The sequence below is a fragment of the Actinomadura sp. 3N407 genome (genome assembly GCF_052245875.1).
GTDB lineage: Bacteria > Actinomycetota > Actinomycetes > Streptosporangiales > Streptosporangiaceae > Spirillospora.
In genome coordinates, this window is sequence record NZ_JBQQBP010000003.1 from 1 (window position 1) to 57,671 (window position 57,671).

At 73.0% G+C, this 57,671-nt stretch carries 47 protein-coding genes (1 of these 47 running past the window's edge); 27 read left to right on the forward strand and 20 right to left on the reverse strand.

Going from position 1 to position 57,671, the window contains the following annotated elements:
• Together ACTWPP_RS07825 and ACTWPP_RS07830 are read right to left on the reverse strand one after the other, a co-directional pair.
• On the reverse strand, positions 1-6,356 hold a 6,356-nt coding region (locus ACTWPP_RS07825; protein ID WP_443103435.1), incomplete at its 3' end, for an amino acid adenylation domain-containing protein.
• A 449-nt stretch (positions 6,357-6,805) separates the two neighbouring features.
• Positions 6,806-8,326 carry an amino acid adenylation domain-containing protein gene (locus ACTWPP_RS07830; RefSeq protein ID WP_443103436.1) on the reverse strand — a complete coding sequence of 507 codons (1,521 nt, stop codon included), beginning with the start codon at positions 8,324-8,326 and terminating at the stop codon, positions 6,806-6,808.
• 232 nt (positions 8,327-8,558) lie between these two features.
• On the opposite strand from ACTWPP_RS07830, the gene sbnA reads away from it, so the two are divergent.
• Entirely contained in the window at positions 8,559-9,527 is a 969-nt protein-coding gene (gene sbnA / locus ACTWPP_RS07835; protein ID WP_443103437.1) for a 2,3-diaminopropionate biosynthesis protein SbnA, read from the forward strand.
• A 28-nt stretch (positions 9,528-9,555) separates the two neighbouring features.
• A complete protein-coding gene (sbnB, locus tag ACTWPP_RS07840; protein ID WP_443103438.1) occupies positions 9,556-10,581 on the forward strand; it encodes a 2,3-diaminopropionate biosynthesis protein SbnB in 1,026 nt (341 codons plus the stop codon).
• A gap of 174 nt (positions 10,582-10,755) precedes the next feature.
• On the opposite strand, the gene ACTWPP_RS07845 is transcribed toward sbnB, so the two are convergent.
• Positions 10,756-11,076 (reverse strand): hypothetical protein, encoded by a 321-nt coding sequence (locus ACTWPP_RS07845; protein WP_443103439.1) that lies wholly within the window; start codon positions 11,074-11,076, stop codon positions 10,756-10,758.
• A 148-nt stretch (positions 11,077-11,224) separates the two neighbouring features.
• Between ACTWPP_RS07845 and ACTWPP_RS07850 the strand changes: the two genes are divergently transcribed.
• A complete protein-coding gene (locus ACTWPP_RS07850; protein WP_443103440.1) occupies positions 11,225-11,467 on the forward strand; it encodes a hypothetical protein in 243 nt (80 codons plus the stop codon).
• Between the two features lie 74 nt (positions 11,468-11,541).
• Positions 11,542-12,657 carry an acyl-CoA dehydrogenase family protein gene (locus ACTWPP_RS07855; protein WP_443103441.1) on the forward strand — a complete coding sequence of 372 codons (1,116 nt, stop codon included), beginning with the start codon at positions 11,542-11,544 and terminating at the stop codon, positions 12,655-12,657.
• Here ACTWPP_RS07855 and ACTWPP_RS07860 read toward each other — a convergent pair.
• A complete protein-coding gene (locus tag ACTWPP_RS07860) occupies positions 12,632-13,042 on the reverse strand; it encodes a DUF2000 family protein (RefSeq protein WP_443103442.1) in 411 nt (136 codons plus the stop codon). The two genes, ACTWPP_RS07855 and ACTWPP_RS07860, sit on opposite strands and share 26 nt — an antisense overlap.
• A gap of 64 nt (positions 13,043-13,106) precedes the next feature.
• Between ACTWPP_RS07860 and ACTWPP_RS07865 the strand changes: the two genes are divergently transcribed.
• Positions 13,107-13,913, forward strand: coding sequence for an AraC family transcriptional regulator (locus ACTWPP_RS07865; protein WP_443103443.1), 807 nt, complete (start codon positions 13,107-13,109; stop codon positions 13,911-13,913).
• Between the two features lie 15 nt (positions 13,914-13,928).
• Positions 13,929-14,933, forward strand: coding sequence for an ADP-ribosylglycohydrolase family protein (locus tag ACTWPP_RS07870; RefSeq protein ID WP_443103444.1), 1,005 nt, complete (start codon positions 13,929-13,931; stop codon positions 14,931-14,933).
• On the opposite strand, the gene ACTWPP_RS07875 is transcribed toward ACTWPP_RS07870, so the two are convergent.
• Genes ACTWPP_RS07875 through ACTWPP_RS07885 form a run of 3 tightly spaced genes read right to left on the reverse strand, consistent with a single transcriptional unit; the run spans position 14,930 to position 16,866 of the window.
• Entirely contained in the window at positions 14,930-15,349 is a 420-nt protein-coding gene (locus ACTWPP_RS07875; RefSeq protein WP_443103445.1) for a TIGR03668 family PPOX class F420-dependent oxidoreductase, read from the reverse strand. The genes ACTWPP_RS07870 and ACTWPP_RS07875 overlap by 4 nt on opposite strands.
• Positions 15,350-15,380: 31 nt before the next feature.
• The gene (locus tag ACTWPP_RS07880) at positions 15,381-16,184 is read right to left on the reverse strand and encodes an enoyl-CoA hydratase (RefSeq protein WP_443103446.1); all 804 of its coding nucleotides are present in this window, start codon (positions 16,182-16,184) and stop codon (positions 15,381-15,383) included.
• A gap of 37 nt (positions 16,185-16,221) precedes the next feature.
• Positions 16,222-16,866, reverse strand: coding sequence for a class II aldolase/adducin family protein (locus tag ACTWPP_RS07885; RefSeq protein WP_443103447.1), 645 nt, complete (start codon positions 16,864-16,866; stop codon positions 16,222-16,224).
• A gap of 72 nt (positions 16,867-16,938) precedes the next feature.
• Between ACTWPP_RS07885 and ACTWPP_RS07890 the strand changes: the two genes are divergently transcribed.
• Positions 16,939-17,856 carry a carbohydrate kinase family protein gene (locus ACTWPP_RS07890; RefSeq protein ID WP_443103448.1) on the forward strand — a complete coding sequence of 306 codons (918 nt, stop codon included), beginning with the start codon at positions 16,939-16,941 and terminating at the stop codon, positions 17,854-17,856.
• Position 17,857: 1 nt separating this feature from the next.
• On the opposite strand, the gene ACTWPP_RS07895 is transcribed toward ACTWPP_RS07890, so the two are convergent.
• A complete protein-coding gene (locus ACTWPP_RS07895; protein WP_443103449.1) occupies positions 17,858-19,408 on the reverse strand; it encodes an AMP-binding protein in 1,551 nt (516 codons plus the stop codon).
• A gap of 69 nt (positions 19,409-19,477) precedes the next feature.
• The gene (locus ACTWPP_RS07900) at positions 19,478-20,161 is read right to left on the reverse strand and encodes an ACT domain-containing protein (protein WP_443103450.1); all 684 of its coding nucleotides are present in this window, start codon (positions 20,159-20,161) and stop codon (positions 19,478-19,480) included.
• A 164-nt stretch (positions 20,162-20,325) separates the two neighbouring features.
• Here ACTWPP_RS07900 and ACTWPP_RS07905 point away from each other — a divergent pair, with 164 nt between their 5' ends.
• From ACTWPP_RS07905 to ACTWPP_RS07940, 8 genes are all read left to right on the forward strand, one after another.
• Entirely contained in the window at positions 20,326-21,066 is a 741-nt protein-coding gene (locus ACTWPP_RS07905; RefSeq protein ID WP_443103451.1) for a nucleotide exchange factor GrpE, read from the forward strand.
• Between the two features lie 7 nt (positions 21,067-21,073).
• A complete protein-coding gene (locus tag ACTWPP_RS07910; protein ID WP_443103452.1) occupies positions 21,074-22,657 on the forward strand; it encodes an Hsp70 family protein in 1,584 nt (527 codons plus the stop codon).
• A 15-nt stretch (positions 22,658-22,672) separates the two neighbouring features.
• Complete coding sequence (locus tag ACTWPP_RS07915) at positions 22,673-25,393, forward strand: hypothetical protein (protein ID WP_443103453.1); 2,721 nt, start codon at positions 22,673-22,675, stop codon at positions 25,391-25,393.
• A complete protein-coding gene (locus tag ACTWPP_RS07920; protein ID WP_443103454.1) occupies positions 25,393-26,646 on the forward strand; it encodes a TRAFAC clade GTPase domain-containing protein in 1,254 nt (417 codons plus the stop codon). The genes ACTWPP_RS07915 and ACTWPP_RS07920 overlap by 1 nt, the downstream gene beginning before the upstream one ends.
• A gap of 2 nt (positions 26,647-26,648) precedes the next feature.
• Positions 26,649-28,883, forward strand: coding sequence for a GAP1-N2 domain-containing protein (locus tag ACTWPP_RS07925; protein WP_443103455.1), 2,235 nt, complete (start codon positions 26,649-26,651; stop codon positions 28,881-28,883).
• Positions 28,884-28,887: 4 nt separating this feature from the next.
• Complete coding sequence (locus tag ACTWPP_RS07930; RefSeq protein WP_443103456.1) at positions 28,888-30,609, forward strand: TRAFAC clade GTPase domain-containing protein; 1,722 nt, start codon at positions 28,888-28,890, stop codon at positions 30,607-30,609.
• Positions 30,610-30,718: 109 nt separating this feature from the next.
• Positions 30,719-31,960 carry a multidrug effflux MFS transporter gene (locus tag ACTWPP_RS07935; protein ID WP_443103457.1) on the forward strand — a complete coding sequence of 414 codons (1,242 nt, stop codon included), beginning with the start codon at positions 30,719-30,721 and terminating at the stop codon, positions 31,958-31,960.
• A gap of 20 nt (positions 31,961-31,980) precedes the next feature.
• Positions 31,981-32,883 carry an LLM class flavin-dependent oxidoreductase gene (locus tag ACTWPP_RS07940; RefSeq protein WP_443103458.1) on the forward strand — a complete coding sequence of 301 codons (903 nt, stop codon included), beginning with the start codon at positions 31,981-31,983 and terminating at the stop codon, positions 32,881-32,883.
• Here the strand turns inward: ACTWPP_RS07940 and ACTWPP_RS07945 are convergent.
• Entirely contained in the window at positions 32,868-33,512 is a 645-nt protein-coding gene (locus tag ACTWPP_RS07945) for a TetR/AcrR family transcriptional regulator (RefSeq protein WP_443103459.1), read from the reverse strand. The two genes, ACTWPP_RS07940 and ACTWPP_RS07945, sit on opposite strands and share 16 nt — an antisense overlap.
• A 134-nt stretch (positions 33,513-33,646) precedes the next feature.
• Between ACTWPP_RS07945 and ACTWPP_RS07950 the strand changes: the two genes are divergently transcribed.
• The 4 genes from ACTWPP_RS07950 (at position 33,647) to ACTWPP_RS07965 (ending at position 38,956) form a co-directional block, all read left to right on the forward strand.
• On the forward strand, positions 33,647-34,627 hold the full coding sequence (locus ACTWPP_RS07950; protein ID WP_443103460.1) for a phosphotriesterase family protein: 981 nt from the start codon (positions 33,647-33,649) through the stop codon (positions 34,625-34,627).
• A gap of 141 nt (positions 34,628-34,768) precedes the next feature.
• Positions 34,769-35,854 carry a S1C family serine protease gene (locus ACTWPP_RS07955; RefSeq protein WP_443103461.1) on the forward strand — a complete coding sequence of 362 codons (1,086 nt, stop codon included), beginning with the start codon at positions 34,769-34,771 and terminating at the stop codon, positions 35,852-35,854.
• 125 nt (positions 35,855-35,979) lie between these two features.
• Positions 35,980-38,262, forward strand: a complete 2,283-nt coding sequence (locus tag ACTWPP_RS07960) for an FdhF/YdeP family oxidoreductase (protein WP_443103462.1) — start codon at positions 35,980-35,982, stop codon at positions 38,260-38,262.
• Between the two features lie 28 nt (positions 38,263-38,290).
• Positions 38,291-38,956, forward strand: a complete 666-nt coding sequence (locus tag ACTWPP_RS07965) for a DUF1707 SHOCT-like domain-containing protein (RefSeq protein WP_443103463.1) — start codon at positions 38,291-38,293, stop codon at positions 38,954-38,956.
• Positions 38,957-38,963: 7 nt separating this feature from the next.
• On the opposite strand, the gene ACTWPP_RS07970 is transcribed toward ACTWPP_RS07965, so the two are convergent.
• Entirely contained in the window at positions 38,964-39,653 is a 690-nt protein-coding gene (locus ACTWPP_RS07970; RefSeq protein WP_443103464.1) for a TetR/AcrR family transcriptional regulator, read from the reverse strand.
• Between the two features lie 110 nt (positions 39,654-39,763).
• On the opposite strand from ACTWPP_RS07970, the gene ACTWPP_RS07975 reads away from it, so the two are divergent.
• The gene (locus ACTWPP_RS07975) at positions 39,764-40,777 is read left to right on the forward strand and encodes an alcohol dehydrogenase catalytic domain-containing protein (protein ID WP_443103465.1); all 1,014 of its coding nucleotides are present in this window, start codon (positions 39,764-39,766) and stop codon (positions 40,775-40,777) included.
• Here ACTWPP_RS07975 and ACTWPP_RS07980 read toward each other — a convergent pair.
• Both ACTWPP_RS07980 and ACTWPP_RS07985 read right to left on the reverse strand, forming a co-directional pair.
• Positions 40,764-42,185 carry an amidase gene (locus tag ACTWPP_RS07980; RefSeq protein ID WP_443103466.1) on the reverse strand — a complete coding sequence of 474 codons (1,422 nt, stop codon included), beginning with the start codon at positions 42,183-42,185 and terminating at the stop codon, positions 40,764-40,766. The two genes, ACTWPP_RS07975 and ACTWPP_RS07980, sit on opposite strands and share 14 nt — an antisense overlap.
• 2 nt (positions 42,186-42,187) lie before the next feature.
• Complete coding sequence (locus ACTWPP_RS07985) at positions 42,188-43,192, reverse strand: D-2-hydroxyacid dehydrogenase (RefSeq protein ID WP_443103467.1); 1,005 nt, start codon at positions 43,190-43,192, stop codon at positions 42,188-42,190.
• A 267-nt stretch (positions 43,193-43,459) separates the two neighbouring features.
• On the opposite strand from ACTWPP_RS07985, the gene ACTWPP_RS07990 reads away from it, so the two are divergent.
• From ACTWPP_RS07990 to ACTWPP_RS08010, 5 genes are all read left to right on the forward strand, one after another.
• On the forward strand, positions 43,460-43,942 hold the full coding sequence (locus ACTWPP_RS07990) for a DUF3830 family protein (RefSeq protein ID WP_443103993.1): 483 nt from the start codon (positions 43,460-43,462) through the stop codon (positions 43,940-43,942).
• 16 nt (positions 43,943-43,958) lie between these two features.
• Entirely contained in the window at positions 43,959-44,720 is a 762-nt protein-coding gene (locus tag ACTWPP_RS07995; RefSeq protein ID WP_443103468.1) for a maleate cis-trans isomerase family protein, read from the forward strand.
• A 109-nt stretch (positions 44,721-44,829) separates the two neighbouring features.
• Positions 44,830-45,615, forward strand: a complete 786-nt coding sequence (locus tag ACTWPP_RS08000; RefSeq protein ID WP_443103469.1) for a maleate cis-trans isomerase family protein — start codon at positions 44,830-44,832, stop codon at positions 45,613-45,615.
• Positions 45,616-45,632: 17 nt separating this feature from the next.
• Positions 45,633-46,292: a GntR family transcriptional regulator gene (locus tag ACTWPP_RS08005; RefSeq protein WP_443103470.1), complete on the forward strand. Its 660-nt coding sequence runs from the start codon at positions 45,633-45,635 to the stop codon at positions 46,290-46,292.
• Between the two features lie 117 nt (positions 46,293-46,409).
• Entirely contained in the window at positions 46,410-47,663 is a 1,254-nt protein-coding gene (locus tag ACTWPP_RS08010; RefSeq protein WP_443103471.1) for an aspartate aminotransferase family protein, read from the forward strand.
• Positions 47,664-47,734: 71 nt separating this feature from the next.
• On the opposite strand, the gene ACTWPP_RS08015 is transcribed toward ACTWPP_RS08010, so the two are convergent.
• The 3 genes from ACTWPP_RS08015 to ACTWPP_RS08025 all read right to left on the reverse strand — a co-directional run bounded on the left by ACTWPP_RS08015 (position 47,735) and on the right by ACTWPP_RS08025 (position 51,126).
• A complete protein-coding gene (locus ACTWPP_RS08015) occupies positions 47,735-47,974 on the reverse strand; it encodes a hypothetical protein (protein WP_443103472.1) in 240 nt (79 codons plus the stop codon).
• A 453-nt stretch (positions 47,975-48,427) separates the two neighbouring features.
• Positions 48,428-49,573, reverse strand: a complete 1,146-nt coding sequence (locus ACTWPP_RS08020) for a CaiB/BaiF CoA transferase family protein (protein ID WP_443103473.1) — start codon at positions 49,571-49,573, stop codon at positions 48,428-48,430.
• Between the two features lie 74 nt (positions 49,574-49,647).
• On the reverse strand, positions 49,648-51,126 hold the full coding sequence (locus ACTWPP_RS08025; protein ID WP_443103474.1) for a hypothetical protein: 1,479 nt from the start codon (positions 51,124-51,126) through the stop codon (positions 49,648-49,650).
• A 374-nt stretch (positions 51,127-51,500) separates the two neighbouring features.
• On the opposite strand from ACTWPP_RS08025, the gene ACTWPP_RS08030 reads away from it, so the two are divergent.
• Complete coding sequence (locus tag ACTWPP_RS08030; RefSeq protein WP_443103475.1) at positions 51,501-53,285, forward strand: protein kinase domain-containing protein; 1,785 nt, start codon at positions 51,501-51,503, stop codon at positions 53,283-53,285.
• A gap of 17 nt (positions 53,286-53,302) precedes the next feature.
• Here the strand turns inward: ACTWPP_RS08030 and ACTWPP_RS08035 are convergent, their stop codons facing one another.
• The 3 genes from ACTWPP_RS08035 to ACTWPP_RS08045 form a co-directional block, all read right to left on the reverse strand.
• Positions 53,303-55,411, reverse strand: a complete 2,109-nt coding sequence (locus tag ACTWPP_RS08035) for a fibronectin type III domain-containing protein (RefSeq protein ID WP_443103476.1) — start codon at positions 55,409-55,411, stop codon at positions 53,303-53,305.
• 85 nt (positions 55,412-55,496) lie between these two features.
• Positions 55,497-56,432: a threonine ammonia-lyase gene (locus tag ACTWPP_RS08040; protein WP_443103477.1), complete on the reverse strand. Its 936-nt coding sequence runs from the start codon at positions 56,430-56,432 to the stop codon at positions 55,497-55,499.
• The gene (locus tag ACTWPP_RS08045) at positions 56,429-56,608 is read right to left on the reverse strand and encodes a hypothetical protein (RefSeq protein WP_443103478.1); all 180 of its coding nucleotides are present in this window, start codon (positions 56,606-56,608) and stop codon (positions 56,429-56,431) included. Before ACTWPP_RS08045 ends, ACTWPP_RS08040 begins: the two co-directional genes overlap by 4 nt.
• Before the next feature lie 18 nt (positions 56,609-56,626).
• Here ACTWPP_RS08045 and ACTWPP_RS08050 point away from each other — a divergent pair, with 18 nt between their 5' ends.
• Positions 56,627-57,280 carry a hypothetical protein gene (locus ACTWPP_RS08050; protein WP_443103479.1) on the forward strand — a complete coding sequence of 218 codons (654 nt, stop codon included), beginning with the start codon at positions 56,627-56,629 and terminating at the stop codon, positions 57,278-57,280.
• Here ACTWPP_RS08050 and ACTWPP_RS08055 read toward each other — a convergent pair.
• A protein-coding gene (locus ACTWPP_RS08055) for a DUF3488 and transglutaminase-like domain-containing protein (RefSeq protein WP_443103480.1) crosses the window boundary here: on the reverse strand, positions 57,261-57,671 show its 3' end. The gene runs 1,905 nt beyond the window's last position; only the last 411 of its 2,316 coding nucleotides appear in the window; its start codon lies off the right edge, out of view; the stop codon is at positions 57,261-57,263. The two genes, ACTWPP_RS08050 and ACTWPP_RS08055, sit on opposite strands and share 20 nt — an antisense overlap.

Consider the following 57,671-nt stretch of genomic DNA (forward strand, 5'->3'; position numbering starts at 1 on the left):
TCGAACAACGCCGGGATCGTCGCCCGTTCGACGTCGCCGCCCTTGCCTCCGGCCCACCTGCGCAGCAGCGTGCGGCGTTCACCGCTGCTCAGGACCTCGGCGGCGCCGATGGGCGCGTCCGGGTCGGCGAGCAACGAGGACAGGTACCGCTCGAAGCGCTCGATGAGCCGCCTCGCGGTGGACGGGTCGTAGAGGTCGAGCGCGTACTCCAGCTCACCGTCGAGCCCGTCCTCCCGCTCGGTGAGGATCATCAGCAGGTCGAAGCGCGCGACTCCGGCGGTCAGCGGCTCCACCTCGGCGCTGAACCCGGGCATCTCCAGCCGCGCCTCGGGGTTGTTCTGGAACGTCAGGCCGACCTGGAACAGCGGGTGCCGGGCCAGGTGACGCGGCGGGTTCAGGACCTCGACGAGCCGCTCGAACGGGACGTCCTGGTGCGCGTAGGCGGCGAGGTCGGTCTCCCTCACCCGCCCGACCAGGTCACGGAACGACGGGTCCCCGGAGGTGTCGGTGCGCAGGACGAGCATGTTGACGAACATGCCGACGAGGTCGTCGAGGGCCTCGTCGGTGCGGCCCGCGATGGGCGACCCGATCGGCACGTCCGTCCCGGCCCCGAGGCGCGTGAGCAGCGCGGCGTAGGCGGCCTGCATGACCATGAACAGGCTCGCGCCGCTCTCGCGGGCGAGGGCCAGCAGACCGCCGTGGAGTTCGGCGTCCAGCTCGAACGCGTGGGTCGCTCCCCGGTAGGTCGCCTCTGCGGGACGCGGCCGGTCGGCGGGCAGCGTGAGCTCCTCCGGCAGTCCGGCGAGAGCGTCCCGCCAGTAGGCGATCTGCTTGGAGATCAGGCTGCCGGGGTCGTCCTCGGAGCCGAACAGCTCGCGCTGCCAGAGCGTGTAGTCGGCGTACTGGACGGGCAGCGGCGCCCACTGCGGTTCCCGTCCCTGCGAGCGGGCCGCGTAGGCGAGGATCACGTCGCGGGCGAGCGGCGCCATCGACCAGCCGTCGCCGCCGATGTGGTGCATGAGCAGCAGCACGATGTGCTCCCGCGGCCCGGCCCGGAACAGGTGGGTGCGCAGCGGCGGCTCGGCGGAGATGTCGAAGGCGTACCCGGCGGCCATGGCGAGCCGCGTCGGCAGCTCCGCCTCCGTCGTGTCGGCGACCTCCAGTTCGGGGCGGGCCGCGGCCGGGCCCAGGATCAGCTGGCGCGGCACTCCCCCGCCGTCGGGAAGGATCGTGCGGAGCGTCTCGTGCCGTTCGACGAGATCACCGATGGCGGCGCGGAGGGCGTCCACGTCGAGGGGGCCGCGGACGCGCAGCGCCAGCGGCATGTTGTAGGTGGCGGACGGTCCCTCGAACCGGTTGAGGAACCAGAGCCGCTGCTGCGCGTACGACGGCGGGATCACGCCGGGGCGCTCGCGCGGCTGCAGTGCGGGACGGCCCGGCTCCCCGCCGGCGCCGCCGCGGAGGAGGGCGGCGAGGCTCGCGGCGGTCGGCGCCTCGAACAGCGCGCGGACGGGCAGTTCGGTGTCCAGGACGCGGCGGACGCGGCTGACGACCCGCATCGCGATGAGCGAGTTGCCGCCGAGCGCGAAGAAGTCGTCGTCGGCGCCGACCCGGTCGACACCGAGCAGGTCGGCGAACACGGCGGCGACGGCCTCCTCCGTCTCCCCGGACGGGGCACGGTAGGCGGTCGCCGGGGTGATCGTCGGTTCCGGCTTCGGCAGCGCCTTGACGTCGACCTTGCCGTTCGGGGTGAGCGGCATCTCGTCCAGGACGACGACGGCGGCGGGCACCATCGACTCGGGCAGGCTCTCGCGGATGTGGGCGCGCAGCTCCTCGGTGTCGAGCGCCCGGCCCGGCGCGGCGACCACGTACGCGACGAGCCGCTTCTCCACCGGCCCCTCGGCCGCCTCCGCGGCGGCGAGGCCGGGCAGGTCGAGGCCTTCGACCGTGACGGCCGCCTTCGTGGCGACGGCGGCCTCGAGGGTCCGCCGGTACCAGCCGGTGAGCCGCTCGGCGGTCTCCCGGTCGAACACGTCGAGGGCGTATTCGAGGGTTCCGGTGAGGCCGCCCTGACCGTCGCGGGCGTCCTCCAGCAGGAACTCCAGGTCGAACTTGGCGACCCCGGCGTCCACCGGCTCGACGGCGACGTTCAGGCCGGGCAGCTCGACGGACGCCTCGGGGTTGTTCTGCAGCGTCAGCATGACCTGGAACAGCGGGTGCCGGGCGAGGGAGCGCGCCGGGTTCAGCACCTCGACGAGCCGCTCGAACGGGACGTCCTGGTGGGCGTACGCGGCGAGGTCGGTCTCGCGGACGCGGGCGAGAAGCTCGGCGAACGACGGGTCGCCGGACGTGTCGGTCCGCAGCACGAGCGTGTTGACGAAGACGCCGACGAGATCGTCCAGGGCCGCGTCGGTGCGGCCCGCGATGGGCGAGCCGATCGGCACGTCGGTCCCCCCGCCGAGGCGGGTGAGCAGGGCGGCGAGCGCGGCCTGCAGGACCATGAACACGCTGACCTGGTGGTCGCGGGCGAGCGCCGCCAGCCCGTCCGCCAGGTCCGCCGGGACCTCGAACGAGACCTGCCCGCCCCGGTAGGACGCGCGGTCCGGGCGGGGCCGGTCGTGCGGAAGCCGGATCTGGTCGGGAAGCCCGGCGAGCGCGTCCCTCCAGTAGGCGATCTGGCGTGCGGCGAGGCTGCCGGGGTCGCTCTCGGAGCCCAGCAGCTCCCGCTGCCAGAGCGCGTAGTCGGCGTACTGGACGGCCAGCGGCGCCCACTCGGGGGCGCGGTCGTCGCGGCGGGCCAGGTAGGCGGTGATGAGGTCGCGGGCGAGCGGCGCCAGCGACCAGCCGTCCCCGGCGATGTGATGCAGGACGACCAGGAGAAGGTGTTCGTTCTCGGCCAGGCGGTACAGGTGGGCGCGGATCGGCAGCTCGTTGGCCAGGTCGAAGCCGCGGGTGGCGTCCATGAACAGGACGCCGCGCGCGTCGTCGGCCTCGCCGATCGTCAGCCGCGGATCGGCCTCCTCGAGGGCGAGGATCACCTGGTGCGGTTCGCCGTCGGCGTCGGCGAACAGCGTCCGCAGCGACTCGTGCCGGGCGACGACGTCGCGCAGCGCGTGCCGCATCGCGTCGTGGTCGATCGCGCCGGTGAGCCGCAGCGGGATCGGCACGTTGTAGGTGGCGGTGGGCCCTTCGAGCCGGTTCAGGAACCAGAGGCGTTCCTGCGCGTACGAGACCGGCAGCGGGACGGGACGTCGGGCCGGGCGCAGCGCCGGGCGCTCGGCGGCGGACGCGGAGGCGATGCGCTCGGCGAGGCCCGCGACGGTGGGGGCCTCGAACAGCGCGCGGACCGGTAGTTCCACGTCCAGCGCGGCGCGGGCGCGGGCCACCACGCGGGTCGCCTTCAGCGAGTCGCCGCCGTGGTCGAAGAACCCGTCGTCGATGCCGACCCGGTCCAGGCCGAGGACGTCGGCGAAGACCCCGCAGAGGATCTCCTCGCGGGCGTCGCGCGGGCCGCGGGCGGTGACGGACGCGGCGAAGTCCGGCTCCGGCAGCGCGGACCGGTCCAGCTTGCCGTTCGGGGAGAGCGGCATCGCGTCCAGCACGACGATCGCGGACGGCACCATGTACGCGGGCAGCGTCCCGGCGACGAACGCGCGCAGCTCGGCCGGGTCGGCCGCACCGACGACGTAGCCGGCGAGGACGCCGTCGCCGGCGGCGTCGCGGCGGGCGACGACGACGCTCTGCGTCACGGCAGGGTGCGCGGAAAGCGCCGCCTCGATCTCGCCCAGCTCGATCCGGAACCCGCGGACCTTCACCTGATGGTCGAGGCGGCCGAGGTACTCGATCTCCCCGGCGTGGTTCCAGCGGACCAGGTCGCCCGTCCGGTACATCCGCTCGCCCGGCCCGCCGAACGGGCACGCCACGAACCGGTCGGCGGTCAGTGCGGGGCGGCGCAGGTATCCGCGCGCCAGCCCGTCCCCCGCCAGGTACAGCTCGCCCGGGACGCCGGCGGGGACGGGGCGGAGCCGTCCGTCCAGCACGTACAGGCGGGTGTTGGCCATCGGGCGGCCGATCGGCGCGTGCCCCTCGGCGTTGCCGTCGTCGTACCAGCCGGTGACGAAGATCGTCGCCTCGGTGGGGCCGTAGATGTTGGAGATCCGCGCGTCCGGCAGCAGCGCGCGGGCGTCCTTGACGAGCTGGGGCGGCAGAGCCTCACCGCCGAACGCCACATCGCCCACGTCCAGCCGCAGCCCGCCGCGCGCCAGGAGCACCGCCACCGCGGAGGGCACACCGCTGATCAGCGTCCCGGACCAGCCGCCGCGTTCGGCGATCTCGAGGAGGTCGCGCACGACCTCGATCTCGCCGCCGACCGTGAGGGGCACCAGCCACTCGAACAGCGACACGTCGAAGTTCAGCGACGTGGAGAACAGGACGCGGCGCATCCGGTCGGGGCCGTAGCCGGCCATCGACTCGGCGCAGAAGTCCATGACGTTCGCGTGGGAGATGACGACGCCCTTGGGGCGGCCCGTCGAACCGGACGTGTAGATGATGTACGCCGGGTTGGCGGGGTGCAGCGGCCGGACGCGCTCGGCGTCGGTGACGTCCGCGGCGGAGTAGCCGCCGAGGGAGAGGGCGTCGAGTTCGACGCGGGGCGTCCCGCCGGGCAGCTCCGCGTCCCGGGTCGTGATGACGCAGGCGGGGCCGGCGTCCTCCAGCATGTACGCGATGCGGCCGGGCGGGTACGCCAGGTCGATCGGCTGGTATCCGGCGCCCGCCTTCAGGACGGCCATCGTCGCGACGACGAGGTCGGCGTCGCGGGGCAGGGACAGGGCGACGAAGTCCTCGGGGCCGACGCCGCGCTCGATCAGGCATCGGGCGAGGCGGTTCGCGCGGTCGTTCAGCTCCGCGTAGGTGAGCCGGGTCTCGCCCGCGACGACCGCCGTCCGGTCCGGTGTCCGGGCGGCCTGGGCCTCGAACAGGTCCGGGACGACACCGGGCGCGACGGGCAGCGCCGTGTCGTTCCACTCCTCCAGGACGCGGAACCGCTCGGCGTCGTCCAGCAGGTCCACCTCGTGGAGCGGCGTGGACGGATCGGCGTCGCCCAGCGCGCGAAGGAACCCGACGTAACGGTCCAGGTGGGTGGAGACCTGGTCCTCCGTGTAGAGGTCGGGATGCGCCTCGAAGTCGACGCGCATCCCGCTGCCGTCGAAGTTGTCGTAGATGTTGATCGACAGGTCGTCGATCGGGCCGGTGGTGATGGCGTGCGTCCTCGCCGGCAGGCCGGCGAAGTCCAGCCGGTAGTCGAACGCCATGATGTTGATGACCGGCCCGTACAGCCGGTGCCGCTCGCCGAGCAGCTTCAGGTCGCGCAGCAGGTCGTCGCGCCGGTACCGCTGGTGGCGCAGCGCACGCGCGCTCGCCCGGGTCGCCGACCGGACCAGCTCCTCCACGGTCATGTCCGGGTCGACGTGCACGCGCAGCGGCAGGACCGTCGACAGCATCGCGGGGGTTTCGCGGGAGGCCTCGGTGGCTCGGCAGGCGGCCGCGAGGCCGAGGATGACGTCCTCGGTGCCGGTCATCCGCGCCACGTACGCGGCGGTCGCGGCGATCGCCAGCGCCGGCGCCGCGGTGCGCAGCCGGCGGGCGCCGGCCGCGAGCGCGCTGGCCTCGCCCGGCGGGATGACGGTGATGCGGCTCAGGTAGTCGGCGGTCGGCTCGGCCATCGCGTCCGACAGCGACACCGCGACCGGCTTGTCGGCGAACCGCTGGGTCCAGTACGCGCGGTCCCGCTCGAACCCCTCCGACGCGCGGTAGTCCTCCTCCTCGGCGAGAACCCTGCGGAAGTCGCCCAGCTCGCCCGGCTCGTACTCGCCGCCGCCGGCGAGGAGGGTGTAGACCTCCGCGGCGCGGCGGCTGATCAGCAGGCCGCCGTAGCCGTCAAGAATCACGTGGTGGGCGCGCACGAACCACCGGTGCAGCTCGGGGCCCAGCCGCAGCAGCGCGGTCCGCAGCAGCGGCCCGCCGTCCAGCGGCAGCGGCTCGGCCATCCGCTCGTCCATCCACGCCCGTGCGGCGGCGTCCGGGTCGGGCTCGCCGGACAGGTCCACGAGGGGGATCGAGACGGTCGCGTCCGGGTCGAGAATCTGGTGCGGGACGCCGTCCACTTCGACCGGCCGCGCGTTCTGCGCGAGCGCCTCGTGCGCCGCGATCCGAGCGACCCTGTCGAACAGCTCGTGGTCGACCGGGCCCTCGATCTCGATGTACTGCGCGATGTGAATCGGCGTTTCGGGCGCCAACTGCTGCGCGTACCAGACGCTCCGCTGAGGGGCCGAAAGAGGAACGTACTCGGTGGACATCAAGCGGCACTTTCCCGGTCGAAGGGGGTTTGTTCTACGCCCGGCATCGGGACCGGATCGGCGCCGGCGGGCAGAAAATCAAAGAGAATGACCACAGAAATCGGGCTGTTCCCCGTCCCCTTTCACCCCGAGTCCCTTCCGGAACGCGATCTGCCCACGTGAATGCGGGACTCAACGCCCTGTGGTCCGGTCAATACAGAGCGCCGCCACGTTCCGCCCTCGCCCGGGACCGCCCTGGACCCTTGCACTACTCAGGAGTAGCAGAGCCACAGTCAACCAGCCTGTCACATGCCTCGCAATCCCCCCAAAAGCAGAACTTGACCCGTCCTATTGCTAACAGGAGTGACAAAATCCCCGATGGGCGACCTGCACCCAGTGTCGTGGGACGCTCACCGGTTGACAAAAGTTCACAACACATTCGGCCCGATGCGATTACACAGCGTGATATGTCACCCGGTCGGGTACTCGTGCACGACGACCGCGGCGGCCCCCACCGACGGATGCCGCTGCAGCACCGCCTCGATCTCGCCCAGCTCCATCCGCACCCCGGCGATCTTGACCTGCCGGTCGACGCGTCCCAGGTACTGCAGCGTGGGGCGGTCCTCGCCGCCCGCGCCCGCCGGCAGCAGCCGCACCGCGTCGCCCGTCCGGTAGAGGCGGCCCGTCGGGGAGTCGCCGAACGGGTCGCGGTAGAACGCCTCGCGGGTCCGCTCGCCGTCGCCCAGATAGCCGCGCCCGACGACCGCGCCCCCGACGAACAGCTCGCCGGTCTCGCCGACGTCGCACGCCGCCCACGTCCCGTCGTCCTCTTCGCGCAGCACGTACAGCCGCGCGTTCACGACCGGCGTCCCGATCGGCAGCCGGAGGAGCCGCAGGTCACCTGCGGTCACGGTGTGGTGGGTGACGTCGTCGGAGCACTCGGTCGGGCCGTAGGCGTTCAGGAGGCGCGTGTGCGGCATCGCCTCCAGCCAGCGCCGCGACAGCTCGGCGGGCAGCTCCTCGCCGGTGGCGATCATCCACCGCAGCCCTCGCAAAGGCCCCTGCCCGGAGTGACCGGTCCCAGGGCCGAGGTCGTCCAGGAGGTGCCTGACCATGGTCGGGACGAGTTCGACGACCGTGATGCCCTGCTCGTCCACGGCCCGCGCGAACGCGACCGGATCGTGCCCGACCTCGTCGCCGACGACGTCCACCCGGCCGCCGAGCAGCAGCGGGCACAGCATCTGCCAGATCGAGATGTCGAACCCGAGCGGGGCCGTGAACGCCACGACGTCCGCGCCGGTCAGCTCCATGTCGGCGATCTTGGCCCAGAGGTGGTTGACCATGCCCCGGTGCTCGACGACCGCGCCCTTCGGACGGCCCGTCGAACCCGAGGTGAACAGCACGTACCGGGGCTGGTCGAGAGCGTCCAGGCGCGGTTCGCCGGCCCATGGCTCCAGGCCGTCCGCCGCGGCGGCCTGCACGACCCGGCAGCCGGCCTCCGCGGCCCCCGCCGGCAGCGCACCCGTGCCGTCCGCCACGACCAGCACGGACGCGCCCGCCTGGTCGAGGACGTCGCGAACGCGCCCGGCGGGCCACGTCTCGTCGGCCGGCACGTAGAGGGCACCGATCAGCTCGATGGCGAGGAACGCGGCGATGACGGTGGCGGAGCGCGGCCCCCCGACGCCGACGACCGTGCCGGGCTCGACGCCCTCGGCCTCCAGCAGCGCCGCCAGCCGGCGGGCCTCGGCGGCCAGCTCGGCGTAGGACACCGCACGCGCCCCGCCGGTGACGGCGGGCCGGTCCCGCTCGGCGGCGAACCGCTCCACCCGCGTGATCACGGGGTCGGCGATGTCGACGTCCTCCTCGCGGAGCATCCCGTGCCGGACGGCCAGCTCCCCGGCCCGCCGGACCTGTGCCGCCGGCACGTCGAGGGCGGGCAGCCCGGCCAGGGGAAGCAGCCGGTCCACGGCGGGCCCGCGAGCATTCATCATTACTCTCCGTGATGTAGAACTTCTCCACCGTCATCAGCAAAACAAGCGGAGGCCATAGCTTATCCGTGGGACGGCAGAAGCATCTCGCATTCGTCGCTACCCGTCGGTAAGTGGGGGGTTGCGTGGAGAAGATGCACGCCGGTACGGTGATGCTCCGCCATGGCCAGGCGCGAGCCCGCGGCGAAAACTCGGGGAAGATGAGGGAATTGTTTCTTCATTTGAGGGTGACAGTGTGCCGATAATCACCTCGCCGCAGGAATTCAATGTCGACGACCTTTACGTCGATCTGCGGCACGTCATCGACCGTCCGCTGTACCTCAAATGCGAGGGCTTCAATTTCGCGGGATCGGTCAAATTGAAGGCCGCAGCCGCGATGGTGGAGGCGGCCGAGGCGGAGGGTGCGCTCACCAAGAACTCGATCATCGTCGAGTCGTCGTCCGGCAACCTCGGCATCGCGCTCAGCCTCATCGCGGCGAGCCGCGGGCTGAAGTTCGTGTGCGTCACCGACCCGCGCTGCAACCCCGCGTCCATGCGGGTCATGCGGGCCCTCGGCACCGAGGTCCGGGTCGTGTCCGACCGGGACGCCAACGGCGGCTACCTCGGCGGCCGCATCGCCTACGTCCGTGAACTGTGCGAGTCCGGCCGCGAGTACGTGTGGCTCAACCAGTACGCCAACCGCAACAACTGGCTCGCGCACTACCGTGGGACCGCTCCATCGATCGACCGGGAGTTCCCCGACCTGGAGGTTCTGTTCGTCGGCGCGGGCACGACCGGCACCCTGATGGGCTGCGCCCGCTACTTCCGCGAGCGGAACCGTCCCGTCACCATCGTCGCGGTCGACGCGGTCGGCTCCGTCACGTTCGGCGGCCTCCCCGAACGCCGCATGGTGCCCGGCCTCGGCACGAGCAGCAAGCCCGCCCTCGTGGACGAGTCGTTCATCGACGACGTGGTGCACGTCGCCGAGCCCGACACGATCCGCACCGTGCACGCCCTGTCGTCGCGCGGGTTCCTGTTCGGCGGCTCCACCGGCACCGTCGTGTCCGGCGCGTCCCGCTGGCTGGAGGCCAAGTACCCCGGTGAGGACCCGGTCGCGGTGGCCATCGCCCCCGACCTCGGCGAGCGCTACCTGGACTCCATCTACGAGGAGAGTTGGCTGCGCGAGCACTTCGGCGAACTGCTCCCCGATATCCTCGACGCCTGATCATCGAGACGAACACGAGGTCCCTTCCATGACGCAGGCCCCCCCATTCGCCGTGATCTCCGGCGCCCAGGTCCACGGCGCGGTCGCCGGCCGGGAGGAGCAGGTCACCCGGATGGTCGAGGCCGCCTACCGGCTGCACGGCGAGGGCCGGACCGTCAACCCCGACTCCTACTTCCTCCGGTTCCCCGACCGCCCGTCCGACCGGATCATCGCCCTGCCCGCGTCCGTCAAGGGCGACGTGGACGTCCACGGCATCAAGTGGATCTCCAGCTTCCCCGGCAACGTCGCGAACGGCATCCCCCGCGCGTCCGCCGTGCTGATCCTCAACGACGCCGAGACCGGCTACCCGTTCGCGTGCCTGGAAAGCTCCATCATCAGCGCCGCCCGCACCGCCGCGTCCGCCGCCCTCGCCGCCGCCGCCCTCACCGACGCCCGCGGCGACCGCCCCCGCCGCGTCGGCTTCGTCGGCGCCGGCCTCATCGCCCGCTACATCCACACCTACCTGGCGGGCAACGGCTTCGCCTTCGACGCGCTGGGCGTGCACGACCTCTCCGCGGACCACGCCGAGGGCTTCACGGGCTACCTGGCCCGCACCGAGAAGGGCGACATCACGATCCACGACACGGCCGAGTCGCTGATCCGCTCCTCGGACCTGGTCGTCTTCGCCACCGTCGCCGGCGAACCCCACGTCACCGACCCGGCCTGGTTCGCGCACAATCCCCTCGTCCTGCACATCTCCCTGCGCGACCTCTCCCCCGAGATCATCCTGTCGTCCTGCAACATCGTCGACGACGTCGAGCACTGCATGAAGGCCAACACGTCCCCCCACCTGGCCGAACAGCAGGTCGGCAACCGCGGCTTCGTCGACGGCACCCTCTACGACGTCCTCACCGGGAAGACCACCCCGCCCACCGGCAAGCCGGTCATCTTCTCGCCCTTCGGCCTGGGCGTCCTGGACCTGGCGGTGGCCCGCTACGTCTACGACGAGGTCTCCGCCTCCGGCGCCCTGCACACCGTCCCGGACTTCTTCCACGACCTGAACCGCTACGGCTGACGCAATGTGGCGGCGAGCGACCCGAGCAGCCCGAGGCCGTCACCGCCCGTCTCATCCGCGAAGACCGCCCCACCTGCAAGGCTGGGACGGATGACCATGCACTCCTCTTGGGCCCTCACCGGAGGAGTCGCCGTCGTCACCGGCGCCGCACGCAGGCGGCTGACCGAGCTCAGATCAACTCGGAGGTGTCGAGTTCGACCTCGAACGGCACCGGCAGGGAGATGGTCTTCCCGAACGGCACCAACGCGACGCGCTGACGGCGGCCGGCACGATCAGCCCCTTGTTACCGCCGTAGTGGAACTTGGTCGGACTCTGCTGTGCGATCTGCCAGACGACCTCTCCGACGTTCTGCTCATGCCTGCTACCAGGGGGTGGGGTCACGACGATCTCTCCGTCGATCAATTGGGCGCGGTAGCCCTCCGGGGGGTCGAAGGAGAGGAAGTCACGCAGTACGGCGTCGTCCTGCGTCAGAGGCTCGTCAACCATCACCGTCATGCCCTGCTCCTTTCCTCGCGAGCGAGTCCATGAGCAGAGCGCCACCCTTCGCATACAGATCGTAGTGACCGGGTTCTGCATTTCCAGCGTACGGCCCGGTCCCCTCCCGGGACAGGTAGAACGTGCGGGGAACGGGCACGTTCTGGCTATGGATGAGCGAAGGTACAGGCGCGGGGACGTTCAGGAGCTGACGGATTTCGAGCTGACCGTGTACGAGACCGTCGCGACGATCGACAAGGGCGGTGGCGCGGCGGACTTCGACACGATCGAGGAGCTCGTCGGCGCGCCCGAGGAGGACCTCTGGGCGGCGCTGGGGCATCTGGTGTCGATCAACCACCTGCATTCGACGAGCAGGGGGTACGCGCTCGGCCCGCACGACTGGGCGCCCTGACCGTCCCGGTGGATGGGAACGCCGGCCGGCCGGGCGGCGGGCGTGCGGCACGATGACCGGGCAAGCGTGAGCACGTGTGGGAGGCCGCCGGAATGCAGCTCGTCGTCACCGAGGAACAGCAGGAGCTGCGGGATGCGCTGCGGCGCTTCTTCGCCGACCGGTCGCCTTCCGCCGAGGTGCGGCGGCTGATGGAGACGGCCGAGGGCTACGACCCCAAGGTGTGGGCGCAGATGGCCGAGCAGCTGGGGTTGCAGGGCCTCGCGATCAGTGAGGAGCACGGCGGCGCCGGGTTCGGCATGCGGGAGCTGGCCGTTGTGTTCGAGGAGATGGGGCGGGCCGTGGTGTGCGCGCCGTTCCTCGCCACGATCACGGCCGCGGCGGCGCTGGAGGCCGGCGACGGCGGCCATGATCTGCTGGCCGGGATCGCGGGCGGGTCGACGATCGCGACCCTGGCGGTGGCCGAGGAGGACGGGCGCTGGGATCCCGGCTCTGTGGAGGCGACGTTCGAGGGCGGGGTGTTGCGCGGGACGAAGAGCTTCGTCCTGGACGGGCACGTCGCCGATCTGGTTCTGGTCGTGGCCAAGGGCGCTGATGGTGCCGGGGTCTATGCCGTGGAGGACGTCGCGGGGCTCGTCCGGACGGCTCTGCCCACGCTCGACCAGACGCGGAAGCTCACGCGGATCGAGTTCGATGGCGTCCCGGCTCGGAGGGTGGGCGGGGAGGAGGCCGTCCTGCGAGCCCTTGATGTGGCGGCGGTGGCGTTGGCCGCCGAGCAGCTCGGCGGGGCGCAGCGGACGCTGGACATGACGGTCGAGTACGCGAAGGTGCGGCACCAGTTCGGGCGGCCGATCGGGTCGTTCCAGGCGATCAAGCACCGGTGCGCGGACATGTTCGTGCTCGTGGAGTCGGCGCGGTCGGCGGTGCTGAACGCGGCCGCCGCGGCGGACGAGAGCCCGGAGGAGTCGCCTGCTGCGGCGGCGCTGGCAAAGGCGTACTGCTCGGACGCCTTCTTCCACACGGCGGGCGAGGCGATCCAGCTGCACGGTGGTATCGGGTTCACATGGGAGCACGACGCGCACCTGTACTTCAAGCGCGCCCAGGGGTCCCGGCAGTTGTTCGGGGCGCCGGAGCGCCATCGTGAGCGGCTCGCCGAGCTGGCCGGGCTCACGGGTGCAGACGCAACCCCTTGAAGACCTTGTCGACACCGTTCTTCGGGCCGTGGACCGAGAACCCGACGAGCGGCATCTCTTCGGCGGTGACGGCGCGGACGGTCTCGCGGTTCGCCTCGTCGTGGCCCGTCTCGAACATGTCCTCGATGTAGACGGCGATGTCCATCTCGCGGGCGAGGGCACGTCCGTGGGCCTTGCCGATCGTTTCGGCGTCGGCCTCGTACACCAGGACGGGCTGCCGGAACATCGGCAGGTAGGTGTTGCCGGACGCGTCCTCGTACGGCTCGCCGATGACGCCGGGGAAGGCGCCGGCGACGGCGCTCGCGAGGAACGCGGTGACGTTGAGCCGCTGCCATGCGGCCAGGTCGTCCCGCACCACGATCCCGATCTTGGTGTCGAAGCGCATGGCCGACAGGCTGCCGCGGAATCGGCGGATCCGTCTTGAACGCTCGTGCGCCAGACTGGGACGCGTGGAGTGGAGCAGGTACTGGCGGTCGCCCGACCGTCCTCTGGAGGCGATGCACGCCCATTTCGAGCGGCACGTGTATCACCGGCACAGCCACGAGACGTACTCGTTCGGCGTGACCGAGGACGGGTATCAGGCGTTCCGGTGCCGGGGGGACGCCCACACGAGCGCGGCCGGGATGGTCATCGCGTTCAACCCGGACGATCCACACGACGGGCACGCCGCCGACGAGCTGGGGTTCACGTACCGGATCGTTCACATCGGGCCGGAGCTGGTGTCCGGTGTGCTCGCCGACATCACCGATCGTCCGGCCGGGCCGCCCTTGTTCGGGTCGCCGGTCGTGGCAGATCCCGTTCTGGCGCGGAATCTGCGCGGCCTGCACGCGGCGCTGCTGGGCGGCGCGTCCGCTCTGCGGCGGGACGAGCTGCTGACCGCGACGGTCGGGGCGATGGTCGCCCGGGCCGCGACACGGCGGGTGCGCGCGTCGTCCGCGACGGGTGCCGTCGAGCGGGCGCGGCGGCGGCTTGAGGAGTCGTATACGGACGATGTGGGCGCCGACGAGCTGGCGGAGGCGGCGGGGTGCAGCAGGTTCGCGCTCTACCGGGGGTTCCGGCGGGTCTACGGGATGGCGCCGAGCGACTACCAGCGTCAGCTGCGGCTGCGCGCGGCGCGCCGGCTGCTGGCGCGCGGCGACGCGATCGGGGAGGTAGCGGCGATGACGGGGTTCGCCGACCAGAGCCATCTGACGCGCTGGTTCGTCCGCTGCTACGGGATGACGCCCGGTGGTTTCCGCGGTGCCCGTACCGATTGAGGAAGAATGTCGCGCATGAGACGGGCGAGCGGGGCGATGTTCGGGTCGGCGTACGGGGACTCCCTGGGCGCGCCGACCGAGTTCCTCACGATGAAGCAGATCCACCGGCGTTTCGGCGAGCACGGGCCGACGCAGCTCAACGGTGATCCGGCGCTGGTCACCGACGACACGCAGATGGCGATCGCGGTCGGCCTGGCGCTACTGGACGCCCTGGACGATCCGCCGTTCACCCCCGATCTGATCACGCCGATGTGGCGGCGGCGGTTCGTCGACTGGCTCGACAGCCCCGACAACAACCGGGCGCCGGGCCACACGTGCCTGCGGGCGTGCGAGGGCCTGGCCGCCGGGAAGCCCTGGCTGGAGGCCACGGTGGCGGGTTCCAAGGGCTGCGGCGCCAACATGCGGGTCGCGCCGGTCGGCCTCGCCCCCGGGCTTTCCGATGAGACCAGGGCGGGCGCTTCGCAGCTTCAGGCCGCGCTCACGCACGGGCATCCGACCGGGCTGGCCGCCAGTGAGCTGACCGGGTTCGCCGTCCGGTGGCTGGCCGACGGGATGGACCCGTCCGACCTGCCCGCCGCGCTCCGCGCCCGCTGCCACGACCAGCGCACCGTCTACCACGAGCGGTGGCTCGGGGATCTGTGGCAGCAGCCCGGCATGGACGCCCCGGAGGAGTTCATCGCGCGCGGCTGGGACGAGTGCCTGGACGTCCTCGACCGGCTGGACGAGGCCCTGGCACGCGGCGACCGTGCGTCCGATCCCTGCGAGGTCACGGGGGCGGGCTGGACGGCGGAGGAGGCCATGGCCACCGGGCTGCTGTGCTTCCTGCTCTTCCCCGAGGAGCCGGTCGAGGCGATCTGGCGCGGCGCCGCCAGCTCCGGCGACTCCGACTCGATCGCCTGCCTGGCGGGGGCCTTCGCGGGCGCGCACCTCGGCATGGACGCCTGGCCGGACGAGTGGCGCTACCGCATCGAGTACGCCGGCGACCTGGCGAGGATCGGCGATGCCTGGGACCGGCCCTAGGACGCCGACCAGCCGTTCCAGCCGTCGATCGTGATGGCGATGACGGGTCCCTCGGGCGGGCGGTCGCGGTACTGGGCGTAGCGGCCGGCGAGGAGCCGGACGGGCTCGTCCATCCTCGCGGGGTCCTCGACGATGTTCGCGTGACCGTCCACGCGGACCCACCAGAGCCGGTCCCAGTCGTCCTCGTAGTGGTCGGCCAGGAGCGCGACGTGGGGGTTGGCGCGGATGTTGGCCAGCCGCCGCAGGTCCCGGGTGCTCTTCGGCTTGTGGTCGACGGCCGTGTAGACGGTCCCCCGGTGGACGGCGAACGTCACCGGGACGAGATGCGGCCGGCCGTCCTCGCCGACGGTCGCCAGGCGCACCACCGGAACCGTCGTCAGCAGCCGGCGCGCGTCGTCCGGGGAGAGCTTCGGCACCCCTTCAGCGTGCCATGCCGCCGCCCGCGCGTCAGTCCTCGAAGTCCGGGGGGCGGTTCTGCTTGCGGGCCTTGATCGCTTCCTCGAAGTTGTGGGTGGTGAGGCGGACGTAGAGCTGGGCGAGGCCCTCCTGGCCCATGTGGGCGTCGAGGCTCGCGGCGTCCAGGCTGGACCACAGCATCCGTTTCGTCAGCTCGGTGCCGGGGCGGCTGAACCCGGCGATCCGCTCGGCCAGCTCGTAGCAGGAGTCGAGGAGCTTGTCGGACGGGACGACGCGGGAGAGCAGGCCGACGCGTTCGGCCTCGGTGGCGTCGACGTCCCGTCCGGACAGCATCATCTCGAAGGCGCGGGACGCGCCGATCGCGCGGGGCAGCAGGTAGCTGAGGCCGAGTTCGCTCGCGGTGAGGCCGTTGTTGATGCCGGCGGCGCGGAACAGGGCGGTGTCGGCGCCGAGCCTGATATCGGCGGCGAGGGACAGGCAGAGGCCGCCGCCGATCGCCGGGCCGTTGATCGCCGCGATGACCGGCTGGTGGACGCGGCGCATCGCGCGGATCACGTCGTCGAGCAGTTCCATCGAGCGGAGCGCGATGGTGGGGAGGGTGAGCCCGTCGATGCCGGGGATGTCGCCCGGGTTCTCCAGGTCGGCGCCGGAGCAGAAGCCGCGCCCCGCGCCGGTGATGACGACGACGCGGGTGTCGTTGTCGCGGCTGACCTCCTCCAGCGCCTCGCGGAACGGGACCATGACGTCGAAGGCCATCGCGTTCATGCGTTCGGGCCGGTTGAGCGTGATGAGGGTGATGTGCGGGCGCGGCTTGTCGATCAGGACGAAGGGCAATGCGGACCTCCCACGCGGTGACCTAGCAAGCGTTAGGTTACACGCGGGGGAACTCCGGGGGCGTGAGGCCCCGCTCGACCACCATCGCCAGTTCCCCATCCGTCAGGATGCGCGGTTCGCCGATCGCCTTGGCCCGCACGTAGACGCCGCAGAGCCACTCCAGAAGACGGGCGTTCTCGAACGCCTCCTCCAGGTCGCGGCCGATCGTGACGCCGCCGTGGTTGGCCATCAGCGCGGCGCGCTTCCCACCGGCCATGGCGGTCCGGACGTGCTCGGCGAGTTCGGGCGTCCCGTAGGTGGCGTATTCGGCGACCTTGACCACGCCGCCCAGCAGGAGGGTGTTGTAGTGGATCGGCGGCAGCTCGGTCATGGTCGTCGCCACGACGGCGCCGTAGGTCGAGTGGGTGTGGACGATGGCCGCCGCAGGGGTCGCCTCGTACAGGGCCAGGTGCATGGGGGTCTCCGACGACGGCGCCCGCTCCCCCTCGACGAGCCGGGCCGACATGTTCACGACCGGGCAGTCGGCGGGCTCCATCCGGTCGAGCATCATCCCGCCCGGCGTGACCGCGACGAGGTCGCCCGACCGGACGCTGATGTTCCCGGACGCCCCGGTGACCAGGCCGGTCTCGGCGAGGCGGCGGCCGGCCGCGCACAGTTCTTCCCGCTCGTCCTTCAGCAACATGCGAATACCTCTCACATTTCCGGGTCCGCACCCCGTACGCTACGGCCCTGACGATCTTTAAGGGGTCTGGTCATGGCGGTTGTAACACTGGGCGCGCACATCCTGGACGTGCTCGCGCGGCCCGTTGAAGGCATCCCCGGCGGGCAGGACACCGTCGTCGTGGACGAGATCAGGGTGACCGCCGCCGGCGCGGCCGCCGGGACCGCGGTCGCCCTCGCCAGGCTCGGCAACGACGTCGTCTCCGTCGGCGCGATCGGCGACGACGACCTCGGCGACCTGCTGGTGACGATCATGACGCGGAACGGCGTGGACGTGCGGGGCCTCGTCCGGCGGACCGCCGACCAGACGAGCGCGTCGATCCTGCCGATCCGGCCGGACGGCGGGCGGCCGAGCTTCCACGTCCCCGGCGCCAACCTGACCCTCACCGCCGGCGCGGTCGGCCCCGGGCTGCTCGCCGCGGCCAGCGTCGTGCACCTCGGCGGCCCGGACGTCACGTTCGGGCTCAACGATCCCGCGTTCTTCGACACGCTCGCCGCCGCGAGGGAGACCGGCACCGTCGTGACGATGGACCCGCTTTCCAACATGCCCGACCTCCTCACCGGCGCCGCCGCGTTCCTGCCGTACGTCGACCATTTCCTGCCCAACGAGGAGCAGGCCGCGGCGATGACCGGCGAGAACTCCCCGGAGAAGGCCGCCAAGGCGCTGCTCGCCCGCGGACCGGAGACGGTGATCGTCACCCTCGGCGGGGACGGCAGCCTCGTCGCCACCGCCGACGGCGTGCACCGGCTGCCCGTCCTTCCCGTCGAGGTCGTCGACACCACCGGCTGCGGCGACGCCTACTGCGCCGGGTTCATCACGGGCCTCGAGCGGGGACGCGACGTCCTGGAGTCGGCGCGCTGGGGAACGGCGGCCGCGGCGACCGTCGCCCGGGGGCTCGGCTCCGACGCCCGCCTCACCGACTTGGACGCGGTCCTCGCCCTGCTGAAATGAGTCAGATCTTCTGCGTCCGGTCCTCCCAGTACGGGTCGCGCAGCAGCCGCTTGTAGAGCTTGCCGGTCGGCGTCCTCGGCATCTCGTCGACGAAGTCGACCGAACGCGGCGCCTTGTACCCGGCGAGCGCCGTGCGGACGTGCTCGATCAGCTCGTCCGCGAGCGCGCCGGACGGCTCGGCGCCGTCGTCGAGTTCGACGGCGGCCTTCACCTGCTCGCCGAACTCCTCGTCCGGCACGCCGAACACGGCCACGTCCCGGACGGACGGATGGGTGATCAGCACGCCCTCGATCTCCGCCGGGTAGATGTTCACCCCGCCGCTGATGATCATGTCGATGACGCGGTCGGACAGGAACAGGTAGCCGTCGTCGTCGAGGTAGCCCACGTCGCCGGTGGTGAACAGGCGGTCCCCGCGGTGCATCGAGCGGGTCTTGTCCTCATCGCCCCAGTACTCGACGTCGTCGCCGCTGGTGTAGCGGAAGTAGATCTGGCCGGGCTCCCCCGGCGCGGCGGGCTCGCCGTCCTCGCGCAGGATGTGGACCTCCGTCGTCGGCAGCGGGCGGCCGACGCTGCCGGGCTTGTCCAGCCATTCCGGCGCGGTGATGACGCTGTTCACCGCCGCCTCCGTGGAGCCGTAGTACTCGTGGACGATCGGGCCGAACCAGTCGATCATCTGCCGTTTGACGTCCGGCGAGCAGGGCGCGGCGCCGTGCCAGACGGCCGAGAGGCTGTGCCCGTCGAACGACGCGCGGGTCGCCTCGTCCAGCCGCAGCAGCCGGACGAACTGCGTCGGCACCAGGTGGACGTTCGTGATGGTGTGCTCGTCGATGAGCCGGAGCGTCTCGGCCGGGTCGAAGCTCCGCCGCATCACCACCGGCCGCCCCACGAGCATGAACACATGCGACCACAGCCACTGCGCCGAGTGGTAGACGGGCCCGACGAGCAGCGACCGCCCGTTCGCCGGGATCCGCAGGACGTCGGCGAACACGTCCCCGAGGAGGGTGGCCGTCTCGATCGGGACGCCTACGCCGAGCTGCTTGCGGCGGACGCCCTTGGGCCGTCCGGTGGTGCCCGAGGTGTAGAACATCGGGAAACCCATCACCGGGTCGGCGATCTCCTCCTGCTTTCCGCCCGCGAGGAACTCCTCGTACGGGGTGAAGCCCGCGATCTCCCCGCCGAACGCGACGCGGGCGTCCAGGCCGAGTCCCCCGGACGCCTCGCGGGCGACGTCGCCGAACGCGTCCTCGGAGAACAGCGCCCGCGCGCCCGCGTCCTCCAGGACGTAGCGCAGCTCGTCGGCCGTCCAGTGCCAGTTGACCATGACGTGGCGGAGCCCGATGTGGCCGGCGGCGCACATCAGCTCGAAATACTCGCGCCGGTTGCCGGAGTGGACGGCGATCGCGTCGCCGGTGGTCAGGCCCAGGCCGCGCAGCGCGCTCGCCAGCCGGTCGGTTCTGGCGTCCAGCTCCCGCCAGGACGTGCTGCCGCGTTCGTCGGTCAACGCGGGCTCATCGGGCCTGGCCTCAACGTGGGGGCGCAGCAGTACGGCCATCGGCCACCTCCGGGGAACGCGGCAGGGTCTGGAATGCGACTCTAGAACCGGGCGCCCCCGAAGACCAGGTCAGACGACCGACGGTCCGGTGCGGTCAGCGGCCAGGACGATGTCGGCCGCGCCCGCGAGCTGCTCCAGGCGCGACACCTCCGTCCGGTGGAACGGCGGCGCCCCCGTCCGGGCGGCGACCAGCGCGACGCGGCCCGCGAACAGCGGGCATATCGCGTGGTGCGTGCCGTCCGGCGCCGTGAACGCGCGCGGGCGCAACGGCAGGAGCTCCGGCAGGCCGCCGGCGCCGAACGCGCCGCCGGCACTGACGTGCACGAGCACCGCCTCGCCGGCGCCCTCGCCCGCCGGCTCGGCGAGGCCCGCCCAGTCGGCGCTGAGGATGGCGGGGACGGCGTCCGCGAGGATCTCGGCGCCGCGCGCCGGATCGGCCGCGACCTGCCCGATCACGGCGGCGTCCGGGCAGGAGCCCTGCGGCTCGGCCGTCGGCCACACCCCGGCGACGTCCACGCCGGGGACCGAGCCGAGCCCCTCGATCAGCCGCTCCACGCCCGCCCCGGCGGGCCACGCGACCGTGAAGTCGTCCATCGCCCGGCCGTTGCCGCGCTCCAGGACCGCCATCTGGACGACGTCGGCGCCGGCGGCGCCGAGCGTGCGGGCCACCCGCCCCAGCGACCCCGGACGGTCGGGCAGCCGGATACGTATCCGCAGCAACATCGCCACCTCCAGTTCCCCCTGCGATGCCACCACCTTCGGTGAAGGCGGTTTCCATCGTGTTACCCACGGGTGTCGACGCGAGAAAACGCCGCCGTTGCCGGTGCTGGAATGGGGGGTACAGGTCAAACTAGAGTCCAGTGAAGGTCATCAGCAGGCCTATCGCCTCACGCCACCCAGCATTAAGGTAACTCCACGTGTCGAGGGACGGGGACCCCCCAGTCAACGAGGATTCCGGAGCCGAGCCGGAGCCGGTGCCCGCCGGGGACGATGCGGCGTCCGGGAACGAGGCGTTCCGCGCCGACGTCAGGGACGCCCTGGCCGGGCTCGCCGCGCGGCTCGACCGCGAGCATGAGCGCGCCGCGCACCGCGAGGCCGTCATCGACCGGCTGCACGAGGAGAACCAGCGGCTGCGGCGCGGCGAGCTCCAGGCGATGCTGGAACCGGTCCGCGCCGCGCTGTACCGGCTGCACGACCAGGCGCGCCGCGAGTCGTGCCGGCTCTCCGCGCCGGACATGACCGAACCGCCGGATCCGGAGGGGACGGCGCTGCTGCTGGGGGCCCTGGCCGACGACGTCGCCGACGCGCTGGCGCGGCTCGGCGTGGAGAGGTTCACGGTCGAGCCGGGCGCGCCCTACGACGCGTCCCGGCACCGGCCGGTCGCGGTCACGCCCGTCGACGACCCGATGCGGGACGGCACCGTGACGACCGTCCAGTCCGACGGGTTCGAGCAGAGCGGGAAGGTGCTGCGCAAGGCGGCCGTCGGCGTCGGCAGGCTCGACGGCGCCGCCGCCCGCGACGGCACGGGAGACAAGGCGGGCGAAGCCCCCGAGACCGGATCGAACGGGGCCGGTCACTCGGTCAGGGCCGGCTCAAATCGCCTGCGCGGGACGGGGCGCGGCGAGACGATGAACAGCGGACTCGGTACCGATAGGTGAGAGGGACATGGCTGTCTACGGGATCGACCTCGGAACCACGTACTCCTGCATTGCCTCCATCGACGATGTCGGGCGGCCGGCGGTCCTGCGCAACCTGGAGGGCACCGACACCACCCCGTCCGTCGTCTACTTCGAGAGCGGCGAGAACGTCGTCGTCGGCGCCACCGCGAAGGACACCGCGGTCCTGGAACCCGACAACGTCGTCAGCCTGATCAAACGGGACATGGGCCGGGACGTGGCGCGCCCCATCCACGGGATCGACTTCACCCCCGAGGAGCTGTCGGCGTTCATCCTGCTGAAGCTCGCGACGGACGCGCGCACCACGACGGGCGAGGAGGCCCGCGACGTGGTCATCACCGTCCCCGCCTACTTCGGCGCGGCCGAGCGCGACGCGACCCGCAAGGCGGGGCGGATCGCCGGGCTGAACGTCATCGACATCGTGTCCGAGCCGATCGCCGCCGCGATCACCTACGGCGTCCTGAACCCCGAGCAGGACAGGACGATCCTGGTGTACGACCTCGGCGGCGGGACGTTCGACACCACCGTCATCACGCTGCGCGGCGGGCACATCGAGGTGGTGTGCACCGACGGCGACCACGAGCTGGGCGGCGCCGACTGGGACGCGCGCCTCGTCGAGCACCTGGCCGAGCGGTTCCGCGCCGAGCACCCGGACGCCGGCGACCCGCTCGACGACAAGCAGACCGAGCAGCAGCTGCGCCGCGACGCCGAGGACGCCAAAAAGGCCCTCACCACCCGCACGGCCCACACCGTCCGCGTGATGCACGCCGGGCGGGTCGCGTCGGTCGAGGTGACGCGGGAGAAGCTGGAGGAGCTCACCAAGGACCTCCTCGACCGGACCGTCGAGATCACCGGCCGGACCCTCGCCACCGCCGCCGACAAGAACGTCGACGACTACGACGACCTCGTCCTCGTCGGCGGGTCCACGAAGATGCCGGTCGTCGCGGCGCGGCTGGAGACCGAACTGGGCCTCGCGCCCCGGCTGCAGGACCCCGACCTCGCGGTAGCCAAGGGCGCCGCGCTGTACGCGTTCGAGGAGACCTACCGGCGGCTCGTCCGGGAGGGCGCCGCCGAGCGCGCCGAGGAGATGGCGAGCCGGGCGGGCCTGTCCGCCGAGCAGCAGAAGCAGATCGCCGGGCGGCAGATCAAGACGGTCGCCTCGCACGCGTTCGGGATCGTGGTGGTCGACCGGGAGACCGGCGCCGAGAACGTCGCGCATCTCGTGCACGCCAACGACGAGCTGCCCGCCTCGAAGACCGAGGACTTCTTCACCGTCTACGACGACCAGACGTCCGCGGACGTGCGGGTGATGGAGCAGGCCGGGGTGGTGGAGTCCACCGACCTGATCGACAACACCGAGATCGCGACCGGGGAGATCCGGGTCCCGCCGGGCAAGAAGGCGGGCTGGCCGATCGGCGTCACGTTCGCGCTCGACTCGTCGGGCCTGCTGAACGTCACGGCGGTGGAGAAGGAGACCGGCGAGCGGCTGGAGCTGAAGGTGGACGTCGGCGGAATGTCCGAGGAGGAGGTCGAACGCTCCCGGAAGGCCCTCTCCCGGGTCCAGGTCAGCTAGCGGCCGGAGGCGCCCGTGGCGTTCGACGACGACTACCGGCGGGAGGTGCTGGAGCCCGCGCGGGCGGCGGGCGACCAGCCCCCCGAGGATCTGCGCGTCCGGTACGCGCTGGCCGATCCACCGTCCTCCAGCCCCCACCCACCGCCATTCAACGGGCGAGCTCCGCTCGACGGACTCACTGGGCCGGCGGTCGCGGCGCGGGTCAAGGAGGTCCGGCAGTGCTGGCGGCGGGCCCGCGGGCAGCTGAAGTACCGCAAGCTGATCGACCGGCTGGAGGCCGAGCACCGGGAGCTGGCGCCGCTGTTCACCGCCGCGGAGCGCGGTGACCTGCGGCCGCTGGACGCGCGGCTGCGCGGCGGGCGGGAACGCGGTGAGCGGCGCCGCGCCCGGGCGCGCGCCCGGCTCGCCGACGCGGCGGGGACGCTGAAGATGGCGACGCCCGCCGAGGTCGAGGGCATCGCCCGCACCGCCGGCGTGACCCGCGCCGAGCTGGAAGGCCTCGCCGCCGGCGACCGCATCGAGATCCGCGAGCCGGACCCGCTGCCGTCCGCCGCGCCCTACCCGGCGTACCGGAAGGTCCAGGAGTCGCTGGACGTCCTCGGCAAACGGCACCTGGCCGACTTCCTGTTCGGGGCGCGGCTGACCGGCCCGGTCAGGCTGCTGGACGGGTTCGCCGCGCCGGGCGCGAACCTGCGGCTCGACGGGGACGCGGTCGCGGCGGCGGGCGCGGAATGGGCGCGCCGCAGCCGCGACACCAGCACCACGCACGCCGACACGATCCTCGCCGCGCTGCGGTCGGGGGCGGAGCTGCCCGAGCTGGTGCTCTACGACGTGGTGGAAAGGCTCCGCGAGCGGCTGAGGCAGCGGGCGTCGGAGCGGGCGCTGCTGCGGTACGCGACGGAGGACCTCGGCGTCGACCAGGGCGACGCCCGCCGCATGGTGTTCGCCGTCGTCCGGGAGACCGGGCCGGGCGGCGGCCTCGCGGGCCGTCTGCGCGCGCTGCTGGACGCGGGCGAGGTGTTCGCGGCGGCGGAGCTGGCGGACGCCGCGAGCGTCCCGCCGGCCTCCGGCGCCCCCCGGGCTTCCGGGGACGCCGAGCCGCCGGAGGAGGAGGTCCTCGCCGCCGAGGCCCGGCACCGCCTCGACACCGCGCTGCGGCTCCGCGAGACCGCCGCCGCCGACCCCGACCCGGACCGCGCCCACCGGCTCCTGTCCGACGCGCTCCGCCTCGTCCGCGACCTCCCCGGCGCCGCCGCCCACCAGCGCCGCCTGCCGCCCCGCCCGGTCTCCTCGGTCCGCGCGGACGTGGACCTCACGCCGGCCGGGAACGAGCCCGCCGGCGGCGACCGCCGTGGCGGGGCGTCGGTGCGGTTGTCGTGGGAGGCGTCGCCTTCCACGACCGGAGAGATCGTCTATCAGGTCGTGCGGCAAGTGGGGCGGGCGCCGCGTGATGCGCGGGACGGGACGCCCGTCGGCGGGGCCCTCGACGAACGGCCGCCCGTGAACGTCCCGGTGTACTACGGCGTGGTCGCGGTGCGCGGCGAGGCGGCCTCCGCGCCCGCCGTGGCGGGGCCGCTGCTGGTGCGGCCCGATCCCGGTGAGGTCGAGCTGCTGGCCGGGGACGGCCAGGTGACGGGGCGGTGGCGCTGCCCGGCGGAGGCGGCTCGGGTCGTCGTCGTCCGCGGCGGGAAGGCCGTTCCCGCGGGCCGCGACGGGTTCCGCGAACAGGTCCCGAACGGCCGGACGCACCACTACCGGATCTGCGCCGTGTACCTCGACTCGTCCGGCCGGGAGGTCGTGACGGGCGGTGTGCGGGCGTCGGCCACGCCGAGCGCGCCGCCCGAGCCGGTGTACGAGCTGTCCGCCGAGACCGACGCGTCCGATCCGGGCCTCGTCCGGGCCCGGTTCGACCCGCCCGGCAGCGGGACCGTCGAGCTGGTGCTGTCGGCGGGGCCGCCGCCGTGGCCGCGCAGCGCGCTCGTCCCGCTGGAGGAGGTCCGGCGCGAGACGCGGCGGCTGGCGTGCACGCCGGTCCCCGGCGGGCTCTCGGCGCGGCCCGGCTCCAGCGGGTGGCTGCTCGCGGTGACCGTGGCGGAGGGCACCGCCGCGATCGGCGCGTACCACCGGCACGTGAACCTGCCGCCGCCGCGCCGGCTGGTCGCCGAGCGGCGCGGCGACTACGTGCACATCGGTTTCGACTGGCCGGCGGACGTCGCGGAGGTCGACCTCGTGTACCGGATCGGCGCCGGTCCGGCGCGGTCCGCCGAGCCGCCCGCCGGGGAGACCGTGACCCGCGCCGCCTACGACACGCAGGGCGGGATCCGGCTGCCCGTCCCCGAGGACGAGCCCGTCGAGCTGTCGGTCGCGGCGGCCGGGACCGTGGGCGGCTCCCGCGTGACCGGGCCGCCGGTGACCGCCGAGGTCGCGGCCCGCACGATCGTCCGCTACGACGTGCTGCGGTCCGGTCCGCCGTGGCGGCGGGCGCTGACCGTCCGGCTCACCTCGTCCCACCCCCTGCGGGTGGCGCGGCTGTCGCTGGTGCTGCGCACCGGGCGGGTCATGCCGCACCGTCCCGCCGACGGGGAGACGCTCGGCAGGTGGGAGCAGGTGCCCGTGCCGGGCGAGCTGTCCCTGGCGGCGCCGGACGCCTCCGGGCCGTACTGGCTGCGCTGCTTCGCCGACGACGACGCCGTCGAGCTGAGCGACCCCCCTGTCCGCCGGCTCCGGGTCCAGTGATGGCGAGGCCGCTCGCCCGGGCGGGGATCCCCGGCGTGCCGTCCCGGCAGCGCACGTCCAAGCAGGGCGTCACCTGCCCGTACTGCTTCGCGTCCGTCGCGCCGCAGCGGATCCTGTTCCGGTGCCGGGGGCAGGCCGGGCGGCGGCGGGGCTGCGCGCCCGTCCTGGACGGGGAACTCGCCGCGTACACGGGGTCGACGGCGGGCGCGTCGCTGCCGCCGGTGTTCTCCGCGTCCGGACGCGGGGGACGCGCGAACTGCCCGGACTGCGACCTGCCGACCGGCAACCGCGCCTGCCCGGAGTGCCACAACCCGCTCCCGTCGGCGTACTGCGACTCCCCCGGCCGGATCGTCGCGCTCGTCGGGGCGAAGAACGCGGGCAAGAGCACCTACATCGCCGTCCTGCTGCACGAGCTGATGAACCGCGTGGGAACGGAGCTGGACGCGTCGCTGGTGGCGTGCGACGACCGCACGATCGAGCGGTACAAGCGCGACTTCGCGCGCCCGCTGCTGGAGGAGCGGCGGCTGCTGCCGACGACGGCCAGCGCCGCGACCGGCCCCCGCGAACCCCTGGTGTACCTGCTCACCCGGACGCGGCGGGGGCGTTTCTCGCGCCCCCGCAACGACTCGCTGGCACTGGTGCTGTTCGATACGGCGGGCGAGGACCTGCGCAGCCGCGAGGTCACCGACCTGCACCTGCGGTACCTGGAGGCGGCCGACGCGGTCATCTTCCTCGTCGACCCGCTGGAGCTGCCCGGTGCCCGGACCGGCGTGCGCGACGCCGTCCCCGGGCCCCGCGCGGCCGGCGAGGACCCCGACAGCGAGCCGCTGAACATCATCGCCCGCGTCACCGACACGCTCCGGCAGCGGCACGGCACCCGCCCCGGCGAGCCGCTGCCCGTCCCCGTCGCGGTCGCGCTCACCAAGATCGACGTGCTGCGGCCGGGGCTGCTGGAGCAGTCGGCGCTGCACCGGTCCCGGTCCGGCCAGGGCGTCCTGGACCTGGACGACAGGGACGCGGTGAACGAGCAGGTCCGCGCGCTTCTGCACGAGTGGCAGGCGGGCCAGCTCGACACCTACCTCGGGCAGCAGTACGCCGACCACGGGCTGTTCGGCCTGTCGGCGCTCGGCGCCGTCCCGGACGGGGAACGCGTCGGCGCGGGCGGTGTCCGGCCGTACCGGGCCGAAGACCCGCTGCTGTGGCTGCTCTACCGGTTCGGGATGCTCGACGGCGTCCGTCCCGGGGGACCGTAGCCGTGGCCTGGCAGCTCCACTACACCTCCGCGCGGCGCGGCCCCACCGGCCGGGCCGGGTTCCAGTTCGTCGCGGAGACGCCGGGGCTGCCCGACGGGGTCCGGGCGGGCGTGACGCCGTACCTGTCGTACCGTCCGCCGCCCGACGCGCCGCCGTCGCCCGACGACGCCGAGCTGGGCCTGTTCCCGGTGTCGCTGCTGTACGACAGGGTGGACGGCCGTCCGCTGCTGCTGCGCTGCAGCTACCTCGGCCGCGACTACTCGGGCCGCTACGGCAACTTCTTCGCGCACGCCGTGGTGGCCGAGCCGGACGAGCTGGAGGGCCTGCGTCCCGCCGAACTCTGGCACGCCCCGCACTGGACGCACCGTCCGGCGCCGGAGGCCGTCCTGGATTCCCTGGACGAGCTGACCCCCGGCGCGGCGCTCGATCCCGAGGCGCTCGCCGCGTGGCTCGCCGTCTCGGGCCCCGACGACCCGTACGCGCTGCTCGGCCGTCTGGTGGACGCCGTCGCGGGCGTCCTCGGCCGAGGTCACGGACGTGTCGTCCTCGTCGCCGACGACGTCGAGCTGATCGCCCGCTGGATCGCGGTCGTGTCGTACTCGCTGCCGGTGACGGCGGCGGCCCGCCTGTCGTTCGTCACCTACACCGCCGACCCGGACGGCGCGGCCCAGCGCCTCGTCGGCACGACCCCGGCGATCTGGGCCGCCGCGCAGCACCACGCCTCGCACGCCTCCGCGTTCGACCTCCGCAAGGGCGTCCCCGTCGGGGAGGCGAGCCGGTTCGCGCGGACCGTCGCCGGGTGCTGGCGCGACCCGGACTTCGCCGGCCTCGACGCCCTCGGGGAGCTGGCGCCGCTGAACGATCCCGCGCAGGAGGCGGCCGCCGCGCTGCTGGCGCTCTGCCGGGGGGACGCGACCGTCACGGCGGCGGAGGAGGGCGCGGCGGCGGAGCTGCTGTCGCGGCGCGGGTCCGGGATCCCCGAGTGGGTGTGGCGCGACCTCGTTCCCGGGGTCCCGTCCATGGGCCTGGATCTGGCGCTCGCGCTGCACGAGCGGGCACGGGCGGCGGGAGCGGCGGAGGTCGCCCGGCAGTGCTCGCGCCGCGTCACCGAACGGGTCTCGGGCGCGCTGGCCGAGGCGTCCGGGCTGGCCGAGGTCGCGGCGGCCGCGGGGGTCGCCGAGCGGGCGGGCGTGCCGGTCGATCCCGCGGAGGTCACCGCCTCGGCGGCGCGGTGCGCACGGCGCGGCGACGGTGAGCTCGGCGCGGCGCTCGACGGATGCCCGGCGGGATCGCGGGACGCCCTGCTGGACGGAGTGATCACCGGGCTCGGCGAGGCCGGTGACCAGGAGCGGGCGGCGGCGCTCACGCCCGGCAACTGCGACCTGCTCTACGCGCACGCCGGACGGCTGCGCGCCGTGCCGTCGATCGCGTCGTCGGTGCTGGCGTCCGTCGGGCGCCGCCATCCGGGACGCAGGATCCCGGTCACCGGCGAGCTGCTGCGGCTGGACGGCGACGCCGAAGGCGGCACCGACGCGGCGCTGCGCGAAGTCTGGGCCGAGCCTCCGTCCGCCGGTGAATGCGCCGACCTCCTGGACGCGCACGGCGACGCGATGGCCGGCCGGCCCGCGCTGGCGGGGCTGCCGTCCCGGACGCTCACGCGGCTCGCGTTCCCCGGCGGCGACGGCCTCACCGAACCGGCGGCGCTGCGGCTCGCCGCAAGGGTCCGCGAGGTCATGCCCGGCGGACGCGCGGGACGCGACGCGGCCCTCGTCCAGGCGTACGGGAAGGCGATCACCGCCGGGCCGGCCCGCGCGGCGCGCGCACTGGACGACATCGCGGCCGCGGACGGCGCCACGCCGCAGCTCGCGGGAGAGGCGTTCATCGGCGCCGCGCGGCGGCTGTGCCGGCGTCCGCCGGCGTTCCGGGCGGAGCTGCTCGCCGCCCTGTCCCCGGCCGCCCGCGCCCGGCTCGGCGCGCGCTGGACCGCCGAGCTGCCGGGACGTGCCCGCACCGGGCGCGCCCGGCTGCGCGGCGGCGAGGTCGAGCAGCGCAACGAGCTGGTCGAGGTCGTCCTGCGGCTGAAGGCGCGCGGCGTCACCGAACCCGCCTTGGAGACGTGGGTGCGGGCGGCGGCGGCCCGGTGGCTCGCGGCCAAGCAGCTCGACGCCCACCTGGCGCGCAGCCCGCGGTTGCGGACCGCGCTCCGCGACCTCCTCGACGACGGCGAGGGGAGGTGAGCCGGTGCATCCCGTCCTCGTGCTGCTGCTGATCGCCGTGTGGGGCGCGGCCATGTGGCTCGGGTTCATGTACGTGTTCCCCGTGCTGTTCGCCGCGACGCTCATCGTCGCCGGAGCCGCCGCGCTGGGCCTGTACTACCTGCACGCGTGCCGGACGCTCGCGCCGTCCACCCTGGAAGGACCCTCGCCGGTCGCCGAACCGAAGATCGCCTACCGGCACTACCTGCTGGGCCAGGTGTGGCGCGACTGGTGGACGATCAGCCGCACGGTCGTCCCGCAGGTGTACCGGACGGCAAGGAACATCATCGTCCGCCTGACCCGGCTGCTGCTCGGCGGGTTCTGGGGGTTCTTCGTCTTCCCCGTCTGGCTGGCGCTGTGCGCGGGGATCGTGGCCGCCGCCGTCCCGGCCGGGGTGTTCGTGCTCGCGCTCACCGTCCTGTACGGGGTGGTCGCGGCGGCCGGGCTCGCCGTGTGGCTGATGTGCGTGCTCGTCCTGGCGGCGGTGGAACGCGTCTTCATGATGTACGGGCGGATCCTGCAGACGTGCCCGCACCCGTTCTGTTACGAGCGGATCGGCCTGCCCGAGTACGAATGCCCAGGATGCGGGGCACGGCACACGCACCTCGCCCCGGGGTCGGGCGGCGCGTTCCGTCACGTGTGCCGCTGCGGGGCGCGGCTGCCCACGACCGTCCCGCTCGGACGGTTCCGGCTGGCCGCGTACTGCCCGCATTGCGGCGGGCGTCTGCCCGAGCGGATCGGACGGGTCCGCGTGGAGCCGCTGCCGTTCGTCGGCGGCCCGGCCGCCGGCAAGACCACGTTCATGGTTCTCGGCATCCGCGCCCTGCACGCACGGGTCCGCGCCGTCCACGGACGGCTCGCGTTCGTCGAGCAGCGGCACGCGCAGGCGTACGCGGGCGCGATACGCGAGTTCCAGCGCGGCGGGCGGCTCGCCAAGACCGGGCCGGAGCTGCCGCTGGCGACCATGGTGGACGTGGAGCTGCCGGGACGGGCACGGCGCATCCTCTACCTGTTCGACCCGGCGGGCGAGCACTACACGGGCGCCACGGAGGTCGAGTCGCTGCGCTACCTGGACCACAGCGAGGCGCTGCTGTTCGTCGTGGACCCGTTCGCCCTCCCCCAGCTGCGCGGATCCCTGACCGGAGACGAGCGGGAGTTCGTCGACCGGTCCGCCGCGTCGTCGGAGGAGGACCCCGCCGACACGTTGCAGCGCGTGCTGAACGAGTTGCGCTCCCGTCCCGATCAGGGACATCAGAAGCGCGTCGCCGTCATCGTCACCAAGACCGACCTGCTGGCCCGCACGGAGATCGGCCGCTGCCTGGACACCGAGGCCGGCCTGCGCGAATGGCTCGGGAATGTCGGCCTCGGCAACACCGTCCGGACCCTCGACCAGGTCGCGGGCCAGGTGCGGTACTTCGCGTCCGGCCTGGCCACCGAGCCGGCGGACGTCGCCGACCTGCTCGGCTGGGTGACGGGGCTGGCGCCCGCCGGCACGCCGGCCGGCGGGGGCGGGCCGGCCGCCGACGCCCAGGAGCTTCCCGGGACGGCCCCGCTGCGCGCCCCGTGGCCGGTGCGCGGCCGCGGTCCGAGCCGCGTCCCCGTCGGCTATCAGGTCGGGCGCTGGGCGGTGCTGTCGGGCCTGTCGGTCCTCACCGTCGCCACGGTGACCGGCGCGGTCGTCGCCGCCGCCGAACGATTCCCGTTCTGAGGCGATGTGACCGACCCCACTTCCTGACGTGGAAGATAACGGACCGTCATCCGATTGAACCCACTCAGAGCCTTCCACCCCCCGGCTCTCTTCCGACGGAGAGGCGACCATGACGCAGACGGCCCCCACGGCCGCCGGAACATCGGACGGCCGTGCGCCGGACCGGCGGCTCTGGCTGGTCGTCATGCTCGGGACGCTGACGGCCGTGGCGCCGCTGTCGATCGACATGTACCTTCCGGCGCTTCCCACGCTGACGTCCGACCTGTCGACCGGCGCGGTGCAGGCGCAGCTCACGCTGACCGCGTGCGTCGTCGGCCTGGCCGTGGGCCAGGCGGTCGCGGGGCCGCTCAGCGACACGTTCGGACGCCGCCGGCCGCTGCTGGTGGGGGTCGCCGCCTACGCCGCCGCGTCGCTGCTGTGCGTCGCCGCGCCGACCGTGGAGACGCTCATCGCGCTGCGGCTGGTGCAGGGCTTCGCCGGGGCCGCCGGGATCGTGATCGCGCGCGCGATCGTCCGCGACCTCTACGAAGGCGTCGCCGCCGCCAGGTTCTTCTCGATGCTGATGCTGGTGACCGGGCTGGCTCCGATCCTCGCGCCCGTCCTCGGCGGGCAGTTGCTGCAGGTCATGCCGTGGCCCGGCCTGTTCGCCGTCCTCGCGGGGATCGGCGTGGCGCTGTTCTTCGCCTCGCTGCTCTGGCTGCGGGAGACGCTGCCGCCGGAGCGGCGTGCGACGGGCGGGCTGCGCGCCACGCTGGGAACGTTCCGGGCGCTCGCGGGCGACCGGACGTTCGCCGGGTACGCGCTGACGATCGGCCTGGCGTTCGCCGCGATGTTCACCTACGTCTCGGGGTCGCCGTTCGTGCTGCAGGACGTCTACGGCCTGTCGCCGCAGGCGTTCGGCATCGCGTTCGGCGTCAACGCCCTCGGGCTCGTGATCGCCGCGCAGATCGGCGGCCGGCTCGCCGGGCGGGTGCGGCTGCGGCGGCTCCTGGGCGTCGGGCTCGGCATCGTGGTGGCGGGCGGGGTGGGCCTGCTCGTCGCCGTCCTCACCGGCGCGGGCCTGTACGGGGTGCTCCCGGCGCTGTTCCTGGTCACCGCCGGGCAGGGGCTCGTCCTGCCGAACACGACGGCGCTGGCGCTGTCGGGCCGCGCGTCCCGGGTGGCGGGAAGCGCGTCGGCGCTGCTGGGCGTCGCGCAGTTCTCGCTGGGCGGGGCGGCGGCGCCCCTGGCGGGGATCGCCGGGCCGGACACGGCCGTCCCGATGGCGGTGTCCATCGCCGTGCTGGCGGTGCTCGCGGCCGTCGCCACCGCCACCATCACCCGCACGCCGAAGGTTGCGTCAAAGAACTGACTCCGCGTACCGTCGGCGGTGTGATCGTTCGCATCGGCATGGCCCCGGCCGCGTCCACCCTCACCCGTGACGCGCTGACCGCTCTTACGCTCGGCCTCGAACGCGAGGGATTCGACTCCCTGTGGGTCTCAGAACGGGTCACCGGGCCCGCCCTGGACCCCGTCGTCACGCTCACCTACGCGGCGGCGCTGACGTCGCGGATCAAGTTCGGCACCGCGGTGATGACCCTCCCGGGGCGCTCCCCCGCCGTCCTCGCCAAGGAAATGGCCTCGCTGGACGTGCTCTCGGGCGGGCGGCTGCTTCCCGCGTTCGGGCTCGGGCAGCGCCACGCCGGCGAGCAGCAGGCGTTCGGGGTGCGGCGCGAGGAACGCGCGGAGATCTTCGAGGAGGCGCTGCCGCTGCTGCGCCGGTTCTGGGCCGAGGACGAGGTCACCCACGACGGCCCGCGCTACCGCTACGAGGCGCTGCGCGTCCTGCCGAAGCCGGCGGCGCGCGGGTTCGACGTGTGGATGGGCGGGACGTCGGAGCCGGAGCTGCGCCGCACCGGGCGGCTGTCGGACGGGTGGCTCGCCGCGTTCACCACCCCGGCCGAGGGCGAGCGCGGCCGGCTGATCGTCCAGGAGGCGGCGGCGGGCGCGGGACGCGAGATCGAGGAGGAGCACTTCGGCGCCGTCGTCCCGTACCGGCGCGGGCCGCTGTCCGCGGAGGCGGAGGCGCGGTTCGCCCGGGTCCGGCGGATCAGCGGGCCCGCTCCCCTGGACGACGTCGTCCCCGACCTGGACGGCCTGGAGGCGCACCTCAAACGGCTCGTCGAGGCGGGCCTGTCGAAGTTCGTGCTGGCGCCGCTCGCACCACCGGACGACTGGGACGCCGAACTCGCCGACGTCCGTGACGCGGCGCTGCGCCTTCAGACGCGCCGCTGATCCAGGGCGTCCAGGACGAAGCCGGCGACCTCGTCGGCGAGCCGCCCGGCCGTCTTCGGGCCGTCCGCCCGGTACCAGGACGGCATCTGGTTGACCATGCCGAGCGCGACGATCGTGACGGTCTCGGCGGGCGTCGCGTCGCTGAAGACCCCGTCCCGCTGCCCCTGCTCGATGAGGCCGCGGAACGTCACGTGGTAGCGGCGGCGGTCGGCGCGCACCGAGCGCATCCGGGCGCTGTCCAGGCGGTGCATCTCGCGGGAGAACACCTTCGCCTCGTCGATGTGCTCGGCCGTGCTGCGGATCAGCCCGGCCAGCACGGCGCGGACGGCCTCGCGCGGCGGCAGCCCGCGCGCCAGCACCTCGCCGAGGTCGGCGAGCTGCCGGGCGATCAGCGAGTGGTAGATCTCGTAGAGGAGATCGTCCTTGGAGTCGAAGTAGTGGTAGAGGGCGCCCTTGGTGACCGCCGCGGCCTCCACGATGCCCTGCACGGACGTCCCGTCGAAGCCGCGTTCGGCGAACAGCGTGAGCGCCGCGTCCAGGATCCGCCGCTCGACCGCGCTCGCCCGCACGGGCGCCGCCGACGCGGGCACCGGCGGCCCTGGGGCGAGCGTGGGTTCGGTCTCTGTCACCTGGGCACCTCCCATTGATGCGGAGCATGGTACGGGCATGTGGCCGGGCATTGACTCCGGTGCGCACCTCGCCATAGCTTGCCAGAAAACCGACCGGTCGGTATGCAACCCGCTGCCCTACAGAGGGAGAGCCGATGCCCGCAGTAGAGACCGTCCGCGGCCCCGTCGACGTCACCGGCCTGGGACGCACGCTCATGCACGAGCACGTCTTCGTCCTCAGCGCCGAGAACGTCCAGAACTACGGCGCGGGCGACTGGTGGGACGAGGAGGAGAAGGTCGCCGACGCGGTGGCCAAGCTCCGCGAGCTGGCCGAGCGCGGCATCACCACGATCGCCGACCCGACCGTGTGGGGGCTCGGCCGCTACATCCCGCGGATCCAGCGGATCAACGAGCAGGTACCCGGCCTCAACATCATCGTCGCCACGGGCATCTACACCTACCACGACATCCCGTTCCAGTTCATGCACCGGGGGCCCGGAACGATACTCGACGAGGGCCCCGACCCGATGATCGCCGACTTCACCCGCGACCTCACCGAGGGCATCGCCGGCACGGGCGTCAAGGCCGCGTTCCTCAAGTGCGCCGTGGACGCCCCCGGCTTCACGCCCGCCGTCGAGCGCATCCTGCGGGCCGTCGCCGCCGCGCACCGTGCGACGGGCGCGCCGGTCACCGTGCACACCGAGAGCTCGAACCACACCGGGCGGAGGGTCGCCGACCTGCTCGGCAAGGAGGGCGTGGACCTGTCCAAGGTGGTCATCGGGCACGCCGGCGACAGCAACGACCTCGACTACCTGATGGAACTGGCCGACACCGGCGCGATCCTCGGGATGGACCGCTTCGGCCTCGACATCATCAACCCGACCGAGAACCGGGTGGCCACGATCGCGTCGCTGTGCGAGCGCGGCTACGCCGACCGGGTCGTGCTCAGCCACGACGCGAGCTGCTTCATCGACTGGTTCGGCCCCGACCCGGCGACGGTCCCGGCGATGCAGCCGAACTGGCACTACCGGCACATCAGCGACGACGTCCTGCCCGCCCTCCGCGACGCGGGCGTCACCGACGCGCAGATCGGCCAGATGCTGGTGGAGAACCCCAAGCGCTACTTCACGCGTTGAGGGCCCGGGTGCGGGACGGCGCCCGTCCCGCACCGCCCCCTCCCGGCCTCCTGGTGCGACCACCTGGTCATGACTCACCTTGATTTACGACTAATCCCCGGAAATCGGGAATCATGGGAGGAACGACGAGGAGGCAGCGAGGTGAGCGAGGACACCGTGCGCCGCGGCGCCCGTACCGTGATCCCGGTACTCCTGATCACGCTGCTGTCCCTGCTCGCCCCCGGCTGCCGGATCGTGGAGGGCGGCGCCACCCGGGACGTCCCGCCGCCCGTCACGGCGTCGCCCACGTCCGAGCCGGCCAAGCCCAGCGGCCGGAGGCCCGGCGTCGTCAACATCAAGACCGAGCAGGACCTGAACGGCACCCGCGCCGCCGGGACCGGCATCGTGCTCGACCCGTCCGGCCTCGTGCTGACCAACAACCACGTGATCCGGGGCGCCACCGAGATCATGGGCACCGACACCGACAACCGCCGCACCTACACGGCGCAGGTCGTCGGCTACGACCGCGCCGGCGACATCGCGGTGATCCGGCTGAAGGGCGCCTCCCGCCTCAAGGCCGCCGTGTTCGCCTCCGCGTCCGGCGTGAACGTCGGCGACCCGGTCACCGCCGTCGGAAACGCGGGCGGCAAGGGCGGCAAGCCCCGGGTCGTCACCGGCAAGGTCACCGCCCTGGAGCAGTCCGTCACCGCCCGCGACGACAGCAACGGCACCACCGAGCGACTCACCGGCCTGATCGAGACGAACGCGCCGATCAAGCCCGGCGACTCGGGCGGCCCGCTGCTGAACACCGCGGGCAAGGTCATCGGCATCAACACCGCCGCGTCCGCCGGTCTCTCGGCGGACGCGGAGGAGAAGAGGAACCACCGAGGGTACGCCATCCCGGCCGACCGGGCCCTGGACATCGCCCGGCAGATCCAGCGCGGCGAGGCGTCCACCACCGTGCACATCGGCCCGACCGCCCTGCTCGGCGTCAAGGTCCGCTCCAACGCCAACTCACCGGGCGCCCTCGTCGCCGAGGTCGTCCCCGGGACCCCCGCCGACACCGCGGGCGTCCCCGTCGGCGCCGCCATCGTCACCTTCGACGGCCGTGCCGTCGACTCCCCCACCGCCCTCACCACGCTGATGATGGCCCACCACCCCGGCGACGTCGTCCAGATGCAATGGACCACCGCCCAGGGCGCCCACGTGTCCGGCACCGTCCGCCTGACGGAAGGCCCGCCCCAGTAGCGCCCCGTGCGACGTGAACCCATCGGCGTGACTTGCATTGCCATCATGCGGATTCGGTGGGGTTACCGATCGCGCCCCCATGCGACAGTGGGAGGAACCCAGGCGACCACGAGGATGTGTATGCGATGAGCCGCAAGGCGCCCTCCGATGACTTCGACGACGCGGGCCTTGAGATTTCGAGACCGAAGACATGGGCCGCGGGCGTGCCCGGTGTCACGGCCGCGCTGCGCCAGTCGTACGGGCAGATGGGGGTGCGGCGGACCGCGCTGACGCTGCTGCGCGTCAATCAGAAGAAGGGTTTCGACTGCCCGGGGTGCGCGTGGCCGGAGGGCGACCACCGGCACATGGCCGAGTTCTGCGAGAACGGCGCGAAGGCCGTCGCCGAGGAGGCGACGACGCGGCGGGTCACGCGGGAGTTCTTCGCGCGGCACACCGTCGCCGACCTCGCGGAACGCTCGGACCACTGGCTCGGGCAGCAGGGGCGGCTGACCGAGCCGATGCTGAAACGCGCCGGGTCCGAGCACTACGAGCCGGTGTCGTGGGACGAGGCGTTCGGGCTGCTCGCGTCCGAGCTGAACGCGCTGGAGTCGCCGGACGAGGCCGTCTTCTACACCTCGGGCCGGACCAGCAACGAGGCCGCGTTCGCCTACCAGCTGTTCGTCCGCTCGTTCGGCACGAACAACCTGCCGGACTGCAGCAACATGTGCCACGAGTCGTCCGGGTCGGCGCTGAGCGAGACGATCGGCGTCGGCAAGGGCTCGGTGCTGCTGGACGACCTCCACCAGGCCGATCTGATCTTCGTCGTCGGCCAGAACCCGGGGACGAACCATCCCCGGATGCTGTCGGCGCTGGAACGGGCCAAGAAGGAGGGCGCCCGGATCATCGCCGTCAACCCGCTGCCCGAGGCGGGGCTGATGCGGTTCAAGAACCCGCAGCGTCCGTCCGGGGTGACCGGGCAGGGCACGATGCTCGCCGACCGGTTCCTGCAGATCCGCCTGAACGGCGACCTCGCCCTGTTCCAGGCGCTCAACCGATCCCTGCTGGAGTCGGACGCACCGGACGCCGTCGACCGCGCGTTCCTCGACGCGCACACGCACGGTTTCGACGCGTTCGAGGAGCACGCCCTCGGCCTGGACTGGGACGACGTGCTGGAGGCGACCGGGCTGACCCGGAGCGAGATCTCCGCCGCGCTCGGCGACGTCCTCGGCGCCGGGCGGATCATCGTCTGCTGGGCGATGGGCCTCACCCAGCACCGCAACTCGGTGCCGACGATCCGCGAGATCGTCAACTTCCTGCTGCTGCGCGGCAACATCGGCCGCCCCGGCGCGGGCGTCTGCCCGGTGCGCGGCCACTCCAACGTGCAGGGCGACCGGACGATGGGCATCTGGGAGAAGCCGAAGCCCGAGTTCCTGGACGCGCTCGCCGCCGAGTTCGGGTTCGAGCCGCCGCGCGAGCACGGCGTGGACACCGTGGACGCGATCCGCGCCATGCGCGACGGCCGCGCGAAGGTGTTCCTCGGGATGGGCGGCAACTTCGTCCGCGCCACCCCCGACTCGGCCGTCACCGAACGGGCTCTCCGCCGCTGCCGGCTGACCGCGCAGGTGTCCACCAAGCTCAACCGCTCGCACGCCGAGGTCGGCGAGCTGGCGCTGATCCTGCCGGCGCTCGGCCGCACCGAGCGCGACGAGCGGGAGTCCGGGCCGCAGTTCGTCTCCGTCGAGGACTCGATGGGCATGGTGCACGCCTCCCGGGGCCGCCTCGCGCCCGCGTCCGCCCACCTGCTTTCGGAGGTGTCGATCGTCTGCCGGCTCGCGAAGGCGACGCTCCCCGGCTCGGGCATCGACTGGGACGCGATGGAACGCGACTACGACGTGATCCGCGACCACATCTCCCGTGTCGTCCCGGGCTTCACCGGCTACAACTCCCGCGTCCGCGAGCCCGCCGGCTTCACCCTCCCCCACGCGCCGCGCGACGAGCGCAGGTTCCCGACCGCGACCGGCAAGGCCAACCTGACGGTCAACGAGCTGGAGGTCCTGCGGGTCCCGGAGGGACGGCTGCTGCTGCAGACCGTCCGGAGCCACGACCAGTACAACACCACCATCTACGGGCTGGACGACCGCTACCGCGGCATCAAGGCCGGACGCCGCGTCGTGTTCGTCAACCCGGCCGACCTGTCCGCTCTCGGGCTCGGCGACGGCGCGATGGTCGACCTGGTCTCCGAATGGTCGGACGGCGTCGAACGCCGCGCCCCGTCCTTCCGCGCCGTGTCCTACCCGACCGCGCCGGGCTGCGCGGCGGCGTACTTCCCGGAGACCAACGTCCTCGTCCCCCTCGACAGCACCGCGGAGGTGAGCAACACCCCGACCTCCAAGTCCGTCGTCGTCCGCCTCGAACCGGCACGCCCCTGACCCGGTCCGCCTGGTTTAGGCTCGGTGCATGACGAACCTCCCCGAGCGCGCAGGAACCCCCGCGACGCCGGAGATGCGCGCCGGCGACGCCGATCGCGAGCGGGTCGCGCAGGTGCTGCGCGACGCGGCGGGCGACGGGCGGCTGACCCTGACCGAGCTGGACGAACGGCTGGACGCGGTGTACGCGGCCAAGACGTACGGGGAGCTGGAGCCGATCACCCGGGACCTGCCCGCGCCGGGCGCGTCGCCGCCGGCCGCCCCGGCGTCCGGGACGCCGGACTGGCGCCCGCTGGAGGGCGCGCCGTCCTGGAAGAGCGGCGTCGGGATCATGAGCGGGTTCCGGCGGGCGGGCGTGTGGAACGTCCCCCGCAGGTTCCGAGCGTTCGCGTTCTGGGGCGGCGGCAAGATCGACCTGCGGGAGGCGCGGTTCGACGAGCGGGAGACGACGATCCGGGCGCTGGCCATCATGGGCGGCTTCGAGATCATCGTGCCGGACGACATCACCGTGCATGTCAAGGGGCTCGGGATCATGGGCGGGTTCGACCAGCGGGCGAGCGGCCCGGGTGTGCCCGGCGCGCCCACGGTGGTCGTCAAGGGCCTGGCGTTCTGGGGCGGTGTCGGGGTGAAGCGCCGCAAATCGAGCCGGCAGAAGAAGAAGCGCGACAAGGAACTGAAGCAGGCCGACAACGACTAGGCGGGGACTAGCCGTCGGCGATCCGGTCCAGCCATTCGTTGAGCAGGGCCGCTTCCGAGGCGGTCAGGCGCGGCGGCGGGTCGGCGGTCAGGGCGGCGCGCAGGGCGACGGCGCGGGCGGCGGCGGAGGCCGTCGCGTTCTCCCGCCCGCCGGGTGAGACGGTGATCGCGCCGAGGACCGCCTCTCTCGTCCGGACGGACAGCTCGCCGTCGTCCCCGTCGGCGATGATCGCGAGGGTGACGCCGACCCCGGCCGCGTGGATCATCCGGGCGGCGGTGTCGACGGGGACGGTCAGGCGCCCGGCGCGGGCGACGGCCCCGACGAGGCCGAGCAGGATGCCGTGCGCCTCGTCCGCGACGGGCGGCGTGCGGGACGTCCCGTACATCAGGGTGTAGAACGCGGGGTTCGTCCGGCCGTACTCGATGTGCAGGTCCCAGCCGCGGCGCAGGTCGTCGACCGGGTCGCCGGTGCCGCCCTGGGCGCGCTTGCTCGCCAGGTACTCCTCGAACCCGTACGCGGCGACGGCGTCGAACAGGCCGCGCTTGTCGCCGAAGTGGTGGTAGAGGGTCGGCGCCCCGACCCCGGCGGCGGTGCAGACGGCGCGTGTCGAGACGGGCTCGCCGTCGGCCTCGGTGAGCAGCCTGACGGCCGCCCGCAGGATCCGGTCCCGGGTGTCGAGGTCCTTCTGAGCAGTCACAACATCGATGTTACAAAAAATTACCGAGCATCGCTATGCAAGTCGATGTAGCGGCGCTATGTTAAGTGATATATCGATGCTATGGACAACGTACGAGAGGGAGGGCTGCCATGCGCAGCGCGCTTCTGTCCGCACCCGGCAAGCCGCTGGAGATCGTCGAGCGAGAGGTGCCCGAGCCGGGCCCCGGCGAGATCCTGGTCGAGGTCACCGCGTGCGGGATGTGCTACTCCGAGGTCAACCACCTGCGAGGCCACTATCCGTTCGGGACGTTCCCGACCGTCCCCGGGCACGAGATCAGCGGCGTCGTCGCCGCGCTCGGCGAGGGTGTCGGCCGGCCGGAGGTCGGCACGCCCGTCGGCGCCGCGTGGCTGTACGGCTCGTGCGGCCACTGCGACCAGTGCGTGCGCGGCGACCAGATCCTGTGCACCGGCGCGCCGAGGCCTTTCACCGGCGTCAACCGCGACGGCGGCTACGCCGAGTACTTCCTGGGCCGCGCCGGGTTCGTCACCCCGCTGCCGGACGGACTGGACCCGGTGGCGGGCGCGCCGCTGATGTGCGCCGGGATCACCGCGTTCAACGGGCTGCTGCGTGCCGGCGCGGGCCCAGGGTCGAAGGTCGCGGTGCTCGGCACCGGCGGCGTCGGGACGCTCGCGGTCCGGTTCGCCGCCGCGATGGGCGCCCGGGTCGCCGTGGTGTCCCGGTCGCGCCGCGCCGAGGACGAGGCGAAGGGCTTCGGCGCCGAGCTGTTCGTGGCGACCGAGGAACAGGACCCGGCCGAGGCGCTGCAGAAGTGGGGCGGCGCGGACGTGGTGATGAACACCGCGCCCGACACCGCCACGGGGCTGGCCGCCTTCGGCGGCCTGCGCCCGGACGGCACCCTGCTCTACCTCGGCTTCGACGCCGCCAACGTGGACGTGCCGCCCCTCGCTCTCGTCGCCGACCGGCTGCGGGTGATGGGAAACCCGTCCGGGTCCCCGCACGACCTGCGCGACACCCTCGCCTTCGCGGTGGCGCACGGGATCGTCCCCGAGGTCGTGCCCATCACGCTGGACGACGCGCCGCGCGTCCTCGCCGAGATGGACGCGGGCGTCCACCGGGGCCGCACCGTCATCACGTTCGGCTGAGCCGCTTCCAGGGACGCGCCCGCTCGTAGGCGTGGCAGGCGGCCATCACCAGGGCGTCGGCGTGCCGGGCGCCGACGACCTGGAGGCCGATGGGCAGCCCGCCGGAGGTGAAGCCGCACGGCAGGTTCGCGGCGGGCTGCTGGGTCATGTTGAACGGGTAGGTGAACGGGGTCCAGCTCGTCCAGCGCGGGGACCGGCAACCCGGCGGGACCTCCACCCCCGCCTCGAACGCCGCGATCGGCATCGTCGGGGTGAGCAGCAGGTCGTAGCGCTCGTGGAACAGGCCCATGATGCGGCCCAGCTCCATGCGGCGTGCCGTGGCGGTCAGGTACTCGTTGGCCGAGTACCGGTCGCCCTGCTCGCAGATCTCCTGAAGGCCCGGGTCGAGCCGCGCGCGGGCCTCGGGCGGCAGGTGCTCGACGACCTTCGCGGCCCCCGCGAACCACAGGACCTCGAACTCCTCGACGGGGTCGCCGAAACCGGGGTCGGCCTGCTCGACCTTCGCGCCCAGCTCGGCGAAGAACCCGGCGGCGGCCGCGACGGACGCCGCGACCTCGGGATCGACCTCCGCGAACCCGAGGTCCGGGCTGAACGCGACGCGCAGGCCGGTCAGGTCGTCGAGGCCGCCCTCGGTGAACGGGACATCCGGCGGCGGAAGCGACGACCAGTCGCGGCCGTCCGCGCCGCAGATCGCGTCGAGGAGCAGCGCCGCGTCCGCGACCGTGTTCGTCATCGGGCCGGTGTGCGCGAGCGTCCCGAACGGGCTCGCCGGGTAGTGCGGGATGCGGCCGTAGGTCGGTTTGATGGTGAAGATGCCGGTGAACGCGGCGGGGATGCGCACCGAGCCGCCGCCGTCGGTGCCGAGGGCGAGCGGCGCCATGCCCGCCGCGACCGCCGCCGCCGCGCCGCCGCTCGACCCGCCCGGTGTGCGGGACGCGTCCCACGGGTTGCGGGTGACGCCGGTGAGCGGGTTGTCGGTCACGCCCTTCCACGCGAACTCGGGCGTGGTCGTCTTGCCGACGAACACCGCGCCCTGCTCGCGGAGGCGCGCGACGGACGGGGCGTCCTCGTCCCACGGGCCCGCGGGGTCGATCGTCGTGGAGCCGCGCAGCGTGGGCCAGCCGCGGGTGAGCAGGACGTCCTTGATGGAGACGGGCACGCCGTCCAGCGGGCCGAGCGCCGCACCGCGCCGCCGCCGGTCGGCCGCCTCGCGAGCCATGGCGAGCGTGGTCTCCTCGTCGACGAGGCAGAAGGCGTTGAGCTCGGGATCGTCCCGCTCGATCCGGGACAGGACCGCCTCGGCGGCCTCGACCGGGGAGAGCGTCCCGGCCTCGTACTCCTGCAGCATCTCGGTCGCGGTCAGGTCGGCCGCGTCGGTCCCGGTCGCCTCTGTCTTGGTCACGGTCACTGCTACCCCCTCTGTGTCACAGGTGAACCGACATAGCCGAGCCGTTTGTCAACGACGTTGTGCAGCGGGCGCCCGGACAGGTAGCGGTCGAGGTTGCCCGCGAACAGGCGGACCAGCTCGTCCCGCCAGCCGATCACGTCGCCGGACATGTGCGGGGAGACGACGACGTTCGGCATGTCCCACAGAGGCGAAGACGCCGGGAGCGGCTCGTCCTCGAAGACGTCGAGCGCCGCGCCCGCGATACGGCCCGCCCGCAGCGCCGCGACCAGGTCGGCCTCGGCCACCAGCTGGCCGCGCCCCACGTTGATCAGCCGTGCGGACGGCCGCATCCGGTCCAGCGCCGCGGCGTCGATCATGCCGCGGGTCTGCGGGGTGAGCGGCGCCGCCAGCACGACGTAGTCGGCCCCCGCGAGCGCCTCGTCCAGACCCTCCACCGGGTGGACGAGCCCGAAATCGGGGTCGGCGTCGCGGGCCGTGCGGCCGGCGCCGGACACGGCCAGGCCCGCGGCGGACAGATGGCGGGCGATCGCGCGGCCGATCGGCCCGGTGCCGACGACCAGCGCGCGGGCGCCGGTGATCCGCTCGGTCTCGCGGTGCCTCCAGCGCCGCTCGCCCTGCAGCCGGACGGTCGTGTGCACGTCCTTGGCGAACGTCAGCACCAGCCCGAGGACGTATTCTGCGATGGGCTCGTCGAAGACGCCCCGCGAGTTGGTGACGACCGCGTCGCTGTCGACCAGGCCGGGGAACAGCAGCCGGTCGACGCCCGCGCTCGCGATGTGCACCCAGTCAGGGCCGCCGGTCCGCGGCCACGCCCCGGCGAGGGCGTCGGAGAGGAAGTCCCACATGAACAGGACGTCGGCGGCGGGAAGGGCCTCCGCGAGTTCGGGCTCGCGCACGTAACGGACGCGGGCGCGGCGCTCGACGTCCGCCATGCCGCGCGGCGGGACGTCCCCTACCAGCACCACCACTTCGGGCGGTCCACCGGGTGCGGGCGGAACATGCTCCATCGGCGCCACTTTCAGGGAGTCCGGAGTTTACGGGAAGGGAACTCGGGGAGGCATTGACACGCTAGGATCGGTTCGTAGGATTGTCAACAATCAGCGCGGTGCATCGCGGCCCCGCTCACCGCACTGAGATCTCGTGTGCTGCAAGACCGTCGCAACCTGCCCACGCAAGGCCAGGACGGATCCCAGAGCGCTCTAACGGAAGAGTCCTTCGGGTGGCGACGCTCTCGCCCACCCCTGTTCACGGGGAGGTCCGGCATGCCCAAGCTCATGACCATCACTCTGGAGCGTCGCGGCGTCTCATGCGTCGCGGAGCTGCTGGAAAAGGACGCGCCGCTCACTTGCGAAGCCGTGTGGCGCTCCCTGCCCCTCGGCGGCGAGGCGTACCACGCCAAGTACGCGCGCAACGAGGTGTACACGATGGTCGAGAGGTTCTCCGAGGAAGAGGTCGGCCTCGAGAACCCCACCGTCACGCCGATCCCGGGCGACGTCGTCTACTTCTCCTTCGCCGGCGGCATGCTCGACCGGCGTTTCAAGGAGGAGAAGGGCATCCACGCGCTGCCCGGCGTCATCGACCTGGCGATCTTCTACGGCCGCAACAACCTGCTGCTCAACGGGGACGTCGGCTGGGTGCCCGGCAACGTGTACGCGACGATCGTCGACGGTCTCGACCGGATGGCCGAGGCCTGCAACGACGTATGGCGCTCCGGCGGCGTCGGTGAGCGCCTGGTCTACGACCGTGCTGAGTCCTAGAGCGGTGGGCGCGCAGATGACGTTCGACCCAACGCTGGTCGTCGGCCCCGAACTGCTGGCCCAGCACGGAATCGGTGTGGTCGCGCCCTTCGACTTCGCCCTTGACCGTGAGCTGTGGCGGTGGACGCCCGACGACGTGTCCCTGTTCATGACGCGGCTGCCGTACGTGCCGGTGCCGGTCACCGTCGAGATGGCGTCCGCGCTGTCGGACCAGTCGATCGTCCGGCAGGCAACGCGGGACGTGCTGGCCCCCGAGCCGCTCGCCGTCGCCTACGCCTGCGCGTCGGGGAGCTTCATCGGAGGCAAAGCGGGCGAGCTGCGGCTGCACCAGTCGATGATGATGGCCGGCGCACCCGTGTCGACGACGACGTCCGGCGCGCTGGTCGAGTCGCTGCGGCTGCTCAACATCAGCCGGATCGCGGTCGTCACGCCCTACATAGACGCCGTCACCGAAAGGCTGGTGTCCTTCCTCGGCGAATACGGCATCGAGGTGGTGTCGTCGGTCGGGATGGGGCTGCTCAGCCACATCTGGAAGGTCGGCTACGGCGAGATCGTGTCGGCGGTGTCGACGGTCGACGCCCCCGAGGCCGAGGCGGTCTTCATCAGCTGCACGAACGTGCCGACCTACGACATCATCGCCCCGCTGGAACAGATGATCGGCAAGCCGGTCCTGACCGCCAACCAGGTCACGATGTGCGCGGCACTGCGCTCGATGGGCCGCTCCGCGGCCGGTCCCGGGCAGTCCCTCGTACAGATGGCCCCGTCCACGGCCGCCTGATCGCTGTGAGTGATTTTCATCCTCGGTGGGGGTCCGCCCGTACCGGTCGCCGCGGACAGGCGCGGATGAAAATAACTCAATGATCCGCAAAGGTAGGATTGACGATTCCATGCACCAGAACGGGTTGCGCGCCGGGTTCCTCTACCCCGGCTACAGCGCTGAGGACGACTACCCCGCCATCGAGCGCGCTCTCGGCGGGGTGAGCCTTCCGGTCGTGCACACGCTGATGCGCGAGGACGCCCACAGGGTCGACGCCCTGCTGGACATCGGCGGCGCCGACGTACTGGGCGACGGCGCCCGCGCACTGCGCGGCATGGGCGTCCAGGCGGCCGTGTGGGCCTGCACCAGCGGGAGCTTCGTGTTCGGCTGGGACGGCGCCGCACAGCAGGTCGCGGGCGTCCGCGAAGCCGCGGGCGTCCCCGCGTCCAGCACGTCGTTCGCGTTCGTGAACGCCGCCCGCGCCCTCGGCGTGACCCGGGTCGCGGTCGCCGCGACCTACCCGGCCGACGTCGCCGAGAGGTTCGTCGCGTTCCTCGGCCGCGCCGGCATCGACGTGGTGGCGCTGTCCTGCCGGGGCATCGTCACCGCCGCCGAGGTCGGCACCCTGGGCCGCGAGGAGGTCCTCGCGTTCGTCGCGGCCAACGACCATCCGGACGCCGAGGCGGTGCTGGTGCCCGACACCGCGCTGCACACCGTGTCCTGGCTCGACAAGCTGGAGGCACGGGTCGGCAAGCCCGTACTGACCGCCAACCAGGTGAGCGTGTGGGAGGGGCTGCGGCTCGCGGCCGGTCCCGGGGGACTCGCGCCGCGCACCGGGCTGGGCCGGCTGTTCGCCGTGCCCGCCACCGTCCCGCCGGATGTCTTCGAGCACGAAGGAGATATCCGGCAGCTATGAGGAAAGGGGCCCGCGGCATGGGCCGATTGGGTGAGCTGGAACCTGTCCCCCGCAAGTCGACCGTCGAGATCGTCTCGGACGAGCTGCGCTCGGCGATCATGTACGGGTCGCTGGAACCCGGCGTCCAGCTCGGCGAGGCCGAACTGGCGGGCCGCCTGGGCATCAGCCGCGGCCCGCTGCGCGAGGCGATGCAGCGGCTCGTCCAGGAGGGACTGCTCGTCAGCGAGCCGCACCGCGGGCTCTTCGTGATCACGCTGGACGAGGGGGACGTCGAGGACGTCTACCTCGCCCGGCTCGCGATCGAGCGGGAGGCCTGCCAGCTGATCATGGAACGGAACCGCGGTGAGGCGGTCGCCCGGCTCACCGAGGCCCTGGAGGCGCTCGTCGACGCCGCGAGCGACCGCGACCGGATCGCGATGAGCGACGCCGACCAGGCGTTCCACGAGGTGCTGGTCAGCTCGTCCGGCAGTCCGCGGCTGGAGCGGATGGCGCACACCCTGCTGGTGGAGACCCGCATGTGCCTGAACGCGCTGCAGGACACCTACCCGGAGCCGTCCGAGCTGGTGGAGGAGCACTCGCGGCTGGTCGACGCGATCGGCGACGGTGAGGAGGAGCGGCTGCTGACCCTCATCGAGGAGCACATGACCGACTCCATCGACCGACTCCGCGTCTCCTAGCCGCGGCCGTCCCAGGCGGCCATCACGGCGGCCCGCCCCCGGCGCTGGACACCGGCCCGAGGGGCACCTACATTGCAGATTGTCGACAATCTACCGAAGGCACCGGAGGGACGACGCATGGCGAAGCTGTCACCCCTGCTCAAGCAGGCCACCCCCGTCCTTGCCGAGCGCGGCGAGGGCGTCTACCTGTACGACACCGACGGCCGCCGTCACCTGGACTTCACCGCGGGCATCGGCGTCACGGGCACCGGCCACTGCCACCCGCGCGTGGTCGAGGCGGCGCAGCGGCAGGTCGGCACGCTGATCCACGGGCAGTACACGACGGTGATGCACGAGCCGCTGCTGCGGCTCACCGACGCGCTCGGCGAGGTGCTGCCGCCCGCCCTGGACTCGCTGTTCTTCCTCAACAGCGGCAGCGAGGCCGTCGAGGCGTCCATCCGGCTGGCCCGGCACGCCACCGGCCGGCAGAACATCGTCGTCTTCCACGGCTCGTTCCACGGCCGGACGATGGGGGCCGCCGCGCTCACCACCGCGGGCACGAAGTTCCGCGCCGGGATCGGCCCGCTGATGCCGGGCGCCGCCATAGCGCCGTTCCCGCAGGCGTACCGGTACGGCTGGGACGAGGAGGAGGCCACCCGGTTCGCGCTGCGCGAGCTGGACTACCTGCTCATCACCGCGAGCCCCGCGTCCGACACGGCCGCGTTCATCGTCGAGCCCGTCCTCGGCGAGGGCGGCTACATCCCCGCCCCGGACGGGTTCCTGGAGGGGCTGCGCGAGCGCGCCGACCGCCACGGCATCCTGCTCATCATGGACGAGGTGCAGACCGGGTTCGGCCGGACCGGCCGGTTCTGGGGCCACGAGCACTCCGCCGCGCGTCCCGACGTCCTCATCACCGCCAAGGGCCTGGCCAGCGGCTTCCCGCTGTCGGCGATCGCCGCGCCGGCCGAGCTGATGGAGAAGGCCCGTCCCGGCTCGCAGGGCGGCACCTACGGCGGCAACGCCGTCGCCTGCGCCGCCGCCCTCGCCACGCTGCGGGTCATCCAGGACGAGGACCTCGTCGGCAACTCGGCCCGGCAGGGGGCGCGGCTGCAAGACGGCCTCCGCAAGGTCGCCGCCGACCACCCGGAGATCGGCGACGTGCGCGGGCTCGGGCTCATGCAGGCCAGCGAGTTCACCACGCCCGGCGGCGAGCCCGACGCTGACGCCGCGCAGCGGGCCCACAAGGCGGCGGCCGAACGCGGGCTCCTGCTGCTGACCTGCGGCGCGTACGGCAACGTCGTCCGGATGATCCCTCCGCTGATCGTCACCGAGTCGCAGATCGACGACGCCCTCGGCCTCTGGTCGCAGGCCGTCGCGGACGCGGTCGGCTGAGCCGCTCCGGACGCGGAACGGCGCCCGGTGGCGAATGGGGGCCCACCGGGCGCCGCCGTGTCCGGAGAAGGTCAGCCGAGCGGGTTGCCGCAGTCGATGGGCCAGTACGGGCCCCAGATGTCGAGCGAGTGCAGCACGAACTTGATCAACACCGGGTCGAAGTTGATGCCGACGTGCGCGCTGGTGTCGTTCGGGCACTTGTCCTGCAGCAGGACGTTGTGCGCGTTGGAGCCGTTGAGGAACGACGAGGTGTAGGGCGTGACGACCTCGTCGTACCTGGTGGCGAGCACGATGTACTCGGGGCCGGGCACGGTGTCGCCGCCCTCGTTGAGCTTCTTCAGGAAGTCCGAGCCGACGATCTGCTGGCCCGCCGCGGGCGCGGCCTTGGCGATCGCCTGGGTGATGCCGAGCAGGCGGCCCAGCTCGACCAGCCCGGACGCGTTCGTGCCGTGGTTGGACGGGAATGCGGTGATGCCGGTCGTGCCCAGTACCGCGGTCTCGCCGCCGCCGCGATGACCGCCAATGAGCGGAGCCGCCTGAAACGCATGCGCATCTCCCTAGTGCGGGCACGCCGAAAAGAGACCGGGACCCGAATATGCGGGTCCGGCCCCTCATCGCCGTACCGGTCGGGGTGGAGTGCCCATAACGTACGGCCGCCTTCCGGCCCGGTCTTGTGGGACGACCGCCGGTTACCGGAGCGGAATTGTCAAAAGACTCACAATCGGATCAGGCCGCATATCGCTTGACCAGCGCTGCGGGGCCGCTCAGGCCTGGGCCACCGCGCCTTCCTTGAGGAGGGTCTCGGTGTCGTCGAAGCCGAGGTCGTCCAGGACGGCGCGGGTCTGGCCGCCGGGGAGGGCGGGGACGCCGTCGGTCTCGGGGGCGGTCCGGGAGAAGCGCGGGGCGGGGGCGGGCTGCGGGTGGCCGGCCAGTTCGGGGAAGACGTCGCGGGCCGTGTTGTAGGGGTGTTCGGCGGCCTCGGTCATGGACAGGACGGGGGCCACGCAGGCGTCGCTGGGGACGAAGACCTCCGTCCATTCGTCGCGGGTCCTCGTGCGGAAGACGGCGGCGAAGCGGTCGCGGAGGGCGGGCCAGCCGGAGCGGTCGTGCTGGCCGGGGAGGTCCTCGTCCTCAAGGCCGATGAGGCGGAGGAACTCGGCGTAGAACTGGGGCTCGATCGCGCCGACGGCCATGTGGCGGCCGTCGGAGGTCTCGTAGACGTCGTACCAGGGCGCGCCGGTGTCGAGCATGTTGACGCCGCGGCGGTCCTCCCACAGGCCGCCGCGGAGGAAGCCGTGGATGAAGGTTGACAGGTGCGCGGCGCCGTCCACGATGGCGGTGTCGACGACCTGGCCGCGTCCGCTGGTCCTGGACTCCAGGAGGGCGGACAGGACGCCGACGACGAGGTACATGCTGCCGCCCGCGAAGTCGCCGAGGAGGTTCATCGGCACCTGCGGCGGGCCGCCGGCGCGGCCGATGGCGTGCAGAGTGCCGGTGATGGCGATGTAGCCGACGTCGTGGCCGGCGGTGTGGGCGAGGGGGCCCTCCTGGCCCCAGCCGGTCATCCTGCCGTAGACGAGTCCCGGGTTGCGGGCGAGGCAGTCGTCCGGGCCGAGGCCGAGGCGCTCGGTGACGCCGGGCCGGAACCCTTCGAGGAGGACGTCGGACTTCTCGACCAGCCGGAGGACGACCTCCCTGCCCTTCTCGCTCTTGAGGTCGATCGCGACCGAGCGTTTGCCGCGGTTGCTGAAGTCGGTGCCGCCGGTCGCCTCGCCCGCCCTGACCGCTGAGGCGCGGTCGACGCGGATCACATCGGCGCCGAGGTCGGCGAGCAGCATCGCGGCGAACGGCCCCGGTCCGATCCCGGCCAGCTCGATCACCCGTACTCCGGACAGCGGCCCCTGACCCATGTGCGACTCCCTGAATCTCGTTCGGTCCCCCTAGTGTGCACGATCAATGTAAGCGCATGCTGACCCGGCCGCGGCTAACGGGCGGTGAGTTCCACGGGGGTGTCCCTGCTTCCGGTGGCGGTGAGGAGACGTTTCCGCGTGGTGGACCGGCGGACGCCCTCCGCGTGCGGGACGAGGCCGCGTCCGGCGGCGGCCAGGTAGTACCAGCGGCCGGACGGCGCCCGCCACCAGGTTCCGCTCACCGGCCGGCGGGCGTCGCAGAGGCCCGTCGCCCGGGCCTCCTCGGCGAGCAGTGCGGCACGGGCGGTGGTGGCGCCGTCGGGGTGGGTCAGCCGGGTGCAGACCCAGTCGGCGGTCTTCCCGCCGTGCGGCAGCTTCCCTGACCAGAAGTTCCACGCCATCGCGGCGGAGACCGGCCGGTCCGGCCGGGGCGTCAGGCAGGCCAGGCGGTTCCAGAACTCCCGAGCCTTCTCGCCCAGGCGGGCCGGGCGGTCCGTCGGGCCCGGCCGGTAGGCGGGCGAGTGGTAGGTGAGGACGGCGGCGCGCGGGCCGCCCAGGTCGCCGACCGTCCTGGAGCCGAGGTGGAAGAGCGGGCCGCGGCCGCAGCCGGTGCCGGCGCTGGTGGGTGCGGTCACGCCGTCGGAGGTGGCGAGGCGGTCCCCGGTGAGGGTCTCGGGGCGGCCGTCCCAGGGGGCGAGGAGGTAGCGTCCGCCGCCGAGGGCGATCGGGGCGGACGGGTCCTTCCCGGCGTCGAGTACCGTCAGGGCGCCGCCGGGCGAGTAGCGGGCCAGGCGGCCGCCGTGCCGCATCACGGCGACGGGCGTGCCGCCGATGTGGCCCGCGTAGAGGAGCTGCGCGGTGCCGCCCGCGCGGCGGCCGGCCGGCTCGGCCGCCCAGGCGGCCGCGGCGCGGCCGGTGAACGCCCGGTCGCGGGCGAGGTCGCCGCGGGCCGGCCAGGCGTCGAGGGTGCGGGCACCGCGCGTCCAGGCGTCGGGGGCGGCCGAGACGAGCCGCAGGCCGGGCGCCCGGGGGGCGCCGCGCTCCGTCATCACCAGCGCGCCGACCAGCGCGGCGGTGAGGACGGCGGCGGTGGCGAGCGGCAGCACCGAGCGGTTGCGGACGGGACGCAGCAGCGCGGGCTCGAACCGTTCGGGGCGCCGGACGGCCGGCGGCCTGAAGGCGTCGGCCGCGCGGATCACCGGCCACGGGTCGCGGACGCGCAGCTCGACCAGCTGGTCGTGGACCGCGTAACGGGGCAGGCCCTCCACGTGGCGCAGGACGTAGGCGACGCGGACGTGCGGGTGGAGCTTGGCCAGCGCCGCGGTGAGCGCCGGGTCGGGCAGCCGCGTGGGCAGGGCGCGGAGCCAGGGCCCGAGGCCGATCTGCAGCCGGCGGGAGGGACGCAGCGCCCGGCGGAGCACCCGGGTCCGGCGGCGGGCGAACCCGGCGGGCGAGCGGTCCCGGGCGCCGCGCGCGGTGGTGTCCACGATCCGGCGCGCGATCGCGAGCCGGTAGACGCGCTTTCCCGTGCCGGGAAGAACGAAATACGCCATCCGGACAAGGTCGCCATATGCCGATTTCGAGATCGGCGATTCCGTCCTCGTATTCGTCAGGACATCTTCCGTCACGGCGGGCCACTCCCTCTGGGCCGTTCTCTCGTCGCGAACCCCGAGGTTAAGCCGCGCCCCGGCGGGGGCGGGCGAAGTTGGAACAACGATTAATCAGGCCATTGGAAATGTCAGCCTATTTCCGTACGGAGGCGGCGCGGGGCGGGAGACCGCGGCCGTCCCGGCGAGACCAGCCGCGCCCGATTCCTCCCCGTACTACGCTGTTGACCTCCGGGGGAACCTCCCCGGGCCGCAGGACATCGAATGATCGCGCCCCCCGCCGCGACCCGGACCAGCAACGGAGAAGGATCCCCCCACCCATGACCGAGGACGTCCCCGGGTACCGGGTGCTGGAGCAGGTCGGCGAGGGCGGCTTCAGCGTCGTCTACCGCGCGCACCAGGAGCACCTCGACCGGATGGTCGCGCTGAAGGTCCTGTCGATCGCCTCGGTCGACGACGCGGCGATGCGGCGCTTCCAGCGGGAGAGCAAGATCACCGGCCGGCTGTCCGGCCACCCCAACATCGTGACCGTGCTGGACACCGGCACCACCCGTTCCGGACGCCCCTACATCGCGATGGAGTACTTCGAGCACGGGGCGCTCACCGACCGGCTCGCCCGGGAGGGGCCGCTGCCGTTCGCGGACGTGCTGCGCATCGGGGTGAAGATGGCGGGCGCGCTCGCCGCCACCCACGAGACCGACGTCCTGCACCGCGACGTCAAGCCGCAGAACGTGCTGCTGTCGCGGTACGGGGAGCCGGCGCTCGCCGACTTCGGCATCGCCCGCCTGGTCGACACCTTCGACGCCACCCACACGCAGGCGTTCACGCCGCACCACGCGGCGCCCGAGGTGCTGGAGGGCCGGCCGCCCGGCGTCGGCTCCGACATCTACTCGCTCGGCTCGACGCTGTACCAGCTCCTGGCCGGGCAGCCCGCGTTCAAGGGCCCGCCCGGTGAGGGCATCGCGCTGCTGATGCTGCGGATCCTGAACGACCCGCCGCCGCCGATCCCCCGGCCGGACGTCCCGCAGCAGGTCTCCGACGTCATCGGGCGCGCGATGGCCAAGACCCCGGAGCTGCGGTTCGCGACCGCCGTGGAGTTCGCGCAGGCCCTCCAGGGCGTGCAGGCCGAGCTGGGGCTGCCGGTCACCGACGTGGCGCACAGCGGCGGCTCCGTCCGGCCCGTCCCGCGGACGGACGGCGGCACCGGCTCGTCGTCCTCGGGATACTCGTCCTCGTTCTCGTCGTCCGGTTCCCTTTCGGGGCCGCGGCCGTCGTTCCCCGACACCTCCGGCCCGCCGCGCGTCCCGGAGTGGGCGCCGACCAGCCAGGCGCCGCCCGCACCGCCCGCGCCCGCCGCCGCGCCACCGTCGCCCTGGCATCCCGACGCACTCCCGCCGCAGACGCCGGACGCCCTCCTCCCGCAGGACGGCCCGCGGCCGCAGCGGCCGCCCGCCGCCCACGCCGACGCCGCCACCTGGGCGGCGGCCCCGCAGCCGCCGAACGCGCCACCGCAGGCCGGCGATCCGCGGGCGAGCGGCTCCCACACCACCCCGCACACGACGCCGCACACGAACCCGTACCAGCTCGCCCGGGAACGGCCGGACGACGGTCCGCGCCGCGGCCTCATCGTCGCGGCGGGCGTCGCGCTCGTCGGCGGGCTGGCGCTCGGCGTCGGAGCGCTCGCCCTCACCCGCGGCGGCGGCGACCAGCAGAACGCGGGGGCCGCCGTGGCCTCCACGCCGGCGTCTCAAGGGCAGGCGACCGACGTCCCGCCGGAGCCCGTCACGCGCGAGCAGCTCGCCGCCGCGCGCCCGCGCAAGCTCGTCGCCAGGCCGGTCGGCCGCACGGCCGCGCTGGCCTGGGTGCTGCCGCCCGCCGCGAAGGGACTGCCGCTGCTCATCCAGCAGCACCCCGCCGGCTCGGAGCCGCTCATCACCGTCCCGGCCGGCTCCCGCGCGGCGACCGTGCCGGGCCTGCGGCCGAACACCCGCTACTGCTTCAAGGTCGGCGCGGTGCTGCGCCTCAACCAGGGCCGGGCACCGGACGTGTCGTGGTCGGCGCCCGCGTGCACCCCCAAGGGCAAGAAGCGGAGCCCGCGGAGCTAGCGGCGCTCGGCCGCGCGCTACCAGCTGTTGGACGGCTCGCACTTCCAGATCGACGGCCCGTTGTGACTCTTCCAGCTACCGGGCGTGTTGATCAGGTAGCCGATCACGTAGCCGCGGCTCCCCTTCCACGTGATGTTGGTGTACATGTCACCGGCGAGGTTGGGGTCGTTGGGGTGCGTGTAGTAGAGGCCCTGCTCCTTGCAATGCACGGTGACGTTGTCGCCGTTGTTGTCGTGCATGGTGGCGACGATCGCGCTCTTGGAACTCGCCGTCTTCCTGATGTAGCCGTCGGAGTTGCCGTTCATACGCACGGCGTAGGTGCTCGTCGGGCCGGTCAGCCTGCTGTCGATCGTCGTGCCGGAGCCGGTTCCCGCGCCGTTGGCCGCAGCGACGGTGAAGGTGTAGTCGCCGTTCGTCCACACGTCGCCGAGCGTCGCGGACGTCGCCGTGACCGTCTTGCTTCCCGAGACCGGGCCGTTCCAGGTCAGCTTGTAGGTGGCGGAGCCTCCGCCGGGCGGGGCCGTCCACGAGACCTTCGCGCCGGACTTCGTCGCCTGCGCCTTGAGGCCCGTCGGCGCGCCCGGCGTCACGCAGGGCCGCACGGGATCGCTGGCCGGCGACGGCAGTTCACGTGTCCTGCCGTCGGCGTCCTTGTAGCGCACCGCGACGCGGAACCTGTACTCCTGCGCGCAGTCGCCGCCCGTCACCGTGAACGTGAAGGGACCCGCGCCGGGACCGATCGCGGACGGGCTGGCCGTCAGCCCGGACGGGACGTCCTTCAGCGTGTATCCGATGATCCCCTCGCCCCGCGAGGGCTGGAAGTCGATCCGCATGCTGCCCGCACCGGGCGTGACCGACACGTTGGCCGGCGCGGTCGGCGGCTCACCGGGGCGCGGCGTGTCGGGCGGCCGCTGCGTCGGGGGCGTCGACGGGCGCCTGCGGGCGGGAGGCGGGGCGTCCCCGTCGCCGGGCAGCGGGATCGTCCGGCGCTTCGGGCCGCCCGCGACCCTGTCCTTGTACTTGTTGATCCCCTTCTGCACGCCCTGCCGGTCGATCACGACGGCGCGGGGACCGGACGGGTCGTTCGCCCAGATCATCCCGTCCTTGACGAAGACGTCGAGCCCGGATCGCCGGTTCGTCACCGGAATCGGCTTCTCGAACCGGTTGGCCGACGAGTCGTACACGATCAGGGCCCCGGCCGTCTCGTCCGGGATGTAGACCTTCGCGCCGAGCATCTGCGGCGGGCGGTACCGGTGCTTCGGCATCGGCAGCCGGGTACTGGAGTACCGCCCGGTGTCGGTGTCGACGGTCACCAGGGACCCGGTGCCGGGGACCAGCAGCGGGACGATCTTGCCGTCGGTGTGCGCGGGGGCCAGCACGCCGCCGCGGCCCGCCCGCCGCACGGTCGTCGGCAGGCTGATCTTGAGCGGGGACCCGGACGGCGTGACCACCGTGGCGGTGGAGGCGGTGGAGTCGGTGACGACCGGGGCGCCGGCCGCGATGGTCAGCGCCAGGTCGTCGCCCGGCTCGCCGACCCGGACGGGCGGCTGGACCTTGCCGTCCTTGAACGCCGCCACCTCGCCCTTCCGCGACACCGGGATCCACAGCGTGCCCTTGCCGTCGATCCCCGCCTGGCCGAGGATCGGCGGCAGGTCGGCGGCCGCGCCGACGGGGGTCAGGCCGACGGGGTCGATCTGCTGCACGACGCCCTTGACCGAGTCGACCGTGTACGCCTTCCCGGCGCCGGCGAGGACCTGGATGCCCTTGCCGAGAGGGCGGCTCTGGCCGATGTTCAGCTGGGACGGGTCGAGCCGGCTCACCACGCCCGTGTCCAGGTCGATGATCAGGACGGTGGCGCCGTCCTGGACGATCTTGATGTTGTGGCCGCGCATCTGCGGGATCACGGCGGCCTTGCCGTCCACCTTGGCCGCGGGGCCGTTGACGTGCACGGCGATGCCCTTGCTCTTCGCGGCCAGCCAGGCGCCGACGTCGGCGAGGCGGTACTGGGCGCTCGCGACGCCCACCCCGTACACGGCGGCGGCGATCACGAGCACGCCGACGAGGCCGACCGCCACCTGTCCCGTGAGGCGGTCACGCCGGATCCAGCTGAGGCCCGCTACCCGCACGACTACGATCACCTTCCCCCCGTACGAGGAGAACCGTAGTGGTTCCGGCCCGAAGTTGCCCGTGTTTTCCCGATAAGGAAGGTGTTCAAGTTTCGCGAATGGCGTCAGTGAATGTCGGGACTGTAATGTTACGTCCGGTAACGATCACCACGAGGCGGCCGGTGACCTCGGTCTTTCCGGCGAGGACGGCGGCGACGCCGGCCGCGCCCGCCCCCTCGGCGACCAGCCCGTGCTCGCGGAACAGCCACCGCATCGCCGTCCGGATCCGGTCATCGGTGACGGCGGTCAGCTCGGCGGTCCCGCCGATCACCTCCGGGGTGACGCTGCCGGCCTCCAGGTTGCCGGGAAGGCCGTCGGCGAACGTCTCACCGACCTCGACGTCGACGACCCGCCCGGCCGACACCGAGGCGGACACGCCGCGCGACACGGCCGACTCCACGCCGACGATCCGCACGTCCCCGCGTTCGCGCGCCCACAGGCACAGCCCGGCGAGGAGACCGCCGCCGCCGACCGGCGCGACGACCGTGAGCGGCCCGTCCGCCTGCCGGTCGAGTTCCCGCCCGATGGTGCCCTGCCCCGCGATGACCGCCGGGTCGTTGTACGGCGAGACGTAGTGACCGGGCAGCGTCATCGCGTGCGCCTCGGCCTCGTCGTAGGTCGTCCCGTGCTGGACCAGCCGCACCGGATACGCCCCGATCTTGTCGACCTTCACCTGGGACGCCCGGGTCGACACGACCACGGTGACGTCCGCGCCGGACCGGGCCGCCGCATGGCCCATGCCGAGCCCGTGGTTGCCCGCGCTCGCCGTGACGGCGGGCCGCCCCCCGGGAAGCGCCGCGACGGCCGCGAGCGCGCCCCGCACCTTGAACGCGCCGGTCGGCTGGAAGGTCTCCAGCTTCAGCAGGGCGCCGGGGGCCAGGCCGGACGGCACCAGCGGCGTCGCCTCCAGTTCGGCGGAGACGGCCCGCCAGGCGCGGTCCAGGTCGTCCGGGCCGGGCGGCCGGACGGCGCGGGCCGTCACCGGCGGTCCCCGGGCGCCTCGTCCAGCCGGTCGTGGAGGCGCCGCCGGATCTCCTCGGGCGTGTAGGAGCGGCGGCGCCGCTCGGCCCGCACGATCACCGCCCCGGTCGCGGCGACGCCGAGGAACCCGGCGATGCCCAGCGCTTTCCGGACGCCCAGCGTCTTCCACCATCGCATGCGGCTACCGTATCGATCATGCCTGGTACGAGCATCACCCTCGACGAGGCCGCCGACCTGACCCGCACCGGGGACGTGTGGCTGTTCCGCGGCCGGACGGTCGCCGACCGCGCCATCCAGATGACGACGAACAGCCCCGTCAACCATGTCGGCATGTCGCTGGTCATCGACGACCTGCCGCCGCTGATGTGGCACGCCGAGCTGGGGCGGTCGCTGCGGGACATGTGGTCGGGCGGCCACCATCGCGGCGCGCAGCTGCACGACCTGCGCGATGCCGTCCTGGCGTGGGGAAACCGGTACGGGCAGCGGGCGTGGCTGCGGCAGCTCGACCCGCCGCCGACCAGGGAGATGGAGGACGCGGCACTGCGCGCGGTGGCGCGGCTGGACGGCACCCCGTTCCCCTCGACGTCGAAGCTGGCGACACGGTGGCTGCGCGGGCGGGTGCCGATCCGGCGTCCCGCCCAGCGGGATGCGCACCGCGGCGCCAACGCCATGGAGACGGCGTTCTGCGCCGAGATCGTCGCCGTGACCTACCAGTCGATGGGGCTGCTGCCGAAGGGACGCCGCCCGAACTGGTACGACCCCGGGCGGTTCTGGAGCGGAGACGACCTGGAGCTTGAGTCCGGCGCCGCGCTGGGCGGCGAGATCGCGGTCAGCCTGCCCCTCTCCTGACGGGAGCCTTCGCCGGAGTCTTGGCCGGCGGCGTGCTGGTCGGCGTCATGGCCGGCTGGGCCTTGGCGGGTTGTGCCTTGGCGGGTTGTGCCTTGGCGGGTTGTGCCTTGGCGGGCGCGCGGCGGTCCTTCAGGGAGCGGGGGTGCAGGCGGCGCCGGAGGCGGCGGATGCGTCCGGCTTTGGCGGTGACGAGGCGTCCCAGCGCGTCGGTGTGCCGCCAGGCCTGGTCGGCGGCGCGCGGGTCCGGGCGGGACGCGGCGAAACGGCTGCGGTTGACGAGATCGGCGAGCGGGCGCAGATGCCCGTGGGCGTCCTCACCGACGCTGGACGCGCCGAACCGTGCCACCTCGTGCGCGGTCAGCGTGCGGGCCGTGGACAGGCCGACATCCGA

Bases quoted from the DNA above. Each gene is read 5' to 3' on its own strand.
- ACTWPP_RS07830 (WP_443103436.1), bottom strand. From the start codon at position 8,326: ATGATGAATGCTCGCGGGCCCGCCGTGGACCGGCTGCTTCCCCTGGCC.
- sbnB (WP_443103438.1), top strand. From the start codon at position 9,556: ATGACGCAGGCCCCCCCATTCGCCGTGATCTCCGGCGCCCAGGTCCAC.
- ACTWPP_RS07845 (WP_443103439.1), bottom strand. From the start codon at position 11,076: ATGACGGTGATGGTTGACGAGCCTCTGACGCAGGACGACGCCGTACTG.
- ACTWPP_RS07850 (WP_443103440.1), top strand. From the start codon at position 11,225: ATGGATGAGCGAAGGTACAGGCGCGGGGACGTTCAGGAGCTGACGGAT.
- ACTWPP_RS07860 (WP_443103442.1), bottom strand. From the start codon at position 13,042: ATGCGCTTCGACACCAAGATCGGGATCGTGGTGCGGGACGACCTGGCC.
- ACTWPP_RS07870 (WP_443103444.1), top strand. From the start codon at position 13,929: ATGAGACGGGCGAGCGGGGCGATGTTCGGGTCGGCGTACGGGGACTCC.
- ACTWPP_RS07885 (WP_443103447.1), bottom strand. From the start codon at position 16,866: ATGTTGCTGAAGGACGAGCGGGAAGAACTGTGCGCGGCCGGCCGCCGC.
- ACTWPP_RS07890 (WP_443103448.1), top strand. From the start codon at position 16,939: ATGGCGGTTGTAACACTGGGCGCGCACATCCTGGACGTGCTCGCGCGG.
- ACTWPP_RS07895 (WP_443103449.1), bottom strand. From the start codon at position 19,408: ATGGCCGTACTGCTGCGCCCCCACGTTGAGGCCAGGCCCGATGAGCCC.
- ACTWPP_RS07910 (WP_443103452.1), top strand. From the start codon at position 21,074: ATGGCTGTCTACGGGATCGACCTCGGAACCACGTACTCCTGCATTGCC.
- ACTWPP_RS07920 (WP_443103454.1), top strand. From the start codon at position 25,393: ATGGCGAGGCCGCTCGCCCGGGCGGGGATCCCCGGCGTGCCGTCCCGG.
- ACTWPP_RS07935 (WP_443103457.1), top strand. From the start codon at position 30,719: ATGACGCAGACGGCCCCCACGGCCGCCGGAACATCGGACGGCCGTGCG.
- ACTWPP_RS07950 (WP_443103460.1), top strand. From the start codon at position 33,647: ATGCCCGCAGTAGAGACCGTCCGCGGCCCCGTCGACGTCACCGGCCTG.
- ACTWPP_RS07960 (WP_443103462.1), top strand. From the start codon at position 35,980: ATGAGCCGCAAGGCGCCCTCCGATGACTTCGACGACGCGGGCCTTGAG.
- ACTWPP_RS07965 (WP_443103463.1), top strand. From the start codon at position 38,291: ATGACGAACCTCCCCGAGCGCGCAGGAACCCCCGCGACGCCGGAGATG.
- ACTWPP_RS07975 (WP_443103465.1), top strand. From the start codon at position 39,764: ATGCGCAGCGCGCTTCTGTCCGCACCCGGCAAGCCGCTGGAGATCGTC.
- ACTWPP_RS07985 (WP_443103467.1), bottom strand. From the start codon at position 43,192: ATGGAGCATGTTCCGCCCGCACCCGGTGGACCGCCCGAAGTGGTGGTG.
- ACTWPP_RS07990 (WP_443103993.1), top strand. From the start codon at position 43,460: ATGACCATCACTCTGGAGCGTCGCGGCGTCTCATGCGTCGCGGAGCTG.
- ACTWPP_RS07995 (WP_443103468.1), top strand. From the start codon at position 43,959: ATGACGTTCGACCCAACGCTGGTCGTCGGCCCCGAACTGCTGGCCCAG.
- ACTWPP_RS08000 (WP_443103469.1), top strand. From the start codon at position 44,830: ATGCACCAGAACGGGTTGCGCGCCGGGTTCCTCTACCCCGGCTACAGC.
- ACTWPP_RS08005 (WP_443103470.1), top strand. From the start codon at position 45,633: ATGGGCCGATTGGGTGAGCTGGAACCTGTCCCCCGCAAGTCGACCGTC.
- ACTWPP_RS08010 (WP_443103471.1), top strand. From the start codon at position 46,410: ATGGCGAAGCTGTCACCCCTGCTCAAGCAGGCCACCCCCGTCCTTGCC.
- ACTWPP_RS08020 (WP_443103473.1), bottom strand. From the start codon at position 49,573: ATGGGTCAGGGGCCGCTGTCCGGAGTACGGGTGATCGAGCTGGCCGGG.
- ACTWPP_RS08025 (WP_443103474.1), bottom strand. From the start codon at position 51,126: ATGGCGTATTTCGTTCTTCCCGGCACGGGAAAGCGCGTCTACCGGCTC.
- ACTWPP_RS08030 (WP_443103475.1), top strand. From the start codon at position 51,501: ATGACCGAGGACGTCCCCGGGTACCGGGTGCTGGAGCAGGTCGGCGAG.
- ACTWPP_RS08045 (WP_443103478.1), bottom strand. From the start codon at position 56,608: ATGCGATGGTGGAAGACGCTGGGCGTCCGGAAAGCGCTGGGCATCGCC.
- ACTWPP_RS08050 (WP_443103479.1), top strand. From the start codon at position 56,627: ATGCCTGGTACGAGCATCACCCTCGACGAGGCCGCCGACCTGACCCGC.